The following is a 54,807-nucleotide window of genomic DNA, read 5'->3' as shown; positions in this document are numbered from 1 at the left end:
CCGAGGGACGCGTGGGTCGAGCGTGCGGGGCGAGGCGCGACACGTGGCGAGTTCGTGTGGACCTGAGGTCCTATGAGGTTGTTCTCCTTTTTCGGTGGCGATAGCGAGGGGGACACACCCGTTCCCATTCCGAACACGGCCGTTAAGCCCCTCAGCGCCGATGGTACTGCCCGGGCAACTGGGTGGGAGAGTAGGTCGCCGCCGAGCCTTTTCACACGAAACGCCCCCGCGGAGGTCCTCCCTCCCGGGGGCGTTTCTTTTTTGGGGGAAGGCGGTGGGGCCGCGCGGGCGGGTCCGGGGGTCAGGGGGCCTTCGGGAGGCCGAGCTTCCACTCGACCTTGGAGAGAATGCCCCGGAGGATCCGCACGTCCCGGGAGGTGGGAAGCCGCCGGGAGAAGATGCGCCGGATCTGGTTCATCATGCGCTCGGGGCTCGCCTCCTCGATGAACCCGATGTCCCAGAGGACCTTCTCGAAGTGGGCGTACATGCCCTCCATCTCGGCCACCGTGGCGGGGCGGTAGGGCTCGGACTCGGGCCGGGGGGCGAGGTTGGCGAGCCGGACCTCGTAGCAGAAGAGGCCCACGGCCTGGGCGAGGTTGAGGCTCGGGAGACCGCGGTCGGTGGGGATGCGCACGAGCCAGTGGCACAGATCCAGTTCGGCCGTGGTGAGTCCGGCGTCCTCCCGGCCGAACACGGCGGCGATGCGAACTGAGGCGTGGTGCCGGGCGATTTGGTCGACCGCCGCTCGCAGTTCGATCCCGTCGTTCCGGCGCCGGCCCAGGCGGGTGGTGAACCCGAGGGCGAGCTCCACGTCTCGGAGGGCCTCGAACAGATCGGGCACGACCCGGGCGCTGCGGACGAGATCCACGGCCTTTCGGGCCATGGGCTCGAGCCGGGGATCGTCGAAGATGCCGGGGGCCGGGTTGACGAGCACGAGGTCCGTGAGGCCGAAGTTGGCCATGACCCGGGCCACGCTGCCCAGGTTTCCGCCGTAAAGGGGTTCGACGAGGACGATCGCGGGATTCATCGAGGGGTCGGGAACCGTTGGGGGGAGAACAAAAAGGGGGAGGCCCGATCGGCCTCCCCCACGGTGGTTCCGCGTTTCCTACTTCTTTTTCGGGGGCTGGATGCCCAGGCGCTTCGCCGTATGGTCACGGCCCAAGTAGAAGTTGAGCCAGGACGAGGTGAAGCGCAGATCGTAGTTCACGGGGGGCACCATGTAGGCGCCCAGGGTGTCCTCGGCTCCGTGGCTCTTGAGCCGGGGGTAGGCCCGCACGTAGATGCACTGTTTCTTGTTGGGATAGACCTCGCACCAGCCCTCGAAGGAGCCGCCGCAGGGGCCGTTGCGCTGGCCCTTGGGGCACTGGCTCATGGGGCAGAGGTAGGCGATGTCGAACAGGGCGCAGTCCCCGCAGTGCATGCACTCGTTGGTCATCACCTTCATGAAGTGCTCGACCCGGGTGAAGAAGTGCTCCATGCTCGTGCCGTCCACGGCCTTGGCCAGCGACTGCATGGGCTTGAACAGGAAGCCCTTGGTCTCGAACATGGCGTTGTGGAGCACCTTGAACATCTTGTAGGACACCGGGGCGGCCGGGCGGTCCTTGGACCGGTCCACCGGGACCTCCTTGTTGAGCCCGGTTTCGGGGTCCTTCTCGAAGTAGTACCACCCGCCCGGCTGGGGGAAGTCGAACTCCCGCACCAGGTCCTGCCAGTTGGGGGCGAGTTCCTGGCCCTTCTCGATGATGAACTCCACGTCCTCGAACTTCATGCCGTGGCCGCCGATGTGGACCCCGGCGAACCCCATGCCCTTCATGAAGGCGTACATCTTGGCGGCCCTCAAAAGCCGCTCGGTTTTGCCCTTGTCCTTCGATTTCTCCACCTCGGCCGCGATCTCCTGGACGAGCTTGTCGGTCACCACGCACCCCGGGATGCCGTTGCGGTTCATGAGCCGGGCGGCGCCCAGGGGCAGCACGTAGACGTTGCCGATCACCGGGATGTGGCCGTAGCCGAGGTGTTTCACCATCAGCAGGGCCTCGTGGAACTTGCGGGCGTCGTAGCCGAGCTGGGTCACGATGAACTGCGCGCCGGACTCCAGCTTCTTCTTGAGCTTGTAGTACTGGCCCATCTGCTCGGACTCGAGCTTCTTGAACGGGCTCACCGCGGCGCCCGCGAAGAAATGGGTGGGCCCGAGGGTGGTGGAGCCCTTGAACGTGGGCACCTCGAGGCCCTGGTTGAGCGCGCCGATGAGCTGGAGGAGCTGCGCCGGGTCGAGGTCGAACACGGGCTTGGCCCGGCCGCCGAACCCGCTCACCGGGTAGTCCCCGGTCATGATGAGGAGGTTGCGGACGTTCTCGCGCTCCAGGCCGTAGAGGAGCCCCTCAAGTTGGTTGCGGTTTTTGTCTTTGCAGGTGAAATGGACCAGGGGCTCGATGCCGAGCTTGTTGATCTCGGCCCCGAGCATCTCGGCCGAGATAGCCGGGTTCCCGCCCGGGTTGTCGGTGATGGTGAGGGCGTGGATCTTGCCGCTCTTGGCGGCCGCCTCGGCCGACTCCACGACCACCTCCTGGGCCTTTTCCCGGGCGCCGCGTCCCGGCACCAGCTCCCAGGTGACGCTGAAGGTGTTTTTGTCGAGGAGGGACTCCTGGAACTTGCTCACATACTCGGCCACCGGTCTTCCTCCTCCCCCTCCCAGGGGAAACATGGGGATCGAAACAGGGAAAACGAGCGGCGCGGATTATAGGGGACGGGTTTTGGGCAAGTCAACGAAGGCCGGCCGGTTCGCGAAAATGAAAACCGGTTATTCTCGCAGGGATCCAAGAAGCTCCGCCGCGAGTCGCCCAACGGCCCGGTCGGCGGCGCGGGAGAACCCGGCAATCCCGGAGTCCGCGACGGGCTCCGCCCACCGAGCGTGGCGAAACGCCTTGACGGAGCCGTCCCGGCCGAGCACGGTCCAGGTGGCCTCGAGAACGGTCGCGCCTCCCGCCCGGTCCCAGAGAAGAGCATCCACGGTTCCGGTCACCGTGAGGTCGGGCTCGACGGGGGCCGGAGCGGGCCACACGGCCCCGAGCACCCCGCTTGCGGCCAGGCTCCGGCGCAGGGCGTCGGCCACGAGGGGGCCGGGTTCGGCGGCCCATCGGGTTTGCGAGAGAAACCGAAGCCCCACGGACGCGTCGCGCACCGCGATCCGGTCGGTGCGGTAGGCCGGCGCCGTCCGAAACGGCTCGATCGCGACCACCGGCCCGGCCGGGCCTCCCACGGCTTCCACCGGGGCGGCCGCGAGCCCGAGGCGCAGGACCGGTGCGGCGGGCCGGCGCCAGCCCGCGCAGGCCACGAGGGGCAAGAGAGCGAGGCACCCGAGGACCGCGCGCCGGTTCATCGGGTCTCCTCCGCCGGCGGCGCCTCCCAGACGAGGCGGGAGGGCGCCTCGTCCAGGTCGCGCGCGAGGGCTTCCACCCGGGCCGCGGCCCCTTCCACCCGCTCCAGGGCCAACAGGGCCGCCCGGGCGGTTGCGGCGGCGCTTCCGCGGGCGGTGTCGGCGGCCGCGGCGGCCCGGTCCGCGGCCCCTCCCACCCGTTCGGCCGCGTCCGCCAGATGGGCCTTTGCGGCCGCAAACCGGCCCGGGAGGTCGAGTGCCTCGATCTGGGCCCGCAGGTCCTGTGTGGCCTTCCGGGCGTCGGCCGCAGCCGCCGAGAGGTCGGCCACCAGGCCCGGGAGGGCCGGGTCGGCCAGGAGTTGGTCGAGCCGGCCGGCGGCCGAGGCCAGCGACCCGGCGGCCCGGTCGGCCCGGGTGAAGGCCGAGGCCAATGCCGGTTCCCCCAGGAGGCGTTCGAGCCGCTCGGCCGCCCGTGCGGCGGCGTCGGCCGCGGCCTCCAGCGCCCGGGCGGCCTCGGGGAGGCCCGAGGTGTTCACGAGCCGCCGGAGATCCCGGGCCAGGCCCGGGAGATCCGCCTCCCGCAGGTCCGACACGAGACCGGCCACGTCGGTGGAGAGGTGGGTGAGGAACGAGGGCGCCGACGGGATCGTCCCGGGTGGCGTTTCGAAGGGAAGTTCGGGGCTCGGCGCCGCGTCGGCTCCCACGTACTCCAGTTCCACGAAGGCCGCGCCGGTGATGCCCACCGAACCCAGCCGGGCCCTGAGGCCCGGGCGGACCTCGAACGCGGGGTCGATCTCCATCCACACCTCCACGTGGTTGCCGTCGGGGGCCACCCGGATCGCGCTCACGCGGCCCAGGGGCACCCCCCGAAATTTCACCGGGGAGCCCACGTCGAGCCCCTGGACGCTGTCGGAGAAGTAGGTCACGTAGGACCGGTACTCCTTCCACACCTGGGTCGCCCCGAGCCACAGGAGCGCGGCGCATCCCAAAAGGAAGCCGACGATCAGAAACAGTCCCACCTTGAACCGGGTCGCATCGCTTGCCACGTCGCGCTCCGCGCAAACGGGAGTTCCTGTGCCGTCAGACCGGGGCCGGGCCCCGGGGACCGGGCTGCGCCGGTTCCCGCCGGAAAAATGCCCGGACCTTGGGGTCCGGCGGATCGTCCCGGAGGCGCCGGGGATCGCCCTCGGCCCGGATCCCGGCCGTCTCGGCGTCGATCAGGATGCACCGGTCGGCGGCACGAAAGGCGCTTTCCAGGTCGTGGGTCACCATCAGGACCGTGATTCCCAGGTTGTCTCGCAACCCGAGCACCAGTTCGTCGAGTTCCGCCGCGGTCACCGGGTCGAGCCCGGAGGAGGGCTCGTCCAGCACCAGGATCGGCGGGTCCAGGGCCATGGCCCGGGCCACCCCGGCCCGCTTTCGCATGCCCCCGGAGATCTCGTTGGGGAACCGGTCGGCCGCGTCCCCGAGCCCCACCTCGGAGAGCTTCAGGCAGGCCAGGATCCGGGCCGTGACCTCGGGAAGCCCGGTGTGGCCCCGGATCGGGAGCATGACGTTCTCCGCCAGCGTCAGATCGGCCAGGAGCGCCCCGGTCTGAAAGAGCACCCCAAGCCGCCGCAGGGCCCCCCGGCGCTCGGCCTCGGTCGCGGCTCCCATGTCCACCCCGGCGATCTCCAGGGTGCCGGCCAGGGGGGGAAGGATCCCGATCAGGGTTTTGAGGAGCGTGGTCTTCCCCGAGCCGCTCCCGCCGAGGATGGCGAAGATCTCCCGGGGCCGCACCTCGAAGGTCACGTCCCGCAACACGGCGACCCCCTCGTAGCCCACGGAAAGTTCTCGCGCCCGGATGACGGCTTCGGTCGGCATGGTCAAAACGGAAGGTACGTCAGCACCAGGGCGAAAAGGGAGTCGAGAACGATCACGAGGAAGATGGCCGTGACCACGGCCGAGGTGGCGGCGCGGCCCACGGCGTTCGCCCCGCCCCGCACGCCGAGCCCCTTGAAGCAACCCACCCCGGCTGCCACGGTGCCGAAGACGCAGCCCTTCAGGACGCCGATCACGAGGTGCCGCAGGCTCAGGATCGCCCGGGTTTCCTCCAGGTACTGGGCGGCCGTGAGGTCCATGGCGAACACCCCCACGGCGAGCCCGCCGAGGATGCCCGCGAGGTCGGACAGGAGGATCAGCACCGGCATGGACACGGCCACGGCGGCCACCCGGGGCACGGCCAGGAACTCCACGGGGTCGAACCCCATGGTGACGAGCGCATCCACCTCGTCGTCCACCACCATGGCCCCGAGTTCGGCGGCGTAGCCGCTGCCCGACCGGCCCGCCACCAGGATCGAGGTGATCACCGGCCCGAGTTCCCGCACCATGGCCAGGGCCACCATGTCGGCCACGAGGATCTGGGCGCCGTAGGGTTTGAGCTGGAGCGAGCCGAGAAACGCCAGGATCAGCCCGAGCAGGGCGGCGCTCAACACCACGATGGGCACCGCGTCCACCCCGGCCCGGTCCACGAACCGGAGCATCTCCCGAAACCGCATCCGGGAGCGGAGCAGGCAGGCAAACGAGCACAGGAAGAGCCCCCCGGCGAAGGCGCACAGCCGGCGCATCTCCCCGAGCAGGTAGATGGCGTTGGTGCCCACCTGCACGATGAGGCCGGGTTGACCCGGCCGCTCCGGCAGGGGGCGGCAGGTCAGGTCCTCCCACGGAATGCGGCCGAGCACGGCGGCCACGGGTCCCCGGGCGCCCGTGAGCCGGAGCCGGCGGCCCTCGGCCCGGAGCGTCCGGTCGAGTTCGGCGAACACGGCCACGGCCGCGCCGCCCAGGTGCTCCACCGCGGCGAGGTCCACCACCAGGTCCCCCGACCCGGCCCGGGCGCGGGCCAGGAGGTCCCGGCGGAGCTGGGCGGCCCGCTCGGCCGGGTACCGGCCGGCCAAACGCACCGAACCGGGGGGCGGGTTGGGGAGGGAAGGGTGGGCGGTTTCCACGGGGTCTGCCTCCTCGTGGGCCCAGAGTGTACCAGAAACCGGCCGTCTGGCAGCCCCGGGGGGCGGGAGGTACAATGCGGGGCCACCCTTTGCCGATCCGGAGGCGCCATGTTCGCCCGACTCGTGTTGCTCTTCACCCTGGTCCCGGCCCTCGAGATCTACCTCCTCATCAAGGTGGGGGCCGGGATCGGGGCCCTGAACACGATCCTCCTCATCATCGCCACCGGCGTGGTGGGGGCCCACTACGCCCGGCTCCAGGGGCTTTACGTGCTCCGGCGGCTGGAGGCCAGCCTGGCCGAGGGCCGGTTGCCCGCGGCCGAGATCCTGGACGGCGCCATGCTGCTGGTGGGCGGGGCGCTGCTCATCACGCCGGGCTTCCTCACCGATCTGGCCGGGTTCAGCCTGGTGTTCCCGTTGACCCGGGAGATCTGGAGGCGTCATTTGGTGAACTGGCTCCGCCGCCGCCTGGAGCGGGGCGAGATCGTGATCGTCCGCCGCCGGGATCCCTGGGACGGGAGCCCGTAGGGGACCGGATGGGCTCGGGGCACACGTTTTTGCCTCCCACCGACCCGATGTCCGAACGTTCCCCCCCATCCGACCGCGTGTTCGTGTACGGCACCCTGAAGCGGGGCGGCCGGTACCACCGGCGGATCGCCCCGTTCGCCCGGGAGTGGGCCGAGGGGTGGGTGCCGGGTCGGTTGGTGAACCTGGGGGCCTACCCGGGGTGGGTTCCCGGGCCCGGCCGGGTGTGGGGGGAGGTGGTGCGGGTCGAGCCGGCGGCCGAGGCCCTGGCCGTTCTGGATGACCTCGAGGACTACCACGGCCCCGGCCATCCGGCGAACCTCTACGAGCGCGTCCGGGTGCGGGTGGAAACCGGGACGGGCCCGGTGGAGGCCTGGGCCTACCGGTACCTGGGGCCGGTGTCGGGCGTGCCGGTGGTCTCCGGGGGCCGGTGGCCCGTGGGCCGCCCGGGGGCGGGGTAGCGGGCCGACGGGTGCCGTTGCCTCGGTTTCCGGGGCGGGGATTCTCGGGAAGGGAGTAGCTGCGTGACGGAGTCGAACGCGTCGCCGAAAAACCACCGGAGCCGCATGGCCAGCGTGGTGTCGTGGTGTGTGACCCTGTTTCTGGTGGGTCTCATTGTGCTCGTCATCGCCTACGGCGTGATGCGGCCCAAGCCCCCGCCTCCCGAGCCGGTGGCCCGGGTGACCAACGTGGAGGTGAGCACCGTGCGGCCCCGGCCGTACCGGGAGCGGCTGGAACTTCCGGCCCGCCTCGAGGCGCAGCGGCACGCCGCGGTGGCGGCCGAGTTCGGCGGCCGGCTCGCCCGGTGGCTCGTGGGGGAAGGGGCCACGGTGGCCCAGGGGCAGGTCGTGGCCGAACTCGACACCGCGGCCCTGGAGGCCCAGCGGGCGGAGCTCCTGGCCCGGAAGGCCTCGGCCGAGGCCGCCGTGGCCCGGGCCGAGGCCGGGGTACGGGCGGCCCGGGTGGCCCGGGAGCAGGCCGAGCGGGAGGTGGTCCGGGCCGAGGCGGCCCTCGAGGCGGCCCGGTCGGCCCTCACCCTGGCCCAAAAGGACCACGAGCGGGCCGAGCGCCTGGTGGACGCCGGTGTCCTGGACCGGGCGGCCCTGGACCGGGCGGTAAACGGCCTCGCCCAGGCCCGGGCGGCCGTGCGCCAGGCCGAGCAGGGGCTCGGGGCGGCCCGTCTCGGGGTCGAACGGGCCGAGGCCGGGGTGACGGAGGCCGAGCGGGCCCTGGAGGCCGCCCGGGCCGGGGTGACCGAGGTGTCCCGGGCCCTCGACACGATCGAGGTCCAGCTCGCCAAGAGCCGGATCCGGGCCCCGATCCCGGGTAGGCTCGACGCCCACCGGGTCGAGCCAGGCGAGGTCGTGGCCCCCGGGCAGGAACTCGCCCGGATCTACGATCTGTCGGCCCTGAAGGCGGTGGTGGACGTGCCCGAGCGGTTCGTGGCGTTTCTCGAGCCCTCGAATCCGGCCGTGGCCGCCTACACGGCCCGGTCCCGGCCCGGGGCCGTCCCCGGGGTGCGGGCCCGCGTGACCGTGCCGGGGCTTCCCAAGCTGACCGGCGGGGAGGAGGAGGGCCTCGAGCTTTCCGCCGAGGTCGTCCGGGTGGGCCAGGCGGCCGACCCCGTGAGCAACACCTTCCCCGTGGAACTCCGGGTGCCGAACCCGCAAGCTGCGCTCCGGCAGGGCCACATCGCCCGGGCCGAGATCGAGTTTCTGACCTACCCCGAGGCCATCGTGATCCCCTCCGCGGCCGTACAGGTCACCGACCAGGGCCCCCGGGTCCTGGTGGTGGAGGAGGAAGGGGGCCGGCCCGTGGCCCGGGTGCGCGACCTCGTCCCCGCCTCGATCCGGGAGGACGAGGTCCTGGTGCTCGAGGGGCTCGCCCCGGGGGACCGGCTCATCGTGGCCGGGTGGAAGGGGCTCGTGTCCGGCCAGGCCGTGCGGGTCGTGGTGGAGGACGGGGCCGTGGTGGCCTCGGACGGGGGAGGGACGGCCCGGTGATCCTCACCCGCTTTTCGGTCCGCCACTTCATGGCCGTGCTCGTGCTGTGCGTGGCCATCGTGGTGCTGGGCACGGCCGCCTACCTCTCGATGCCCCGGGAGGCGTTCCCCGACGTCAAGGTGCCGGTGATCACGGTGACCACCGTGCTCGACGGCGCCAATCCCACCGACATCGAAACCTCGGTCACCATCCCCCTGGAAACCGAGCTCGACGGCGTGGAGGGCCTGGAGGAGCTCCGGAGCACCTCCATGACCGACCTTTCGGTGATCTCCATCGAGTTTGACCCCGAGGTGGACACCGAGGTGGCCCTGGCCCGGGTGCGCGACGCCGTGGACAAGGCCAAGGGGGAACTGCCGCCCGAGGCCGAGGAGCCCATCGTCAAGGAGTTCTCGTTCGCGGGCGACGTGCCCGTGATGGTGGTGAACCTGGTGGGCCCCGCCTCCATGGCCCTTTCGGAACTCAAGGACCTGGCCGACCGGGTGGAGGACGAGATCCAGCGCATCCCGGGCGTGCTCGACGTGAAGATCCGGGGCGGCCGGGAGCGGCAGGTGCGGATCGAGGTGGACCCGGTGCGGCTTCGGTATTACGGGCTCGTTCCGGCCCAGGTGGAGGCCGCGGTGCGGGGCACCAACCACAACGTGTCGGCCGGGGTGGCCGACGGGCCCCTGACCCGGGTGATCTACCGGGTGCCGGGGGAGTTTCGGTCGCCGGCCGAGATCTTCGACCTGGTGGTGGGCCGTTCCCCCGACGGGGTGCCGGTGTACCTCAGGGACGTGGCCACGGTGACCTACGCCTTCGCCGACGAGACGAGCCGGGCCCGGCTCTACGACTTCCGGGCGGCCGACGGGGAGCGCTCCCTCGGCCGGTACGTGGAGCCCCAGAAGACCGTGTCGCTGGAGATCATGAAAAAGAGCGGGGAGAACATCCTCGCCGTGACCGACGCGGTCAAGGCGCTCCTGGGGGAACTGGGGCTGCCGCCCCAGGTCAAGGCCGTGGTGGCCCTCGACACCTCCCGGGACGTGCGCCGCATGGTGAGCGATCTCGAAAACGGCATCCTCACGGCGCTTCTTCTCGTGCTTGGGGTGATCCTGGTGGGCCTGGGGGCCCGAAACGCGTTTCTCGTGGCCTGGGCGATCCCGTTCTCCATGCTGATCTCGATCCTGGTCCTGCGGTTCCTGGGCTACACCCTGAACATGATGGTCTTGTTCTCGCTCCTTCTGGCCCTCGGGATGCTCGTGGACAACGCCATCGTGATCGTGGAGAACATCTACCGCCACCACAGCCTGGGCCTCTCTCGGCCCCGGGCGGCCGTGGTGGGCACGGCCGAGGTGGCCTGGCCGGTCATCGCGTCCACCGCGACCACGGTGGCCGCGTTCCTGCCCATGGTGTTCTGGCCCGGGATCATGGGCGAGTTCATGGCCTATCTCCCGGTCACGGTGATCGTGGTGCTCTCGAGTTCGCTGTTCGTGGCCCTGGTGATCAACCCGACCCTGTGCGCGCTGGTGATGAAGCGAAAGCGCGGGGCCGAGGCCACGGTGGACCCCGAGACCACCCGGCCCACCTACCGGGCCGTGGTGCTCTATGGCCGGTTCCTGGAGTTCCTCCTGGACCGGCCCGGGTGGACCCTGACCACGGCCTTCGCCGTGCTCCTTCTCGTGTTCGCCGTGTACGGGGTGTTCGGCCACGGGGTGGAGTTCTTCCCGACCATCGACCCGAACCTCGTCATGGTGAGCGTGACCCCGCCCGAGGGGACGAGCCTCGAGGCCTCCGACCGCCTGAGCCGGGCGGCCGAGGACCGGGTGTTCGGCCGGCCGGGGTCGGGGTACGACCGGCCGGTGGAGAACCTCAAGCACGCCACGGTGACCGTGGGCCTAGAGGCCCGGGGCGGGTTCGGGGAGGAGGGGCTCGGGCCGGTGGTGACCCGGGTGCAGTTCGTGGAGCGGCCCTACCGCACCGAGAGCACGGCCGATACCCTGACCGAGATCCGCCGCCGGCTCGAGGGGCTCGACCGGGACGGCCGGCGGGTGGCGCCCCCGCTCCACGGCGCCGAGTTCGACGTGGTGAAGCCCCAGGAGGGGCCGCCCACGGGCAAACCCGTGTCGATCCAGCTCTTCGGGGACGACCTCGCCCAGCTCGCGGCCGTGGCCCAGGACATGAAGGCGCTCATGGCCTCGGTGCCCGGCGTGGCCAAGCCCACCGACGACGCGGCCGCGGCCCAGCCGACCCTCGAGTGGGCCGTGGACCGGGCCAAGGCCGGCATGCTGGGGCTCGACCAGGCCTCGGTGGCCGGGGCCCTTCAGATGACCGTGGGCGGCCGCCGGGCCGGCACCTTCGGCCACGGCGACGACGAGCAGGACATCTGGCTTAGGCTTCCCAAGCCCTACCGCCTCGACACCGATCGGGTGCTCACGGTGCCGATCCCCACGGCCCTGGGCGGGGCCGTGCCGGTGGGGGCGGTGGCCCGGCCCGAACTCGTGCCCGGGCCGATCCAGATCAAGCACCTGGACCGCAAGCGGGTGGTCAGCGTGGGGGCCGAGGTGGAGCCGTGGGTCCGGGCCGACGCCGACGTGCGCGCCGCGTTCCAGGCCAAGGCCCGGGCCTACCCGTTTCCCCCCGGGGTGACCTACCGGTTCGCCGGGGCGGCCGAGGAGCAGGAGGAGTCCACCCGGTTCCTGTCCCAGGCCTTCGTGGTGGCGCTCTTCCTGATCGCCCTGGTGCTCGTGCTCCAGTTCAACTCGATCCTGGTGCCCGGCATCGTGATGACCTCGGTGATCCTGAGCCTGATCGGGGTGTTCCTGGGGCTTCTCGCGTTCCGGATGCCCTTCGGGATCATCATGAGCGGCATCGGGGTGATCTCGCTCGCCGGCGTCGTCGTGAACAACGCCATCGTGCTCCTCGACGCCGTGCGCCAGTTCCAGCGGCGGGGCCAGAGCGTTCGGGACGCCGTGGTGAGCGCGGGGATGGTCCGGTTCCGGCCGGTGCTCCTCACGGCCGTGACCACGATCCTGGGGCTCGTGCCCATGGCGCTCAAGATCAACATCGATTTCCTGAACCTGACCTACCAATACAACACCGAGTCGAGCCAGTGGTGGCAGTCCATGGCCGTGGCCATCATCTTCGGCCTGGCCGTGGCCACCGTGCTCACCCTGGGCGTCGTGCCGACCCTCTACCTCCTCTACGCCCGGTTCCGGCTGTGGCTCTTCCTGAAGCTCGGCTGGAAGGTGGACCGGGAGATGGACATCATGGGCCTGGCCGAGGAGCTCGAGCAGGCCCGGGGGTGAGGCGCGCACCCCCGGGCGTTCATCGGCCTCACGCCGCCGGCCTCCGGTTCCGGAGCCCCCCGCCCGTGCGGCGGAAGGCGAACCCCGTGCCGGTGCGGGGGGCGTCGAGGATCCGGGCCAGGGTGGCCTTCACGGTGGCCTCGTCGTCGTCGAAATCCCCGTGGTGCCGGGCCCGGGAGGCCCCGGCCGAGCCCACGGGCTCGGTGTTGGGGGCCAGCACCCAGTTTCCGCCCCTCGTGAGCACCTGGCCGAGGTCGGGGTCGTCCTCCACGAACCTCTCCATGCCGAGGATCGGCCACCCGTCCCGCACCAGCGGGATCCGGGGTTTCTCCTCGAAGGCGTTCGACACCAGGTACAGAAGCGATTTGTGGTAGATGTGGGCGCAGTGGTCGTCCTGCTCGGCCTCGTCCGTCAGGGTGAACAGGGCGAACCGCCCCACGGCCCCGTCCCGGAGCGCCGGGAGGTAGAGGGCCTTGAACAGGTCCACCGTGCAGGCCGGCGCCCACAGGGTGCAAGACGCGATCCGGAGGCCGAGCCCCGTGCGGCCGGCCAGGGGCCCCGAGGCGATGGTGCCCCGGGCCGTGAGCCATCGGACCAGGGGCCCCAGGAAGATGCTGCCGGCGCTGTGGCCCACGAGGTGGAGTTCCACCGCGGGGTCCGCGGCGGCGAGTTCGGCCAAGAGCTCCCCCACCCGGCGGGCCGCGCCGTCCCGGCGGGTCGTGGCGCGTAGGGCGTTCTCCTTCATCTCGTCCCACAGGGCCTTGCCCCCCAGGGCCCGGGCCAGGGGCTCGAGGCCGTCGTCCAGCCGGTCGAGCAGGAAGTCCTTGGCCTCGTCCCAAACCCCCTCGGGCCGGCGCCGGCCCAGGGCGTCGTCGAGGATGTTTCGGATCGTGGTCCAGGCGTCGGTCTTCCACACGAAGGCCAGGGGGTACACCCGGGCCCCCAGGAGGGCCGCCCGGTACTCGGCCACCCGCTGGATCGCGGCCTTCTCCGACACGAGGCCCCCGTGGGCGTAGAGGAGGATCCGTTTCCGGTCCCAGCCGGCCGTGAGTTGGGGAATCTCGGTCCGCACGATCTCGGCCGCCTCGGCCGGGGTGGTGCCAAAGGTGCCCCCCTCCCGGAACCGGCCGTCGTTGCCCACGCTTATGATATGGGGCCGCAGGTCGGCGTAGGCGTACCCGCCGGCCAGGTTTCCCTGGGCCGAGATCCCGGCGGCCACGGCCTCCCGGGCCAGGGCCACCGGGGCCCCGAGCCGGGCCACCCACACGTCCATGGCGTTCTCGAACCAGTCGTCGTAGGTGACAAGCGCCAGGCCCCCCTGGCCCCACCCCGCTCCCCAGGAGTTTTGGATCCAGAACCCCCGCTCGTCGTACCCCACGATGGCGAAGGCGTGGCCCCCGACTCGGTCGGGCCGAAGCGGGATCACCCCGTCGTCCCCGGGTTCGTACCAGCCCGTGTGGACCCGGGCTGTGGCGTAGAGGATGCCCACCTCGGCCAGCGCCGCGTGGAGCGCGGCGATGTCGTGGTGGTTCACCCGGTAGTAGGCCCCGAGGGGCCGCCGGCCGGCGTCCCGGGCCAGCGCGTCGGAGATGTGGGGCCGGGTGCGGCGTCGGGGCCAGAGCCGGTGGGCGCACACCCCGTGTTTGTGCCAGCCTTTCACGGCGCCCCGGGCGCTCGAGCCCTCGTAGTCCTCCCCGGGCCACTCGTCGTAGCGCCGGGCCAGGTCGTAGAGCATCCAGGGGCTCACCCGCGTTCGGTCGGGCTCCACGCTGCGGGTGCGCAACAGGTAGTGCACCACGGTGGCGAGCCCGAACCCGGTGCAGGCGCCGTCGGGCCCCTGGTCGAGCACCGGCACCTTGGCCCGTCGGTACCGCTCCACGGGAAGCCGCGGGGGGACCTCCACCAGGGTGGGCTCGAAGAGCCGGTCGCGGAAGTCGGCGGTGTCGGGGCGGGCGTCGAAGCGGTAGGTTTCGAGGGGGACGGGGGCCATCAGGGAACCTCCTTGGGGACGGTGGAAGGGGGCGGCTCGGGGTGGGGCCGGCGCATCGACCCGAACAGGTACCCCACGATCGCCCCGAGGATGCCCATGGCGGCCGTGAGCTGCTGCTCGGCGTCGGCCAGCACCACGATGAACACGGTGGCGAACACCACGAGCACGAGCCCCGCCGCGTTCAGGATGAGGGCGGTGGAGTGGGGGGGCCGCCACAGGAGCACCCCGAGCACCGCGGCTAACGTGGCCACCAGGGTGACGCTGAGCAGGATGCACTCGGTCACCCGGTTGGCCTCCTGCTTCATGCGGTACTCGTGGAGCAGGGTGAGGTAGAGCTGGTAGTCGGTGCTCGCGGTGCGGGTGTCGGACGGGGGGGCCCCCGCGAGGTCCGTGGCCTCCACGAGATCCATCATCGCGTCCACCCGATTGGGCGCGGGGACGTCACCGGCCGCCCTCGCCGCCCCAATGCCCAGGAACCCCGCGAGCACGACGAGCCAAACCAGGCGGCGGCCGCTCACGGCTGCTCCTCCAGGATCCGCAAGAACCGGTAGTACCGGTAGGCGGCCGTGTCGTCCCCCTGCTCCTTCGCCCGCTTCAGCCGATCTTCGAGCCGTGCCTTCAGGTCCTGGCGCTCCTCGGGGGTGAGGCGGGCCGCCTGTTCCCGGAACCGTTGGAACGGGTCGGGTTGGGGAGGCGGGGCCATCTGCTGGGTCTGGGGAGGGGGCGCGAAGGGGCGGAGCTCCCCCGCCGCGGCCGGGGCGGCGAGGTACAGGGCGACCCCGATGGGAACCACGAGACGAACGGCCCACCTCATGGCCGTCCCTTCCGGGCCGCGCGAATCGGGCCCACGTTTTCGGCGACCACCGGCACGCCGTCGAGTTCCTCCGGAAGGGGCGGCGCCACCGCCCCGGGGGGCCGGTCGGTGCCGATCCGGATGCACGCCCCCCCGTCCGGGCCGAGCCCCACCCAGACCCCCACCACACCGGGCCGGGAGAGGAGGTCCTCCTGGTGCCGGGCGAGCACGTCCTGGGCCCTGTCGACGGTGGTCATCGCGCTGTGCCTCCGAGGGATTCCGGAACCCTGCCAGAGCCGGGGCCGAAGTCAACCCACTCCGTGGGGCACGCGGGAGGGGACCGGATCCTCTTCCCGTGCCTGCCGCCCGGCACGCCGGCCTGGGGCGAACGGTGCGGCGGCGTTACTGAGCCCCCGCGTTCATCCGGTCGGCGAAGGTCTGGGCCGCGGCCCGCAGGGCCCGGAGGCCCCGGGGGATCGCCCGGGTAAACTCCTGGGCCGAGCCGCAGAAGGCCTCGGTCGTGGCCCAGACGTTGTCGTCCACCAGAAAGACCTTGGCCACCTTGGTGTCGGCGGTGGCGCGGGCCGCCGCTTCGACGGCGCGCCCCTTCTCCTCCGGGGTGCCAAGGGGCCAGAAGTTCGGAAAGACCATCTGGTAGAACTCCTCGTCTGAGGTGTCGAAGGTGAGGGCGAAGAGGAAACCGTCGGCCTTGAACGTGACCATGCCGTTGGGCGCCCGCTCCGGGCGGTACCCCTGCGCCTCCAGGTACGAGAAGCAGACCTCGGAGCGGTCTGGCTCCGGGGCGCTGTCGCGTCGTTTGCCGAACATGGGCAACGTCCTTTCGGCGCGTCCCGCCCGGCCCGACGGGGACGGGCGGGACGCGCCTTGCGGGTTACGAGAAGTCGAACCGCACGTAGGGGACGAACACGGCGTCCGGGTGCCGGAAGCTCACCCGGGAGGTGGACCCCCCTCCGGAGGTGTAGGCGTACACCCGAAGCTGCACCTCGGCCAGGACCCACCGTTCGGCCCCCACGGGTAGGGAGGCGCTGTAGATCGCCCCGGAACGGTCGATCCGGCCCGACCGGTTGATGTTTCCGCCCCCCAGGGCGAACACATCGCTCCTCACCGAGGCGGACCAGTAGTTCTGGTGGAGCCGCACCGACACGTCCACGTCCAGCTTGGCCGACTTCGAGTCGTACCAGTGGTCGTTGGCGTAGATCGTGTACCAGCCGCGGGTCGTGTAGGGCACCCAGGCGCGCACGTGCCCATTTCGCCGGGGCCACAGGGCGAAGAAGAGTTTGACGTAGGTGTTGACGTAGTTGTCGTCGGTGATGCCCCATCCGTCGCCCCGAGCGTTGGCGTAGGCGTACATCTTCCGGGCCGCAAGGCTGAACCCGCCGCTTCCCTGGGTCACGCCGCCCTCGTTGTGCCGGTACCAGGCCCACCAGCCGTGGTAGGGATTGAAGTCGTGGTAGTTCCCCGGGCCCGGGCCCACCACGGTCTCGGCCTCCACGAGCGATGAGGCGACCGCGATCTCCCGCATCAGGGGCGATTCGTCGGGTTCCCCCGAGGGGCCCAGCCGTTCCTCGGCCTCCGCGCACAGGGCGTCTACCGAGGCCACCTCGGTGCGGGCCTGGGCCTCCAGGTCGGCGGCCTTGAGCTTCAGCGCCGAGAGCACGTCGAGGACCTGGGCTTCTTTCTCTTTTCGGGCCGCCTTGGTGGCCAGGACGGCCGCCTCCTCTTCGGCGGTTTCCTGATCGGGCCCCAGGCGCGCCTCGGCCTCGAGCCATTCCGCACTCGGCAGTTCGTGGTGGCAGCAGGACATGGGTGTTCCTCCTTTGACCGGGTTCAGGCGACCACGAGTTCGACGCCCAGGGCGATGAGAACGTTGTGGATCGTGTTGTGGATGGTGATCCGGCTCGAGCCGGCGAACAGGAGCCCCACGGCCCTCCGGCCGGCCCGTTCGAGGAGCAGGGAGCCGGAGTCCCCCCCCTGGCTCATGTTGCTGGTGATGATCTGGTTGCGGAAGTAGGCGGTGCCCCTCGCGCCGTAGCCCACGGCCACGGTGGCGTCGATGCCGGTGACCCGGCCCGCGGTGGTGCCCGTGGTGCGGCCGGTTTTCACCACGGCCTGGCCCAGGGTCGCCTCGGCGGTTCCCGTGGGAAGCCCCAGCCCGTGGATCGGCCCGATCACGGCCCGCAGGTCCACCGGCAGGGCGAGGGCCGCGTCCACCAGGTTGTACCGATCGGGGGAGCCGAACCGGATGGGGACGAACCGGGCCAGGCGGGCCACGAGGTCCCGGGGGTACGCCCCGCCGTCGTGCCGGCCCGGCTGGAGCACCGGGTCGCCGGGGCTGGCCCCGTTGGAGTTCGCCAGCACGTGGTTGTTGCTCAGGATGTACGTCCGGCAGGGCGGGCACCGGTCCCGGACCAGGCACCCGAAGGTGCCGGCCGTGATCCGGTAGTGGCCCAGGCTGAACCCCGGGCGGCAGGGCCGGATGCGGGCCGTGTTGGCCAGGGCTTCGAGCCGCCCGGTCTCCACCACGTCGGTTTTGGTGCCGTCGCACTCCTGGGGCACCACGGCGTTGCGGGGAAGGTCCTTCTTCGGGAGCTTCTTCTCCACGTAGACCACCAGGGCAACGTCCTTGGTGGCCTTTCCCTTCACCTCCTTGAACCCGATCCCGACCCCCACCACGTTGGGGAGCCCGAGGAGTTCGGGTTCCCGCGCTTCCTTGGCGAGTTGCGCCTCCTGAACGGCCTGTGGGTCCACCCCTTCGCCTGCCATGACCACCTCCTCGGGCCTCGCCCGGTTCGGGAACTCCCCCGTGGGAGGGCAGCCAAGCCGGGCGGGGTCACGGCCGGGTCACGGGACGGTCACGGCGGGCTCACCGGGGCGGGAACGAACCGAACGGTTTGCGAAAAGGGCCGATCGGATAGGGCGGGGGTCAGGCCCGGTCGAGGAGCCGCTCCAGGCGTTCAAGGCACCGCTCCAGCCGTTCCACGGCGTCCTCGATGCGCCCGTCCTCCCGCTCCGCGGGGCCGGGCGAAGGGGTGACGCTCCGGGCGTCGGCCGCGAGACGGCGTGTCTCCTCTTCGGGCTCGGCTCCGAGTTCGCTGCGCAGCGCCTGCCGACACCGTTCGAACTGCCGCAGGGCGAGGGTTCGATGGCCGGCTTCGAGGTGGATCCGCATGACGTGGCGGTGCACGTCCTCCCGGAGGGGGTCTTCGTCGAGGAGACGGAGGGCCGCCTCGAGGGCCCGCTCGTACATCCCGTAGTAGGCGTGGAACCGGGCGAGGGTTTCGAGGACCTGGTGGTACCGCCGCCGCGCGTTCTCCCGGGGGAGGTCGATCCAGGGGGCGTCCCAGCCGGCGAGGAGGTCCCCGCGGTAGAGCCGGGTGCCCCGCTCGGCCCGGGCGGCGTCGTCGAAGGAAAGGGCGTGGAACGGTTCCCGGACGGAGGCGTGGGTGAGGTCGAGGAACTCGGCCAGGTCCAGCCGGTGGGCCCCGAGGTCGATGCCGACCTCACCGCCGCGGTGGACGACGCATTCCCCCCCGTCGTCCCCGAGGGCGGTCCGGAGGCGCCAGAGGGCCGTGCTGAGGCATCGGCGGGCCTGGGCGTCGGGAAGGCCGGACCACAGCGTGCCGGCTGCCACGCCCCAGGGTACCGACCGGCCCGCGCACAGGAGGTGCGCGAGCACGGTGGCGGCGCTGGCCGGGAGCCGCACCGGTTTGCCCCCGCCGCGCGGCTCCACCCGAAACTCCCCCAGCACCAGAAACCGAAACGCCTCCATCCTTCCCCTTCCCGCACACGGCCGGGGCCGAAATCGCAAGGGAGACCGCGCAGTAGTGTCAGTGACGGGTTCCCAGGTCCGGAACCCTAACCGCGCGGAGGAAAACGTCAAACGACCGGCCCCGGATTGGGCGATGGCAGGTTCCCAAAGAGCGACGGGGACAACGGCACGAAGGGGGGGCACGCGAGGGGCGAAAACCGTGCTCCCGCCCCCGTCGCGGCGCATCGAGCGGCCCCGGGCCGGCACCCCGACCGGGGAGCAGATTTGAGCGCGGCCGTCTCTCGGTCCGGGTCGGAAGGGGTGTGGGCGCCCCGGTACGGCGCAGTCCCAATCACCAGCGGCCTCGGGTCCCACAGCAAGCGGCCCCGCCCAGAACCCGGCACGGGGGACGGGGGCGCGGGGTGCCGGTAAGGGGGGCTTCGCCACCCGTCATCCCGCCGGCAGACGAGCCACCGGTTGTGCCTACCCCGCCCCCTGGTCGGTGGGGTAGCATGGCCGGACCGCACCGGCCGGGTGCCGGTGTGAGAGCGGCGCCGTGCAGGCGACAGAGGACGGGGGGTCCCTGCCATCTGTCCTCTGCATTTGGCCTCCTGAGCGGCCGCCCCCACGGGCTGGGACGGGCGATGGCGTCTGGATCGCGAAGGCTTTCAGCCGCCCGCCCGCCAAACAGCCCAACCGCCCCGCTGAAGGAACGGAACCAGACCGAGGACCGCAGACCGGAGACCGATTGTGTTCGGAAAAGGATTTCGCGCCTGCCTGCCCGTGGCCGCGAGCGTGGCCGCCTACGGGAGCGTGCTGGGGGTGCTGGCCGCCCAGAAGCAGCTTTCCTGGGGGCAGGTGCTGTGGATGGACCTCTTGGTGTTTGCCGGGTCGGCCCAGTTCGTCATGGTGGACCTGTGGGCCTGGCCCCCGGCCGCGGGCCCCATGGCCCTCGCCGTGGGGGTCATCAACGCCCGGTACCTCCTGATCGGGGCGACCCTCCGGCCCGTGTTTGAGGGGAGGGGCCTCCTGAGCAAGCTCTTTTTCATGCACTTCGTGGCCGACGAAAACTGGGCCGTCACCATGGCCGCCCACCGCCGGGGCGAAGCCGACGTGTGGCACCTTTGGGGCGGGGGGCTTTGCGTGATGGCGGCCTGGTGCCTGGGAACCCTGGCCGGGGTGGGCCTGGGGGCCGCGGTGCCCGACCCCGAGGCATGGGCCCTGGATTTCGCGTTCACGGCGGTGTTTACGGCCCTGGCCGTGAGCCTGTGGCGCGGCGCCCCTCGCGACGGGTTGCCCTGGGCCGCGGCCGTGGGGGCCGCCTGCCTGGCCGACCGGTGGCTTCCGGGCACCTGGTACGTGCTGGCCGGCGGGTTGGCCGGGGCCGTGGCGGCCGCGTTCGGCCGGGGGGACGAGCCGTGAGGGCCGGCGGATGGCTCGCCGCCGTGGCGGCGGCGGCCGGCGTGACCTACGCCCTCAGGGTCACGGGGCTCCTCCTCTCGGACCGCCTGCCGCGCGGGGGACGAGTGCGGCGGGCCCTGGATGCGCTCCCGGGGGCGATCCTGGTTTCGCTCGTGGCCCCGTCGGTGGGGAAGGCCGGGCCCTGGGGCCTGGGGGCCGCGGGGCTGACCGCATGGGTCGCCCTGCGCACCCGAAACGTGTTCCTGGCCATGCTGGCCGGCATGGCCGTGGTGATCCTCCAGCGGAGGCTCGGGTGGTGAGCGGCAAGGGCGCCCTGGCCCGGCCCCTGCCGGCCCTCCAGGACCCCGAAGGGGACCGGGTGCCTGAAGGCCTTCCCCCGGTCATCGACGCCCACGTCCACGTGTTCCCCGACCGGCTCTTTGCCGCCGTGCGCTCGTGGTTCGACGCCCACGGGTGGCCGATCCGGTACCGCCTCACGGCCGCCGACGCCGTGCGGTTTCTTCTCGACCGGGGAGTGGAGCACCTCGTTCTCCTCCAGTACGCCCACCGCCCCGGCATCGCCCGGGACCTGAACCGGTTCCTGGCCGGGTTGGTGCGGGGGGAGCCGCGGGTCACGGGGCTCGCCACGGTGTTCCCCGGAGAGCCCGGGGCCCGGGAGATCCTGGAGGAGGCGGTGGATCTAGGGCTACGGGGGGTGAAGCTCCACGCCCACGTCCAGGGGATCCCGGCGGACGACGCCGCCACCTTCGAGGTGGCCGCGTTCTGCGCCGAGCGGGGGGTGCCGCTCGTGGCCCATTTCGGCCGGGAGCCCCGGAGCCCGGCGTACCCCACGGACCCCCATCGCACCTGCTCGGCCGGGCGGACCCGGCGGCTCCTGGAGGCGTTCCCGGGGCTCAAGCTGGTGGTGCCCCACCTGGGGGCCGACGAGTTCGAGGCCCATGCGGAGCTCCTGGAGGCGTTCGATCGCCTGTGGCTCGACACCACCATGATGCTCGCCGGGTACTTCCCCGGCCTCACGCCCCCGCCGATCACCCGGTTTCGGGCCGACCGGATCCTTTTCGGCAGCGATTTCCCGAACCTCCCCTACGCCTGGGACAGGGAACTCCGACGCATCCGGACCCTCGGGCTCCCGCCGGAAACCCGGGAGCGGGTCCTCCACCGAAACGCCCGGGAGGTGTTCGGGATCCCCGGTTAGCCCGGCCCGCCCGAAGGCAAGGTGCGCCCATTTCTAACTCGAGGGCTCCCTCTTGACACGAAACCGACCCCGATTAGACTTCTGGGCGTGAAACGGTCGTCCGGGCGGGAGGCAACCCTTCATGGCGATTTTGGAAATTTCCGTCGTGCCCATCGGAACAGGGGGTCCGAGCTTGAGCCGCCACCTGGGGGCGGTCGCGAAGGAACTCGAGCGAAGCGGCCTCCGGTACGAGGTACATCCCATGGGCACCGTGGTGGAAGGCCCGTTGGACGAACTGCTGGCCCTGGCCCGGCGGATGCACGAGGCCGGATTTTCCTCCGGGGTGTCGCGGGTGCTCACCCGGATCGCCATCGACGACCGCAGGGACAGGGATCGGCCCATGGAGGCGAAGGTGGAAAGCCTCAAGCGGGCCGCCCGGAAGGCGGGGCCGTGATTCGCCTCGAGATCCCCGGGGCGGAACCCCTCGAGCTCCGCTCCGTGCTCGCGGATTTCAACGGCACCCTGGCCGTGGACGGCCGGATCTCGGCGGGGGTCCGAAAGCGCCTCGAGGCCCTGGCGGCGAAGATCCGGGTGGTCGTGGCCACGGCCGACACCTTTGGCACGGTGGAGGCCGAGGTCGCGCTCCCAGGGGTGGAGGTCCGGAGGCTCACGGCGGGGTTCCAGTCGGCCCAGAAGGAGAAGATCCTGGAGCAGTTGGGGCCCGAGGCGACGGTGGCCCTCGGCAATGGGGTGAACGACCACCGCATGGTGGCCAGGGCCGCGTTGGGGATCGTGGTGCTGGGCCCCGAGGGTGCCGCCTGGGAAACGCTTCGCCGGGCCCGGGTGGTGGTGCCGTCGGCCGAGGACGCCCTGGACCTCCTCTTGGAGCCCAGGCGGCTGGTGGCGACCCTCCGGGACTGAGGCGGGTTCGCCCATCGCGATTGCACCACGGAGGGAACGGAGGACACGGAGACCCTCACGTTTCGGCGCGAGAGCGCGGAGGACCCGATGGACCCAACGGTGCGGCAGGCCTCGCTGTGGGAAGGGGTGGAGGGGGAACCGGGGCACGTGCGGTGCCGGCTGTGCTCCCACCGGTGCCGCATCGCGCCCGGCCGGCGAGGGCTTTGCGGGGTGCGCGAAAACCGGGGCGGAACCCTCTTCACCTTGGTCTATGGTCGGCTGGTGGCCGCCAACGTGGACCCCATCGAGAAAAAACCCCTCTTCCACGTGGCCCCGGGGAGCCTCTCGTACTCGATCGCCACGGCCGGGTGCAACTTTCGGTGCCTCCACTGCCAGAACTACTCCATCAGCCAGGCCCCTCGCGAGGGGGGCTCCGTCCCCGGCCGGCACGTGCCGGCCGAAACCGTGGTGCGGGAAGCCGTGGCCTCGGGGTGTGCGTCCATCGCCTACACCTACACCGAGCCGACGATCTTTTTCGAGTACGCCCACGACTGCATGACCCTGGCCCACGGGCAGGGGCTTCTCAACGTGTTCGTGACCAACGGGTACATGACCCCGGAGTGCCTCGACGCGGCGGACGGGCTCCTCGACGCGGCGAACGTGGACCTGAAGTCCATGTCGGACGAGTTCTACCGCACGGTGTGCGGGGCCCGGCTCCAGCCGGTTCTCGACACGATCCGGGAGTTTGTCCGGCGGGGGGTGTGGGTGGAGGTCACCACCCTGGTGATCCCGGGCCGCAACGACTCCGAGGCGGAACTCCGGGAGGCGGCCCGGTTCCTCGCGGGCGTGAGCCCCGAGATCCCGTGGCATGTGACGGGGTTTTTCCCCACCTACAAGCTCACCGACGCGCCCCCGACTCCGGTTTCCACGCTTCGTAGGGCCTGGGAGATCGGCCGGGAGGAGGGGCTTCGGTTCGTGTACACGGGCAACCGCCCGGGTCGGGGAGGGGAGGACACGGTGTGCCCGTCGTGCGGCGAGATCGTCGTGGGACGCCTCGGCTATGCGCTCACCCGACGGAACCTGACCGGTGACGGCCGGTGCGGGTCGTGCGGGGAGCGGATTCCGGGCCTCAACATGGGAGGTGGTCCATCATGAAGTACAAACGAATCCTGGTGCCGCTCGACGGAAGCGAGTTGGCCGAGAAGGCCCTGGACGAGGCCCTTCCGCTGGCCCGACAGGCCGGGGGCGAGGTCATTTTGGTCGGGGTGCTCGACCTCACGGCGGGCATGTACGACGTGTACGCCGAGGCGTTCAACCCGGTGGACCTGCGGGCCCAGCTGGAAAAGTTCCTGGAGGCCGCCCTCGAGCGGGCACGGGAGCGGGCCCAGGCCGAGGGGGTGGCGGCCCGGCGGTTTCTGCGGGTGGGGGTACCCCACGAGGAGATCGTGAATCTGGCCCGGGAGGAGGGCGCCGACCTTATCGTGATGACCACCCACGGCCGAAGGGGATTGACCCACCTGCTCTTGGGAAGCGTCACGGAACGGGTGATCCGCACCAGCCCCTGCCCGGTGCTGGTGGTGCGGCCTGGTGGGGGGGAGTCGGCGGGTGGGTGATCGGGGGCGCAAGAATCGGAGGATCGAGGGAGGCGGTTTTGGGTTGACAGCGGCCGAGGCGTGGTATAAAAGACGAAAAAGGTTATCAATATGATCATCACCCGAGCCACCGAGTACTCGATCCGGGCAGCCCTCTACCTGGCGGAGAAATACCCGGCCCAGGTGGTGTCGAAGCAGGAGATCTGCGAGGCCGAGGGCATCACCCCCGCGTTTTTGACCAAGATCCTGCAGCCGCTGATCCACGCGGGCCTGGTGCGGTCGAAACGGGGGGTTTCCGGGGGCTTTGCCCTGGCCAAGGACCCTTCGCGGCTCACGCTGCTCGACGTGATGGAGGCGGCCGAGGAGCCGATGCTCTTGAACATTTGCCTCATGGAAAACCACCCGTGCGAGCGGGAGTGCACCTGCCCGGTGCACAAGATGTGGGCCGAGGCCAAGGAGAAACTCTCCGAGATCTTCTCCCGCCGGACCTTGGCCGAGTTGGTGGAGGAGCGAAAGCGGTTGCGCGCCCGGGCGGGCGAGTGCACGTAATGGGAGGAAACGAGCCCGTGGGGTGTCCTGGGCCGACCCGCCCCGCGGGCGACCAGCCGCGTTCCGCCCCTCCGGGGCCCCGGGGCGGGTCGGTTGGGCTTCATCCGAACGGACATTTCCAAGGGAGGAGAGCTGAACATGAAACGCTATGCGATGGGACTGTGCCTTGTGGCTGCGGTGGCCTTGGCCTCCGTGGCGGCGGCGGACGACGACGTGACCCAGAAGCACCCGTTTTTCCCGAGCCTCTTGAACACGGCCACGGGGAAGCCGGTGAAGTCCACCGACTTTTACCCCCCGACCAAGTGCAAGGGCTGCCACGCCGAGATTTACGACCAGTGGAAGGGGTCCATGCACTCCAACGCCTACCGGGACCCGGTGTTCCAGGCCCTCTGGAAGCTGGCGAACAAGGAGACGGGGGGCCTCACCGACAAGCTGTGCGCCGGGTGTCACACGGCCGTGGGCACGGTGAGCGAGGAGGTCCGGATGGGCGAGGACGGCGAGTTCCATGTGAGCGAGATCGCCGAGGAGGGGGTCCAGTGCCACCTGTGCCACAGCGTGGTGGACACCCGGATGCTCGAAACCCCCACCACCATGCCCCAGAACGCGAGCATCGTGGTGGACCCGGGGCTCACCATGCGGGGGCCCTACAAGGATGCGAAGCCCATGTGGCACAAGGCCGAGTACTCGGAGCTCCACACCAAGGCCGAGTTCTGCGGGAACTGCCACAACGTGTTTCACCCCCTCAACAACTTCCACATCGAGAACACCTATAACGAGTGGAAGTTCTCGGTGTACGCCCAGAAGGGCATCGTGTGCCAGGACTGTCACATGATGCCCGTGGAGAAGGCGATCGAGGTGGCCCGCACCCTGGAGAAGCCCAAGAACCCGGGCAAGGCCTCTCCCATGGGGCCCGACCGGGACAACGTGTTCACCCACGAGTTCGTGGGCGGGAACTTCACGGTGACGGCGCTCCTCGGGGCGGACAAACACGCCGAGATCGCGAAGAAGCGCCTCCAGAGCGCGGCCGAGCTCGAGCTCAAGCTGCCCGAGAAGGCCGACGACGGCGACATCGCCCGGATCACGGTGCGGGTGCACAACGTGGGCGCCGGCCACAACCTGCCCACCAGCCTGACCGAGGTGCGCCAGATGTGGCTCGACGTCAAGGTCACCGACGCCAGCGGCCGGGAGCTCTACCGGTCCGGCGCCCTAGACAAGGACTACAACCTCACCGAGGGAACGGTGCTCTTTCGGGCCGACGCCGTGGACGAGAAGGGCCGCCACACGGTGAAGCCCTGGGAGATCGTGCGGTTCAACTTCAACACCACCATCCCGCCCAAGGGGTACGCGGACCGGGAGTTTGCGTTCCTCGTGCCGGACGACGCCAAGGGGCCCCTGAAGGTGGAGGTGAAACTGCGGTATCGGTCCTACCCGCAGGCCGTGGCGAACCTGCTCCTGGGGGAGAAGGCCCCGGTGCTGCCCATCGTGGACATGGCCAAGGCCGAGGGTGCGATCCCGGTGGACTGATCGCGCTGTCGAGATCTTCGTTTGACCCCAGCCGGGGCGGTCGGGCGTTGCGGCCCGTCCGCCCCGGTTTCGTTTGGCCGGCCGCCGCTTTCCCGCTCGCCCGGGTTTCTGCTACCCTGCCGCCGCCATGACCGCGCGACCCGACGAAGCCCGCCGGCTCCGGACGATCCTGGACGCCCTGGAACGGACGTACCCCGACGTGCGGCCGAGCCTCAACCACCGCTCGCCCTGGGAACTCCTGGTGGCCACCATTCTTTCGGCCCAGTGCTCCGACGCCCAGGTGAACCGGGTGACGCCGGAACTGTTTGGCCGGTATCCCACACCGGAGGACCTGGCCCGGGCCGAGCCGGCGGAGGTCGAACCCCTGATCCGGTCGATCGGGCTCTTCCGGGGCAAGGCTCGGAACCTGGTGGCCACGGCCCGGGCCCTGGTGGAGCGCCACGGCGGCGAGGTGCCGGCCGACCGGGCGGCCCTGGAGGCCCTGCCCGGGGTGGGGCGGAAGACCGCGTCGGTCGTGCTGGCCCAGGCGTTCGGGATCCCGGCGTTTCCGGTGGACACCCACGTGGGCCGGGTGTGCCATCGGCTGGGGTTCGCGCCCCGGCCCGAGCCCCGGACGGTGGAGGAGGCGGTGGCCCCGCTCCTGCCGCCCGGGCGCTGGAACCTGGCCCATCTTCTGCTCATCCGCCACGGCCGCGAGGTGTGTCACGCCCGCCGGCCCGCGTGCAACCGCTGTCCCGTAGCGAGGTGGTGCCCATGGCCGCACCGAGCGAAGCCCTGACCCGCATGGACCGCCGGGTGCAGCTGCGCCTCGAGGCGATCCGCCGCCTCATGCGCAAGGGCGCGGTGGCCAACCTCCGGCGGATCGTCGAGAAGACCCACCCGGCCGACCTCGCGGCCATCTTCCAGGAGCTCAACGACCTGGAGCAGGGCCGGCTGTTCCAGATCCTGGTGCAGGCGGGCCTGGCCGGCGACGTCCTGAGCGAGATGTCGCCCGACGTGCTCCAGGAGCTCGTGGAGAGCCTGAGCGACGAGGAGTTGGCCGAGATCCTGGCCAGCATGGACGCCGACGACGCCGCCGACCTCCTGGCGCTCCTCCCGGAGGACCGCCGCTCGGGGATTCTGGCGGCCATGAACCTCGAGGACTCCGAGGACATCGGAAAGCTCCTCGGCTACCCCGAGGACTCGGCGGGCGGCATCATGACCTCGTCCTTCTTCGCCCTGGGCGAGGGGGTCACCGTGGAGGAGGCCATCCGGGCGATCCAGGGGGCCGAGGAGGCCGAGACGGTCTTCTACGTGTACGTGGTGGACGACGAGGGGCGGCTCGTTGGGGTCGTGAGCCTGCGGCAGCTCATCACCTCACCGCCCACGGCGACGCTCCGGCAGATCATGGCCACCGACGTGATCAAGGTGGACGTCCACACCGACCAGGAGCAGGTGGCCCGGCTGGTGGCCAAGTATGACCTCCTGGCAATCCCGGTCGTGGACGAGGCCGAGCGCCTGGTCGGGATCATCACCGTGGACGACGTGATCGACGTCCTGCGGGAAGAGGCCACCGAGGACGTGTTCAAGATGGCCGGTACGAGCCAGGAGGAGCTCGTGTACGGCAACCAGGTGCTTCCGATCGTGCGGATCCGGATGCCCTGGCTCGTGATCAACCTGTTCGGGGGCATCCTCACCGGGACGATCCTGTGGTGGTTCCGGGCCACGGTGGAGGAGATCATCGCGCTCGTCTCCTTCGTGCCGGTCATCACGGCCATGGGCGGAAACGTGGGCACCCAGAGTTCCTCGATCCTCGTGCGGGCCTTTGCCACCGGCCGGGTGGACTTCCAGAACCTGGGGGCCCACCTGTGGAAGGAGGTCCGGGTGGGGCTGCTTCTGGGGCTCGTCTGCGGGCTCCTGGTGGGGGCGGTGGCCGTTGTTTGGCACAAGAACGTGTTCCTGGGGGTGGTGGTGGCCGTGTCCATGGTGGCGGCGATGACCGTGGCTGCCACCATGGGGACGCTCGCCCCCGCTCTGTTCCGCAAGCTCGAGATCGACCCGGCCGTGGCCTCGGGCCCGTTCGTCACCACCGCCAACGACATCACCGGCATCCTGATCTACCTGGGCACCGCCACCGCGCTCCTCAAGTTCTTGCCCCACGTCCGATGACCCCCCGCCGCACCGAGGCCTTCGTGCTCCGGACCCGCCCCCTGGGCGAGACCGACCGGGTCGCCGACCTCCTCACCGCCGATCTGGGCCGGGTGGCCGTGGTGGCCAAGGGGGCCCGGCGCTCGTGCAAGCGGTTCGGCGGGCTCTTGGATTACTTCGTGCGGGTCCGGGCTACCCTCCGGCCCGGCCGGGGGGAGCTGTGGCGCCTGGAGGACGTGGAACTCGTCCGGGATTACGGCGGGGTGGCCCGGGATCTGGGAACCCACGCCGCCGCGGCGCACGTGCTCGAGGTGGCCTGGCTGGGCACCCGGGAGGCCGGCCCGGACCGGGCGGTGTTCCACCTGGTGGACGCGGCTCTGGCCGCCCTGGCGGCCGGGGCGGAGCCCGGGAGCCTGCGCCGGGTGTTCCAGGCCCGGATGCTCCAGGCCCTCGGGTGGGCTCCGTTCGGGGCCTGCCCGGGATGCGGGGGGCGGATCGAGGCGGGGGGCGGCGTCCGCGACGGGGCGGTGTGGTGCCGGAGCTGCGGCGGGCCGGAGGCGGCCCCCCTGTCGGCGGGGGCGCTCCGCACCCTGGAGGCGGCGGCCTCGGTGCCGCTCCCGAAGCTGGGCTCGGTGCGGTTCACGCGGGCGGCCGAGGCGGAACTCGGGCCGTTTCTGGACGCGGCGCTCACCCGGGCCCTCGGTGCACGACCCCGCACGCTCGAACGCGATTGACCGGGTTTTCTCGGGTCTGCTAACGTATTCGCCCCTTTTTCCGGTAGAGAAAACAAAGGTTTTCGCAGTCAAACCCGTCGCCGGGCGTCCCGGCGACCCGCAAGGAGGACATCCAAGGTGAGCGCAACCGATCTCAAGGGAAGCTGGGCCCTGATCCTGGGGGCGTCGAGCGGGTTCGGGGCGGCCACGGCCCGGGCCCTGGCCCGGAAGGGCATGAACATCGCCGGGGTGCATCTGGACCGGAAGGCCACCTTGCCCCAGGTGGAGGCCCTGGTCAACGAGCTCGAGGCCACGGGCGCGCGGGTGCGGTTCTTCAACGGGAATGCCGCCGACGCGGAGAAGCGCCGGGAGGTGCTCGATGCGCTCGCGACCGAGTGCGGCGACGGCCCCAAGGTTCGGGTGCTCCTGCACAGCCTGGCCTTCGGCGCCCTCAGGCCCTTTGTGGGGGACCCCAGCGAAACCGTGACCCAGGCCCAGATGGAGATGACCCTGGATGTCATGGCCCACAGCCTGGTGTATTGGACCCAGGACCTGGTGGCCCGAGGGCTCTTCGACCGGGGCGGCCGCATCTTCGCCATGACGAGCTCCGGCGGCCAGCGGGTCTGGGCGTACTACGGCGCGGTCTCGGCGGCCAAGGCGGCGCTGGAGAGCCACATCCGCCAGCTTGCCCTGGAACTCGCCCCCCGCGGCATCACCGCCAACGCGATCCGCGCCGGGGTGACCGACACCCCGGCGCTTCGCAAAATCCCGGGGCACCAGCAGATGGTGGAGGTGGCGAAGTCGCGAAACCCCATGGGCCGGCTGACCACCCCGGAGGATGTGGCCGAGGCCATCGCGCTCCTGGCCGAGCCGGCCAGTTACTGGGTCACGGGTAACGTGATCGGGGTGGACGGCGGGGAGGACATTACCGGCTAGGCGGCTGGGAGGCTGGGACGCTAGGACGCTAGGACGCTAGGACGCTGGGACGTTAGGACGCACACCTCTTGCGATGCCACAGAGGGCAGGTGCCGAGACTCCCTGTCCTCTGTCCTCTGACCCCTGACCCCTGACCCCTGACCCCTGACCCCTGGCACGGTCCGCGTTCCCGCATCGGGACCTGAACCCGGCCGTTCCCCGGACACTCGGAGGGCCCCGCCGGGGCCTCTAAGGGCTCCCAAGGAGGATCCGATATGACGTTCCAAGAGGTCATCTTGCGGCTCGAGCGGTACTGGGCCGCCCAGGGGTGCCTGATTGCCCAGCCCTGCGACATCGAGGTGGGTGCCGGCACCATGAACCCCCACACGTTCCTGCGGTGCCTCGGGCCCGAGCCCTGGTACGTGGCCTACGTGGAGCCGAGCCGCCGGCCCACCGACGGCCGGTACGGCGAGAACCCGAACCGGCTCCAGCACTACTACCAGTACCAGGTGATCCTGAAACCCTCCCCCCAGGACGTGCTCGAGCGCTACATCGGCAGCCTCAAGGCGCTCGGGATCGACCCCCTGGACCACGACATCCGGTTCGTGGAGGACGACTGGGAGAGCCCGACCCTGGGGGCCTGGGGCCTGGGGTGGGAGGTGTGGCTCGATGGCATGGAGATCACGCAATTCACCTACTTCCAACAGGCCGGCGGCATCGACTGCCGGCCCGTGTCGGCCGAGATCACCTACGGCTTGGAGCGCATCGCCATGTACCTGCAGGGGGTCGACAGCGTGTTCGACCTGGTGTGGGTCGACGGGGTCACCTACGGCGACGTGCATCACCGGGGCGAGGTGGAGGGCAGCACCTACAACTTCGAGGAGGCCGACGTGCCGATGCTGTTTGAGCTCTTCGACCGGTACGAGGCCGAGGCCCGGCGCATCATCGAAAAGGGGCTCGTGCTGCCCGCCTACGACTACACCCTCAAGTGCTCCCACACCTTCAACCTCTTGGACGCCCGGGGCGCCATCAGCGTGACCGAGCGCACCCGGTTCATCGGCCGGGTGCGCGACCTGGCCCGCCGGGTGGCCGAGGCCTACGTGGCTCAGCGCGAGGCCATGGGTTGGCCGCTCCGGGGCAAGTTCGAGCTGCGGCCGGCCGGGGAGGTGACGGCATGAGCGCGACCCGGGAGTTCCTGCTCGAGGTCGGGACCGAGGAGATCCCGGCCGGGTTCCTGCCCCCGGCCCGGGCCCAGTTGGCCGAGGCCGCCCGAAAGGGGCTCGAGGCCGCCCGGATCGGGTTTGGGGAGGTCCGGGCCCTGGGCACCCCCCGGCGCCTGGTGCTCCACGTGACCGGGGTGGCCGAGCGCCAGGCCGACGCCGTGGAGGAGAAGGTCGGGCCCCCGGTCTCGGCCGCCTTCGACGCCGAGGGCCGGCCCACCCGGGCGGCCGAGGGGTTCGCCCGCTCCAACGGGGTGGCCGTGGAGGATCTTCTGCGGGTTGAAACCGAGAAAGGCTGGTACGTGGCGGTGCGCCGGGAGCTCAAGGGCCGGCCCACGGCCGAGGTCCTGGCCGAGCTGGTGCCCGGATGGCTCACGGGGCTTCACTTCCCCAAGACCATGCGGTGGGGCGCGGGCGAGATGGCCTTTGCCCGGCCCGTCCACTGGGTGGTGGCCCTCTTCGGGGACGAGGTGGTGGAGTTCGAGTTCGCGGGCGTGCGCTCGGGCCGCCAGAGCCGGGGGCACCGGTTCCACCACCCCGACGCCGTCGACGTGATGGACGCCGAGGATTACTTCCGGAAGATGCGCGACGCCTGGGTCGTGGTGGATCCGGCCGAGCGCCGGGAGTTGATCCGGGAGGGAGTCGCCGCGGCGGCCCGGAAGGTGGGGGGCGAGCCCCTGGCCGACGACGACCTCCTCACCACCGTGGTGGATCTGGTGGAGTACCCGGTGCCCGTGGTCGGCAGTTTCGAGGAGCGCTACCTGGAGCTCCCCCGGGAACTCCTCATCCTCACCATGAAGCACCACCAGAAGTACTTCGCCGTGGTGGACGGGGAGGGGCGGCTCCTGAACCACTTCGTGGCCGTGTCGAACACCCGGGCCCGGGATCTGGCGGTGGTGGCCCGGGGGAACGAACGGGTCTTGCGGGCCCGGCTCGCGGACGCGCGGTTCTTCTTCGACGAGGACCAGAAAAAATCCCTGGAGGAGCACGCCGAGGGCCTGAAGAAGGTGGTGTTCCAGGCGAAGCTCGGTACGAGCTTCGAGAAGGTGGAGCGGTTCCGGGCCATCGCGGCCCGGCTCGCCGAGCGGGTCTGCCCGGAACGAGCGGCCGTGGTGGACCGGATCGCCCGGCTGGCCAAGGCCGACCTGGAGACCCAGATGGTCTACGAGTTCCCCGAACTCCAGGGCATCGTGGGCCGGGAGTACGCCCTGCGGGCCGGGGAGGACCCGGTGGTGGCCCGGGGCATCGAGGAGCATTACTGGCCGGTCCAGGCCGGCGGGCCGGTGCCCACGACCGACGAGGCGGCCTGCGTGAGCCTGGCCGACAAGATCGACACCATCGTGGGCTGCTTCGGGGTGGGGCTCATCCCCACCGGCGCGGCCGACCCCTACGCGCTGCGGCGCCAGACCCTGGGGATCCTGCGGATCCTCCTGGAGCGGGGGCTGCGGATTCCCCTGGGCTGGCTCGTGGACCAGGCCCTCGAGGGGCTTTCGGACCGGCTCACCCGGCCGGCCGACGAGGTGAGAGCCGACGTGCTCTCGTTCTTCCGGGTGCGGTTGGAGGGACTGCTCACGCAGCAGGGCCTCGATGCCGATCTCGTAGCCGCGGTGCTCGACCGGGGGTTCGACGATGTGCTCGACGCCGCGGCCCGGGCCAACGCCCTCCAGGCGGCCCGCCGGGACGGCCGGCTCGACCCCCTGGCCGAGACCTTCAAGCGGGTGGGCAACATCCTGAAGGGCCAGACGCCCGGGGAGGTGCGGCCGGAGGCGTTCGTGGCCGAGGCCGAGGAGGCCTTGTGGGAGGCCTACCAGGCCGTGGCCCGGCAGATGGAGGAGGCCGCGGCCCGGGGCGCCTACGACGAGTTCCTGGACGGGGCGGCCCCGCTGAAGGCCGCCGTGGACCGGTTCTTCGACGAGGTGCTGGTGATGGACCCCGACCCGGCGGTCCGGGCGAACCGCCTGGCCCTCCTGGGCGCGGTGTCGACCCTCCTCAATCGGGTCGCGGAGTTCGGGAGGATCGGGTAGGGGGCCGGGAGGCTGGGCGGTCAAAGACCGTTGGTCGCAGGTCGTTGGTCGTTGCGGTTCGTTCCTTACGACCCGCGACGAACGACCTGCGGTAGTGGTCCGGTTCGTACGTCGGCGCATCGGAACGTTACCGCGAACACTCAGGAGGACGCCATGGGAAAGTACGTGTACACCTTTGGGGCCGGCCGTGCCGAGGGCCGGGCCGACATGAAGGACCTGCTGGGCGGCAAGGGGGCCAACCTGGCCGAGATGTGCCACCTGGGGATCCCGGTGCCGGCGGGATTCACCATCACCACCGAGGTGTGCACGTACTACTACGCCCACGGCCGCACCTACCCCGAGGGGCTGCGGGACGAAGTGGACGCGGCCCTTGCGTTCATGGCCGAGGTCATGGGGTCCCGGTTCGGCGACCCGGAGAACCCCCTGCTCGTCAGCGTGCGAAGCGGGGCGCGCCAGTCCATGCCCGGCATGATGGAGACCGTGCTGAACGTCGGCCTGTGCTCGGCCACGATCCCGGGCATGGTGAAAAAGACGGGTAACGAGCGGTTCGTGTACGACTCGTACCGCCGGCTCATCATGATGTACGCCGACGTCGTCATGGAGAAGGCGGCCGGCATCGAGCCCGCCGACGGCGAGGGCATCCGGCTCCAGCTCGAGCACATGATGGAGGCGCGAAAGCGCGAGAAGGGGGTCCAGAACGACACGGACCTCACGGCCGAGGACCTCAAGGCGCTTTGCGACGCGTTTCGCCGGCGGGTCGAGGAGGTGCTCGGCAAGCCCTTCCCCGACGACCCGATGGAGCAGCTCTGGGGAGCCATCGGCGCGGTGTTCCAGAGCTGGAACGGCAAGCGCGCCGTCCAGTACCGCCGGATCGAGGGCATCCCCGACGAGTGGGGCACGGCCGTGAACGTCCAGTCCATGGTGTTTGGGAACATGGGCGACCGCAGCGCCACGGGCGTGGCGTTCACCCGCAACCCGGCCACCGGCGAGAACGCCTTCTACGGCGAGTGGCTCCCCAACGCCCAGGGGGAGGACGTGGTGGCCGGCATCCGCACCCCCTACGCGATCAACGAGGCGAGCAAGAACGACGCGAACCGCCACCTGCCCACCCTCGAGGAGGTCATGCCCGAGGCCTATGCCGAGCTCCTCGACGTGCGCGACCGGCTCGAGCGCCACTACCGGGACATGCAGGACATCGAGTTCACCATCCAGGAGGGCCGGGTGTGGCTCCTGCAGACCCGCACCGGCAAGCGAAACGGCCCGGCCGCGGTGCGCATGGCCGTGGATATGGTGGAAGAGGGCCTGATCGACAAGGCCGAGGCCGTGCGGCGGGTCAAGCCCTCGCAGCTCGACGAACTGCTGCACCCCATGGTGGATCCGGCGGCCGAGGCCTCGGCGAAGCCCCTGGCCCAGGGGCTTCCGGCGGGTCCGGGGGGCGCGGTGGGCCGGATCGTGCTCACGCCCGAGAAAGCCGAGGAGCGGGCCGCGGCCGGGGAGAAGGTGATCCTGGTGCGCACCGAGACGAGCCCCGAGGACGTCCACGGCATGCACGCGGCCGAGGCCATCGTCACGGCCAAGGGCGGCATGACCTCCCACGCGGCCCTGGTGGCCCGGGGCTGGGGCAAGACCTGCGTGGTGGGCTGCGGGGCCCTCGAGATCGACCCGGGGGCCGGCACCGTGACCGTGGGCGACACCGTGCTCCGGGAGGGGGACGTGCTCACGGTGAACGGCACCAAGGGCCTCCTGTATGCCGGGGAGCTCCCCCTCATCGTGATCGACCCCGAGCGCAACGAGTGGCTCGCCAAGTTCCTCGGGTACTGCGACGAGCTGCGGCGGCTCGGGGTGCGCACCAACGCCGACCGGCCCGAGGACGCGGCCCAGGCCCGGCGGTTCGGCGCCGAGGGCATCGGGCTGTGCCGCACCGAGCACATGTTCTTCGGCGACGAGCGCATCCGGGCCATGCGGGAGATGATCCTGGCCGAGACCCCCGAGGAGCGGGCCCGGGCCCTGGAGAAGCTCCTGCCCTACCAGAAGGAGGACTTCAAGGGCATCTTCCGGGCCATGGATGGGCTCCCGGTGACCGTTCGGCTCCTGGACCCGCCGCTCCACGAGTTCGTGCCCCACGAGGAGGCCCAGATCCGGGAACTGGCCGAGTCCATGGGCAAGGACCCCGAGGCCGTGCGGGCCCGGGTGGAGCAGCTCCGGGAGATGAACCCCATGCTCGGGCACCGGGGCTGCCGGCTCGGGATCAGCTACCCCGAGATCACCCGCATGCAGGCCCGGGCGATCCTCGAGGCGGCGGCCGAGCTGCGCAACGAGGGGGTGGACGCCCGGCCCGAGATCATGGTGCCGCTCGTGGGCCACGTGGCCGAGCTCCAGGACCAGAAGCGGATCGTCCTGGAGGTGGCCGAGGAGGTGAAGCGGGCCACCGGCGTGGAGGACCTGCCGTTCCTCGTGGGCACCATGGTGGAGGTGCCCCGGGCGGCGCTCACGGCCGACGAGATCGCCCGCGAGGCCGAGTTCTTCAGCTTCGGCACCAACGACCTGACCCAGATGACCTGCGGGTTCAGCCGCGACGACGCCGGCTCGTTCCTGCCCCTCTACGTGGAGCGGGGCATCTACGAGAAGGACCCGTTCCAGAGCATCGACCAGGCCGGGGTGGGGCAGCTCGTGGCCCTGGGCACCCAGAGGGGCCGGGAGGCCCGGCCGGGCCTCAAGGTGGGGGTCTGCGGCGAGCACGGGGGTGACCCCGACTCCATCGCCTTCTTCCACCGGGTGGGCCTCGATTACGTCTCCTGCAGCCCGTTCCGGGTGCCCATCGCCCGGCTCGCCGCGGCCCAAGCCGCCGTGGCCGACAAAGACTGATGCGAACGCTCCTGGGGCTTCTGGCAGGGGCGGCCCTGTGGGCCGCCCCCGCGTGGGCCGCGCCCGGCGGGGTGGCCCACGTGACCCTCGCCTCGGGCCTGGCCCAGACCCCGTCCCGGGGCTGCGGGGCCTGCCACAGCCCCGAGTTCTCCCTGTGGATCCGCCATCCCCACAGCCATTTCCTGATCGATCCCTCGCGGGATCCCCGGCTCGTGAAGGCCCGGTGGGGCAAGCGGGTGACGGGCTGGATCAAGCACGTCGAGGGGAGGTTCCGCCGCGACGAGGTGGCCCTCGCCTACGGGGTGCTCCAGATCCAGGTGTACTTCCGGCGCGACGACGACGGCCACCGGCTGCTGCCGGCCCAGTGGAACCTGGAGGCGCGGCGCTGGGAGCCCCTGTCGCCGAGCCTCCGGCGGGTGGTCGAGGCCAGGCTCACCTGGGAGGACGGGTGTGCGGGGTGCCACACCACCGGGTACGATCCGGCCACCCGCACGTTCCCCGAGGCCAACGCCGGGTGCCAGGCCTGCCACGGCGACGGGGCGGCCCACGCCGAAACCGGCGGCCGGGAGCCGGTGCTCCGGCCCTCGGCCCTTCCGGCGCTGGAGCGGGCCGCGATCTGCGGGGCCTGCCACAGCCGGGGCGAGAGCCCCGACGGCCGCTACCCGTTCCCCGTGGGGTTCCGGCCCGGCGAACGGCTGGACAGGGCGTTTCGCCTCCACCGGCCGGACCCCGACCGGAACACCGAGTACTTCTGGCGGGGCGGGGTGGAGCGGTTGCCGTTCATGGAGTACCAGGGGTTCGTGGAGAGCCGGCACGCCGCGGCGGGGCTTTCGTGCACCACCTGTCATCTGCCCCACGGGTCCGACTACCGCCACAGCCTCCGCCGCCGCAGCGAGGACATCTGCGGCGGGTGCCACGAGAGGGCCGAGGTGCGGCTGGTGAAGGCCCACGCGGGACACCCCGACGACGAGGCCGGGTGCATCGACTGCCACATGGCGATCACGAACCCCGACCGGGGCGCCTATCGGGTGCGCACCCATAGCCTCAAGGTCTGGGTTGCCGACGACGAGGAACGCGGTACGGTGCTTTCCTCGTGCACGAGCGCGTGCCACAAGGCCGAAACCGGGGCGTGGGCGCGCCGAACCCTGGAGGAGTGGAGGGAGCCGTGACCGAGTTGGGGGGCGAGACGATCCTGGTGGTGGACGACGACCCGTCGATCCTGCCGCTCGTGGAGGCCGCCCTCGAGGAGCCGGGGCTGCGGTTTGCGGGGGCCGAGGACGGGGAGCGGGCGCTTGCGTTCCTGGACGAGGGCGGCGCGCCCGACGTCATCGTGCTCGACTGGATGATGCCCCAGCTCGACGGCCTCGGGTTTCTCCGGCGGTTCCGGGGCCGCCCCGGGGCCGACCGGGTGCCGGTGCTCCTCCTCACCGGCCGCAAGGAGGCCGACCACGTGGCCGAGGGGCTCGAGGCGGGGGCCAACGACTACCTGGTCAAACCCTTCGATCTCATGGAGCTCCGGGCCCGGGTGCGGGCGGCCCTTCGGCTCCGGCGGGTGTTCCGGGAGCTCGAGGCGGTGCGGGTGGCCCAGGTGGAGCAGGAGCGGCTCCGGGCCGTGCTGGAGACGGCCGGCGCGGTGGCCCACGCCCTGAACCAGCCGCTCACCGCCGTGGGCCTCAAGGTGGAGACCCTGCTGGAGCGGGCGGAGGATGAGGCCCTGCGGGAGGACCTGGCGTTCGTCCATCGGGGGGTGCGCCGGATCTCCCAGGCCGTGGCGAAGATCCGGCGGCTCGCCGTGTACCGGACGGTGCGCTACCTGGACGGCGTGGACATCGTGGGCCTGGAGGGGGAGGAGGACGAGGGAGGGTGAGCCGAACGGACGCGGCGTCGATCCCCTGGGAAGAGCTTCTCGACCGCCTGAGCCACGAGTTCAAGACCCCCCTGGTGTCCATCAAGGGCCACGCGGAGCTCCTCCTGGACCGGGCCCCGGGGGGGCTCGACCCGGCGGCCCGGGAGTGGGTCCGTCGGATCGCGGCCTCGGCGAACCGGCTCACCGCGCTCCTGCGAAAGCTCTCGGCCGAGGCCCACACCCGGGAGCCCTGGACCTACCTGCCCCGTCCCGTGCGCCCCGCCGACTGGATCGACGCGTGCCTGGCCGAGGCCCGCGCCCTCGCGGCCGTCCGGAACCTGGAGTGGCGGGCGGCCGCGCCCGAAGACCTCCCCGCCGTGGGCCTCGACCCCGAGGCCGGCCGCGACGCCCTCCTGGAACTCCTGCAGAACGCCGCCCGGGCGACACCGGACGGCGGAGCGGTCACGGTTTCGGCCGTGGCCGAGGAGCGGGCGGGCCGGGCCGGCGTGCGGGTCACCGTGGAGGACACCGGGGTGGGGCTCCCCGAGGGGGACAGGGCCGAGCGGTGCTTCGAGCGGTTCGTGACCCTGATCCCCCTCCACGCCCACCACAGCGGGGAGTTCGAGTTCGGCGCGGCCGGGCTGGGGCTGGGGCTCCCCATGGTCCGGGGCATCGCCCGGGCCCACGGCGGCGAGGCCTGGGCCGAGGGGCGGGGCCGCGACCCCGAGGGGCTCCCCGGGGCGCGGGTGCATCTGTGGCTCCCGGCGGCCGCTCCGGAGGGCGCCGAGGCCGCCGAGGCGGAAGGCCGGGTGCTCGTGATCGAGGCCGACCCCCAGGCCCGGCAGGTGCTCGCCCAGGGGCTCGGGCCCGGCTACGAGGTGGTGGCCCCGGAGGACCCGGAGGAGGCCCTGCGGCTCTGGCGGTGGGCCGGGCCGTGGGCCGGCTGCGTGGTGGAGCCCCAGGGGGCCGGGGGCCCCGCGTTCGTGGGGCGGCTCCTGGCCGTCGAAGGGCGGGCGCCGGTGCTGGTGTACACGGCCGGCCCGGCCTCGGACGCGGCGTTCTGGAAGCGCCTCGGGGCCGACGCCTGGGTCCCCAAACCCGCCCGGGCCCGCACGATCCGCCAGCGCCTGGGCCGTTTGGCGGCTGGGCGGCTGGGCGGCTGGGCGGCTGGGCGGCTCTAGCGATGCCGGAAGGCTCGGTTTTGCGTCCTAACGTCCTAGCGTCCCAGCGTCCCAGCGTCCTCGCGTCCTAACGTCCTAACGCTCCATCCCAACGATCCAAGGAGTCATGCCATGCCCTTTCCCAAGACCGGTCGCGACGCGGTGATCGTGAGCGCCGTGCGCACCCCCATCGGCAAGTTCGGGGGCGCCCTCAAGGACCTGCGGGCCCACCGGCTGGCCGCCCTCGTGATGGACGAGGCCCTCCGGCGGGCCGGTATCGCCGGGGCCGACCTCGACGAGGTGATCGCCGGCGAGTGCATCCAGTGCCCCGACGAGGCCAACACGGCGCGCACGGCCGCGCTCGCCGCCGGGATCCCCGTGGAGGTGCCGGCGTTCACCGCGCAAAAGCAGTGCTCCTCGTCCATGCAGGCCCTGGCCTCGGCCCGGCTCCTGGTGGCCGCGGGCGAGGCCGAGGCCGTGCTCGTCGTGGGCGTGGAGAGCATGTCGAACGCGCCGTATGTGCTCAAGACGGCCCGCTGGGGCCAGCGGCTCACCCACGGGGAGATGACCGACAGCCTCTGGGAGCTTCTGAACTCCGGGAGCCGGATCCTCGGCAACGAGATGATCATGGGGCTCACGGCCGAGAACCTGGCCGAGCGCCACGGCATCTCCCGGGCCGACCAGGACGAGGTGGCCCTGCGGAGCCACCGGAACGCCGAGGCCGCGATCCGGGAGGGCCGGTTCGCCGACGAGATCGTGCCGGTCACGATCCCGGGCCGGAAGGGCGACACCGTGGTGGACACCGACGAGCACCCCCGGTTCGGGCTCACGTCCGAGGACCTGGCGAAGCTCCCGCCCGTGTTCAAGAAGGACGGAACGGTCACGGCCGGGAACAGCTCGGGCCTCAACGACGGGGCGGCCGCGGCCGTGGTGATGAGCCGGGCCCGGGCCCGGGAGGTGGGCCTTGCGCCCCTGGGCCGCATCGTGGCCCAGACGAGCGCCGGGGTGCCGCCCGAGATCATGGGGTACGGCCCCGTGCCCGCCACCCGGAAGCTCCTGGAGCGCACCGGGGTCGCCCTCGGCGACATCGGCCTCGTGGAGCTCAACGAGGCCTTCGCGGCCCAGTACATGGCCTGCGAGCGCGACCTGGGCCTCGACCGCGACCGGGTCAACGTGAACGGAAGCGGCATCGGCCTGGGCCACCCCGTGGGGGCCACGGGCCTGCGGATCGTCGCAAGCCTTCTGTACGAGATGCGCCGCCGGGGCGTCGAGCTAGGGCTCGCGACCCTGTGCGTGGGCGGCGGCATGGGCATGGCCACCCTGGTGGAGGCGGAGTAGGGCCCTTTGTCTCCCTCTCCCCCCCCGGGGGGAGAGGGCCGGGGTGAGGGGGGGCGTTGTTGTGACCCCCTCCCCCTGTCCCCCTCCCACCAGGGGAGGGGGAACGGCTTGGTGCTGCGGGCGATCGCGGTCTGTCTCCCTCTCCCCCCTCGGGGGGAGAGGGCCGGGGTGAGGGGGGCCAAAAAAACGGGCCGCCGGGATTCCCGGCGGCCCTTGTTCCTTCGCGGTTCTTCCCCGCTCACCCCACCCGCACGTCCTTCGAGCTCTCCCACAGGCCGTGGATGTTGCAGTAGCTCGTGGCGATGAGCTTGCCCGAGGCGTTGAGTTTCAGAAACGCGCTCCCCTGGTGCTGGGTGTAGGCCGGCCCCTGGTTCGCGCCCTCGGCCGACTCGCCGTGGGCCGTGAACTCCAGGTTCGCCACCTCGAACGGGGCCTTCCCGCCCTCGGGCAGGAAGTAGAGCCGGATCCACCGGATGTGGTGCTCGGTGGTGTTGGGGTGGGCGATCTCCTTGCCCACGCACACCTTCACCTCGAACGCCTCGCCGGCGGTCACGGTGTCGGGGCAGTCGATCACCGGCACGTGCTTTTCGGCCTTCCAGTCCGCCTGCTTGTAGAGTTCTCCGATCGTGCTCATGGATCTTCCCTCCTCGGTAGGGGATGTGAGAGTGGCACAACGCGCACCCCGGCGTCCGGGATGCGCCGCGAAGCGTACCAGGGAAGTTTGGCGTGTCCAGAAAAAAGAGTCAAGAGGTCATAGTTAGCCCGAAAAATTCCGCCCCGTCGGGGTTGACCCTGTTCGGCTCGGTGGTACGGTGCCGCGCGGGGGCGCGGGAGGGCCGAAAAAAGGAGAACACCGATGAGCATTGCGCGCTTCTGGAAAGCGGTGGTGCTCGGGGTCGCCCTGTCGGTCGCCGCGGTGCCGGCGGCCTGGGCGGCCCAGGAGGCGGGCACCCAGCAGGCCGCGACGGAGCGCCTCAACCTGAACACCGCCACGGTGGAACAGTTGATGACCCTCAAGGGCATCGGCGAGGTCACCGCCCGGGCCATCGTGGACTACCGGGAACAAAACGGTCCGTTCCGGGCGGTGGACGACCTCCTGCAGGTACGGGGCATCGGCGAAAAGAAGCTCGAGGCCCTTCGGCCCTTCGTGACCGTGGAGTAGGCCCTTCACCCCAGCCCCTCCCGCGCCCCTCCATGGCGTCTACACGAGAACGGACCGGCCCGATGCTCCGATCGCGATCCCGGTCAGGCGCCCGAACCACCCGACACGCGATGAAACCCGAACCCTCCGACGCCCATGCACCCCGGCCTTCGGGCCCGCCCCGCTTCGTCGTCCACGAGCACCACGCCCGGCGCCTCCACTGGGACCTGCGCCTCGAACACGGGGGCGTGCTCGTGAGCTTTGCCGTGCCGAAGGGGGTGCCGCTGCGGCCCGGCGAGCGCCGGTTCGCCACCCGCACCGAGGACCACGACCTCGCCTACATCGGGTTCGAGGGCGTGATCCCCGAGGGCGAGTACGGCGCCGGCACCGTCACCATCTGGGACCGGGGCCACTACGAGACGCTGGAGGGCGGCCCGGGCACCCGGTGGGTCGTCCGGTTCGAGGGCGGCCGCCTCCGCGGCACCTGGGCCCTCATCCCGTTCCCCAAGGGCGGCGAGGGGGCCCATCTGCTGCTGCGAACGAGGGAGCCCCGGGCAGAACGGAAAGCTCCTCAAGGGTGAGGCGAAGGCGCCGGCGCGAGCCGGCGTCCCCCTCCCCCAGTCCCCCTCCCGCCAGGGGAGGGGGGCTACGGCACCACCGTCCGGTGCCCTCTCCCCCACGGGGGGAGAGGGGCAGGGTGAGGGGGCCGGCCCGAGCCCCGCGCTTGACGCCACCCGCCCCCGGGCCCATACTAAGGGCACATCTGCCGGTTCCCGCCCCGTCGGGAGCCGCCCGGTCGCGACGAATCCTGGGGGCGATCTGGGTTCGACGGGGACGCTGAAGCCGGAAGCTGCGTGCCGAGGTCGCCGGTTGGCCTCGTAAAACAACCGGCAAAAACACAACTGCCGACAACTACGAGTTGGCCCTCGCGGCCTAAGTAGGCCGCGACGCCCGCGCCGGCCCCGCCTGCAGGACGGCGCTGGGTGTCATCAACGCAGGCTAGTCCCGGCGCTCCGCCCCTTGGCGCCGGGGCGAACCCAAAGAGGGGCTCGCGGCGGCGGAATCCTGTCCGTGGGAGTCTGCAGCCGCTAAACCCAGTACACGGACTACGCACGTAGAGGCTCCGAGCGGATGGTCTTCGGACGCGGGTTCGATTCCCGCCGCCTCCACCAGTTTCCAGCGAAGGGCCCGTTCCGGTTCTATGCCGGAACGGGCCCTTCGTGTTTTCCGGTCCCGCCTGCCCCTGATCGCCGGGGAGAACAGCGCCGGCGCCGTCCCGAAGGCACCGCGGGGTTCCGCGGGTTCTATCCGGCTGCGGCGGAGTCCCGTCTTCCGCCCGGGCCAACCGGGGAGGTCTATTCGTTGACCCGTATTCGGACCATAGGTAGTCTGACACGGGAGCGCGGGCAAACCGCCGCGCATGCGAGATCGCCAAAGGAGAAGACCCAATCGTGCGACCGCTTAGGATTTCGGAACGCATCGTGCCGGTGAGCGAGTTCAAGGCCCGGGCCGCGGTATGGCTCAGGCGGCTCGGCGAGAGCGCGGAACCGCTGGTCATCACCCAGAACGGCAAGGCCGCCGGCGTCCTGCTCTCGCCGGCCGCATATGACGCCCTGATCGAGCGGGCCGAGTTCCTGCGGGCGGTGGAGCAGGGGTTGGCCGACGCCGAGGACGGCCGGCTGACCCCGCACGAAGACGTGGTCGTAGAGCTTCGGCGTCGGTTCGGGGTCACCGACGGAGAGTGAGCGTGGATCCGCCCGGGCCGCGGCTTCCGATCCTCTGGACCGACCGGGCCAAGGCGGATCTCACCGCCATCGGGGACTCCATCGCGGCCGACAGCCCTGTCGCGGCGGCACGGTGGGTGAGACGGCTTGTGGCTGCCGTGGAGCGGTTGGCCGAGTTCCCGTGGTCCGGTCGCCGGGTTCCGGAACTCCAGGGCCGAAAGGACCTGCGGGAGGTGGTCCAGGGGGCCTACCGAATCGTCTACCGCGTGAGGCGCGACGCCGGGGTGGTGCTGACCGTTTTCGAAGGACACCGTCGGTTCCCGGACGAACTCTCGGAAGACGAGGGAGGGCCGAGGACCGACCCAGACAAGGAGAGGGGCCCATGACCGAACGCTGCGACCGGTGCGGAACCGAACTGACCTTTGCCGACCAAGAGCCCCCGAGCGACGTGCCCCGGGACCTCCAGGACATCGGCCGCCAGGTGGCCGGCGTGGACCGGGACGCCACCCTCTGCGCCAAGTGCCGCCGCGAACTCGGCCTCCGGGCCGCCGGGAGCCTGTTCGGCTAGACGGCACGGGGGGCCTGCGCCCCCGCCCGAAGATTCCCCGTCACCACCCCGGAACCCCCGACCCGGCGTTCCCCCGTCCGTCGGACAGGATCTGACCGCGATTGCCCCACCCGGCGTTGCCCCGCCCCCGAGCTTTCCCGTACCATAGCGAACCGCCATTCCAGCCGGGAGGGAGCCATGGCGGGGAGAGGAGATCCGGCAGTTCGACGCAGCCACCCACGGCCCAACCCAGAGGCGGGGTGGCTGTTTTTCGTTGCGGGGGCGGAAGGGAAGGCGCCGTGACCCGTGATGTCCGACCCGGCTCACCGCAGCACCCCGCCGAGGCCTGGGGATTCCGGTTCGGCCGCGGGGGCGTGCACACGGCCCGCACCATGATGTTGCCGGAGCTGTCCGCCCTCCTGTAGGCCGTCCCCGATCCGTTCGCCCCGCCCGAGGCGTACCGGGCGGCCGTCGTGGCCGAGAACCGCCTGGGCAAGCGCTCCCTTCGCACCCGAAAGCTCACGGCGAAGCATCTCGCCCAGCTCTACGGCCTCGACCCGGGCATCCTGCTCTTCCGGGCGCTTCGCGACCTCTGGCCCCGCGATCCCGACGCCCGGGACGCGTTGCTGAAGGCGTTGGGCGAGTGAGAGAAATTCGTTATCAACCCGGCGCCAGTAGAGGCGCGCGAGGAAGTCGCCAGGGCATGGAGCCAGCTTCCGGCCGTCCGTGAGTGCGGCATCCGGCTTACGCTGCATCCGGCACTCAGCCGGATGGACGGCACCGCTCAAGAACTCTGGGCGTTTTTGTCCATCCGGTTGGCCGGAATAGTCCCAATCGTTGGCTGAGTGCCGGATGCAGCGACTGTAGGAGCCACGCCCGGCGCTCCAGCAGGCCCCATGCCCCGGACCGTGCCCATTTGGCCGTCGGACAATATATGCCCCGTGACCGGCTTTGCCTGTGGCATGGGTGTTCCGGGGGAAACCGGCCCGCAACGCGGAGGTGTTCCGATGCCGAAAATGAGGCCCCGTTCGCCGGGGGGCGGCGTGACCAGGATCGAAGCGCTCGGATACCGAAGCCTCCGATACGTGACCGCGGAGTTGCGGCCGTTCCAACTTCTGGTGGGGCCCAACGCGAGCGGCAAATCAACGTTTCTCGACGTTATTGGGCTGCTGGGAGATCTGGTTCGCACCGACCTGGATACGGCGATCCGGGGTGACAGCCGGCTTGAGATCATGATGCGGGCGCCCGACCCGAGCCACCTCACGTGGTTGCGCGGCGGCGATGCGTTCGAGTTGGCCGTGGAACTGGCAATTCCGCCTCAGGTACAGACGGCGAAGGGGAGGGCGTACCGTACGGTGCGGTACGAGGTACGTGTCGAGGTCACCGGTGAACCCCGGGTTGCCGCCGAAAACGTCTGGCTCGTTGGCGAAAACGGGCAAGAGACGGAAGGGGTGACCCAGACACCGGCCCAACCGACCCTGTTCCCTGCGGCGCGAGAGGCGCCGGACCACATTGTGCGTCTGCCCAGGAAGAAGTCGCCGAAAGGATGGAAGAAAGTTGTCTCACGGGGGGACGCGGGGCAATCATACTTCATCTCAGAGACCACGGGGTGGAATGCTCCTTTCGCGCTGTCCAGCCAGAAAACGGCCCTCGCCAGCCTGCCGGAGGACCGGGATCGTTTCCCCGTGGCTCTGTGGTTTCGCGATGTCCTCCAGACTGGTGTCCAGCGACTTGCCTTGTCGGCCGAGGCCATGCGGCGGCCGTCTCCGCCCACGCGGCAGGCCGGGTACCTCCCCGACGGGTCCAACCTGCCCTACGTGGTCGCACGGCTGGAAGAGCGGCACCCCGATCGATTGAAACGGTGGGTGGCTCACCTGCGCGAAGCATTGCCGGACATAGAGGGGGTGACCACGGCCGAGAGGGAGGAGGATCGACACCGGTACCTGGTAGTCTGCTACCGAAATGGATTGAAGGCTCCTTCTTGGCTCGTTTCGGACGGCACCCTGAGGACTCTGGCGCTTACGCTCCTCGCGTACACGCCCGACGTGGACGGGGGCATCCTGCTGATCGAGGAACCCGAGAACGGGATCCATCCCAGGGCGATCGAGACGGTTTTTCAGGCGCTTTCCTCCGTCTATGGCGCCCAGATTTTTCTAGCCACCCATTCGCCGGTTGTGCTGGGAATGGCGGAGCTGGACGACCTACTTTGTTTCGGCCGCACGGAAGAAGGTGCGACCGACATCGTGGCAGGCTGCGATCATCCCAGGGTGAAGCAGTGGAAGGGGTCGCTTGACGTTTCGAGTCTGTTCGCCGCGGGGGTGCTGGGATGAACCGGGACCTCGTCTGCGTGGTGGCCGACAAGAATATCGAGGCCGTTATTTCCACGTTGGTGCGTGAACGCAGGCGGTCCATCGGCCTCCGGGAGTTTTCGGCCGAAGTCCACGTTCACCCCTTGCGAGACCCCGGCTGCTACCGCGGAGGGCCGGAGTTCTTGCGCGGACTCCTGGGGGACACTCCGGCGCGGGGCCTCTTGGTGTTCGATCAGGAGTGGGAAGGGAACCCCCACCGCAACGCGACCGACACCGAACGGGCCGTGCGCGAGCAGTTCGCCGCCCTGGACATCGCCGACCGCGCCGAGGTGGTGGTGATCGAGCCCGAGATCGAAGCGTGGGTGTGGAGCCAATCGCCCCACGTGGAAAGGGTGTTGGGCTGGGCAGGGGCCCGGCCTCCGCTGCGTGAGTGGCTGAACTCCCGGGGCCTGTGGCCTGACGGTCGTGCAAAGCCGATAGACCCGAAGACGGCCGTGGAAGACGCATTGCGGGAAAAGCGCATCCCCCGGTCTTCGGCTCTCTACCGAGAACTGGCCGAGAAGGTTACCCTGCAGGGCTGCCAGGATGCCGCCTTCGGGCGGTTGTGCGATGTGCTCCGGCGCTGGTTCGCCGTTTGACCGTCGAGATGGGCGCCCCTCTTACGCCTTTCGGCGCGGTCCTCACCGACTCGCGTAGCCGGGGTAACTCCAGTCGTGCCCCCTCTCCAGGCGGGCAGGCCCCTCCGGCGCGGTGAGCCGCTACCGCACGCACTCGATCCGGATCGGCAGGTCGAGCTTCGTCCACGCCCGGTCGGCCGTCAGCACGGGCAGGCCCAGCACGAGCCCGGTAGCGAGGCACGCCCGGTCGCCCAGGGAGAGGCCGAGGGGCTGGGTTTTCCGTTTCAGGCCGGCCGCCCGCCAGGCGGTCTCGTCGCCGAAGGGGACGGTCTCCAGCCCGAGAGCCCCGACCACCTGGGGAATCTCGACATCCGGCATGCCCACGTCGAGGAGTTTGCCGACCACCTCCGAAAGGTTCACGGTGGAGATGAGAGCGCGGGGAAGCACGCCCAGCACGCGTTCGGCCCCCGGTTCCCCCTGCAGGACGGCCAACACGGCCGAGGCGTCGAGCACCCACGAGGTTCGGTCCTCGTGAGCCCTACTCACGCTCGGCCTCCCCGCGCCGCTCCCGAAGGAGTTCGTCCACCAGGTTCCGGCCGGTGGCGTAGCGGCTCACCATGGTTTTCGCGCGCTCCACCGCCGCCGGGAACGGCTCGATCTCGAGGCGGCCGTCCCGCACCCGGAGCAGGGCGTCGCCGCCGTCCGCCAAGCCGATCGCCTTCCGGAGCGCCGCGGGGATGACGAGCCGTCCGTTCTTCGCGACGGACACCCGAGCCTGTTGGGTCATGGCCCACCTCCTGGCATACGCTTATGGATGTGCCATTCTCGAATAGTATGGCACGTAAGCGGCGAGGGGCAATGGACGTTCGCAGGGCGGGAGGAATGACGATGGGGAGCCCGGAGGGGAGCGACGTTTCCTTTCTGGGCGGACTCGGCCGGGGGGCGAGAGCTGTCGGAGGCGATCCATGATCGGGGCGATTGCGGGGGACATCATCGGGGCGCCGTACGAGCGGCACAACATCACGGTGGAGACCGGGTGGCCCCTGTTCGACGAGGGGACGCGTTCGCGGTTCACCGACGACACGGTGCTCACGGTGGCCACGGCCGACGCCATCCTGACGGGGGCCGACTACGGCGCGAAGTACCGGGAGTGGTACCGCCGGTATCCGGACCGGGGGTTCGGGCCCGGGTTTCGGCGGTGGGCCGGGTCGGACCGGGACGAGCCCTACGGGAGCCTGGGAAACGGGTCGGCCATGCGGGTGTCGCCGGTGGCCTGGGCGTTCGACACGTTGGAGGAGGTTCTCCGGGAGGCCCGCCGCAGCGCCGAGGTGACCCACAACCACCCCGAGGGCATCAAGGGCGCCCAGGCCGTGGCCGCGGCCGTGTTCCTGGCCCGGACGGGGAGCCCCAAGGACGAGATCCGGGCGTTCGTGGAGGGCACCTTCGGGTACCGCCTCGACATCGGCCTGGACGAACTTCGGGCCCACCACAAGCCCGACGCCACCTGTCCCGGCTCGGTCCCCCAGGCGCTCACGGCCTTCCTGGTTTCCTCGGATTGGGAGGACGCCGTGCGAAAGGCGGTTTCCCTGGGCGGGGACAGCGACACCGTGGCGTCCATGGCCGGCGCCGTGGCCGAGGCGTTCTACGGCGGGGTCCCGCCCCGGATCCGCGACGAGGCGCTCGGCCGGCTGGACGAACCCCTGCTTCGGGTGGTGCGGGCCTTTTGCAGGGCGGTGGGGTTGTGGCCGGAGGAGACTGAGGGCTGAGGGAAGGGCGAAACGGTTTCGAACGGGGGGACGAGGGAGGCATCATGCAACCGTTGTACTGGCTCGTCGCCGACCAGATCGCCGCGGGCCCCTATCCGGGGTCGCCCGAACCCGGGACAGCCCGGGCCAAGGTGCGGTGGATCGCGGGGCAGGGGATCGGGGCGTTCGTGGATCTGACCGAACCGGGGGAACTCACGCAACTCGGACCCCTGGTGCCCTACGACGACGCCCTGGCCGAGGTGGCCGCAGAAACCGGAGACGGGCTCGAGCGCCTCGCGTTCCCGATCCCCGATATGGGGGCGCCCACCCCCGAGACCATGGTGCGGATCCTCGACGCCATGGACGAGCGGCTTCGGGCCGGGAGGCGGCTCTACGTCCACTGCCTCGGGGGCCGGGGCCGCACCGGGGTGGTGCTGGGGTGCTACCTGGTGCGCCACGCCCCGCGGCTTTTGGGCACCGACGATCCGGCCGAGGCCCCCGAGAGGGCCCTGCGGGCGATCGTGGAGCGCCGCAGGGCCTTCGGCATGCCCTTCGCCGGCGACTCTCCCCAAAGCGAGGCCCAGTTCCAGATGGTGTGGTCGTGGAGGGTGGGGCAGTAGGACGGGTGGCCGGTCGTGGAGTCCTTCGAGGTCGAGTGAGGCCCTCGTGAACCGGCGCCGAAGGGAGACACCACGGAGAACACGGAGGGCACGGAGGGGAAGGGGGGCCGGGCCGAAGGACCGAAGGGAAAGGGCGTCGTGGCCTGGAGGCCGCTCCAACAGGTGAAGACGCGGGCGGCAACGCTGGAATCATCAAAGATTTTAGCTTCCTAGCGTCCTGGCTTCCCAGCTTCCTAGCAGGGAGTTACATGAAGGCTCCGGTAGGCCGCGGAGCGCGGCCTGTTCGCAGAAACAATACCTTCCGCCTCGGCCACACGCTGGGCCGCCGCGGTCTGGACCACGGGACCGGAGACCGCAGACCGACGACCGGTGACCGATGTTACTTGGCAGAGCGGTTGGGCGAAAAGTGGGATTGGGCACGGAGTTGTAGCGGTGGAGCGGATGGGGTAGAGTAAGGATTCATTACTTTACCCCAACGGCAGGGTGCGGCATGCTGGCGAAGTTGACCGCGAAAAACCAGATCACTCTTCCCAAAAAGGTCACGGCGGCCGTCGGCCCCGCGGAGTACTTCGAGGTCCAGGTCGAGCACGGCCGGATCGTGTTGACGCCGGTGAGGATCCAAAGGGCGGACGCCCTGCGGGCGAAGCTGGCGGAACTCGGTCTCACCGAAGAGGACGTGGCTGAGGCCGTGGCGTGGGCGCGGCGAACGGGGAACGAGGACCGGTGAGCGCGGCGCCCAGGGTGGTGCTTGACACGAATCTCGTCGTATCCGCGCTCCTATTTCCCGGTGGGCGTCCGGCCGAGTTGCGGCGGGGATGGCATCAGGGCCGCTTCGTCCCCCTGGTGTCTCGGGAGACGGCGGGCGAGATCATCCGGGTGCTCGCCTACCCCAAGTTCCGCCTGGGCCCTGAGGACCGGAGGGTTTTGCTGGCCGACTACCTTCCGTACACCGAGACGGTGCGCATCCCGGATCCACCTCCCGACGTTCCCCCCTGCCGCGATCCGTTCGACGTTCCGTTTCTGCTGTTGGCCATAGTGGGGAGCGCCGAGTTCCTGGTGACCGGAGACCGGGATCTTCTCTTGCTGGATGGGCAGGTCCCTTGCCCCATCGTGACAGCGGAGGGGTTCCTGCGCGCCCTGGGGCGCCGGAAGGGCGGGGGGTGATCCCCGATCGGATCGGGTTTCCGTGGTGTGCGGGACGAAGGGGCAGGGCGGCTCCCGGGAGGGGGGTGGGATGGAGGGCATGAACTCCGAAGAAGATCGGTTCGCGGGGTGCCTGCTGGGGCTCGCCGTGGGCGACGCCGTGGGCACGGCGGTCGAGTTTCGGCCGCCGGGCACGTTCGAGCCCGTGACCGACATGACGGGCGGGGGGCCCTTCGGGCTCGAGCCGGGCCAGTGGACCGACGACACGAGCATGGCCCTGTGCCTCGCCGACAGCCTCCTGGAAGCCGGCGGGTTCGACCCGGCGGACCAGATGCGCCGGTACGTGCGCTGGTGGCGGGAGGGGTACCGCTCGAGCACCGGCCGGTGTTTCGACATCGGGAACACGGTGCGGGCGGCCCTGGCGCGGTTCGAGGCGACGGGCGAACCGTTTTCGGGCTCCACGGATCCCCGGTCCGCCGGGAACGGGTCGCTCATGCGGCTGGCGCCGGTGGCGATGCGCTACGCGGCCGACCCCCGGGACGCGGTGCGGCTGTGCGGGGAGAGCTCCCGCACCACCCACGGGGCGCGGGCCTGCGTGGACGCGTGCCGGTATTTCGGGGGGCTCCTGGTGGGGGCGCTCCGGGGAGCGGACAAGGAGGCGCTCCTGTCCCCCCGGTACGCGCCGGTGGAGGGGCTTTGGGACGCCGAGCCCCTGTGCCCCGAGATCGACGAGGTGGCGGCCGGGTCGTTCAAGGCCAAGGAGCCCCCGGAGATCCGGGGCTCGGGCTACGTGGTCCGGTCGCTCGAGGCCGCGCTCTGGGCGTTCCACCGCACGGCGAGCTTCCGGGAGGGGTGCCTTTTGGCCGTGAACCTGGGCGACGACGCCGACACCACGGCCGCCGTCTACGGCCAGATCGCCGGGGCGGTCTACGGCGCCTCGGGCATCCCGCCGGAGTGGCTCGGGCGGCTCACCCGGGCCGACGAGATCCGGCGCGTGGCCCTCCGGCTCCGGGAGGCGGCGACGTCGGACAGGATCTGACCGCCATGGGGCGTATCCTGGGGTGACGGAGAGCGGGCCCCGCCGGGGGGCCCGGCCGCACCGAAGGGAGGAGCGCCATGACGGAGATCGCGAAAACGCTTTCGGACACCACCCTGGGACCGCCCGCCAGCCACCGGAACCTCCGGGTGTTTCCGCTCCTTCGGCCCCACGCCCCGCCCCCCGACTACCTCACCCTCGACGAGGCCCTGGAGGCCGGGGTCGCCCGGGTCACCGAGGTCTCGGAGGGCGGGAGCGTGCCGGAGCTACGGTTCGTGAACGGGGCCGACAAGCCCGTGCTCCTGGTGGACGGGGAGGAGCTCGTCGGGGCCAAGCAGAACCGCACCCTGAACGTCACGGTGCTCGTGGGGCCCAAACAGACCGTGGTGATCCCCGTGACCTGCGTGGAGCAGGGCCGGTGGAGCTACCGCTCGGCGGAGTTCCGGACGGCCCGGCGGGCCCACTTCGCCCGGGCCCGGGCGGCCAAGGCCGCCCACGTGTCGGAGTCGCTGCGCACCCGGGGCGACCGCCGGGCCGACCAGGGCCTCGTGTGGGAGCAGATCGCGGCCAAGGCCGCCCGGCTCGGGGCGCACTCCCCCACCGGCGCCATGGACGAGATCTACGAGCGCCACCGGGGCACGGTGGAGGAGTACGAGCGGGCCCTGCCCGCCGTGGCCGGCCAGGCCGGGGCCGTGTTCGCCATCGGCCGGCACGTGGTGGGCCTGGACCTCTTCGACGCCCCGGAGACCCTGCGGGCCCTGTGGCCCAAGATCCTCTCGAGCTACGCCGTGGACGCGATCGACTGGCCCGACGAGACCCCCGGCCGGGAGGACGAGGTCGCCCGGGCCGTGGAGGCGTTCCTGGGCGCCGTGGCCGAAAGCCCCGTGGATCGGTTCCCGTCCCTCGGGCTGGGGGAGGACCTGCGGCTCCGGGCCCCGGGCCTTGCCGGCGGGGCCCTGTGGGCCCTCGGCCGGGTGGTGCACCTGGGGGCCTTCGCGCTGGAAGCCGTGTCCCACGAGCCCGGCCATCCCCGGCGGCGGGGTGGCATGGCACGGGCCTCCCGCCGGCGCCAGGGGCGGTTCGCGGCCCGGTGACGGCCGGCGGCGTCAGGTTCGCCTCCGGAAGCGGACCGGCTGGGCCCGGGCCGGGTTCGGGTCCGGGGCGTCGGCCCGGAAGTGGGCCCCCCGGGACTCGGCCCGGGCGAGGCAGGCCCGCAGGAGGAGCCAGGCCGAGGTCCAGAGGTTTCGGTCCTCGGGTGCGGCCTGGGGCGGCGGGCGAAGCGCCTCGAGTTCGGCCAGCCCCCGCTCGAGGTGGCCGGCCTCGCGCACGAGGCCGGCCGCGGCCGACACCACCTCGCGAACCCGGCGCCGGATCTCCGGGTCGGGGGGCGGGGCCGGAGGCGGGCCGGGGCGGGGGCCGGAAGCCGGGGGAACCGTCCCGGCGGCCGCCGCCCTCCCGGCCCGCCGGCCGAACACCACGGCCTCGGTGAGCCCGGTGCCGGCGAGCCGGTTCGCGCCGTGGACCCCGGCCGCGGCCTCGCCGGCGGCCCAAAGGCCCGGTACCCCGGTGCCGCCGTCCGGCCCGATCTCGAGGCCGCCCATGAGGAAGTGGGCCGCCGGGGCCACGACGGCCCGGTCGCGGCTGCGGTCGAAGCCCTTCCGGGCCAGGGTTCGGGCGAGGCCGGCGTACCGGGTGGCCCAGGTTTCGTCGGGAACCCCCGAGAGGTCGAGCCACACCCCACCCCGGACCCCGCGACCCTCGCGGATCTCCTGCTCTACGGCGCGGCCCATCTCGTCCCGGGTGGCCCGGGCCTCCCCGGGGAGGAACCGCTCGCCCCGGGCGTTTCGCAGCGCGGCGCCGTCGGCGAAGAGCGAGGTGGGGAACACGGCCCGGATCGGCCAGAGGCCCACGGTGGGGTGGAACTGCACGAACTCGAGGTCCCGGAGCATGGCCCCGGCGCCGTAACCCAGGGCCCAGGCCTCTGCGGCCATGCCGGCCGCGTTGTCGGTGCGGCGCCAGAGCCGGGTGCCCCCGCCGGCCGCGAGCACCACGGCCCCGGCGGCCACGCGGCCGAGCGACCCGTCCCGACGGCGAAGGACGACCCCCACGGCCCGTCCCTGGTCGACCTCGATCCGGACCGCGGTCGTGTGGGGCAAAAACCGCGCCCCCGCGGCCCGCGCCGCCTCGGCGAGGGGTTCGGTGAACCCCCGGCCCGGCGGTCCCGGGGTGGGCGACAGGCTGGTCAGGGTCCGGGGCACGCCATGGCCCGGGTTTCCGCCGAACCAGGGCCGGCCGTCCCGCTCCAGGAACCGCACCCCGAGGGCCCCCAGGAACCCGGGAACCTCGGCCGAGTCCGTGGCGAGGGCGAGGCAGAGCTCGGGGTCGGCGAGGCCCGCCCCGCTTCGCACGAGGTCGTCCCGGAACCGCTCCGGGGTGTCTCCGGCGGCCGGGTTCAGCACGGCCCAGTTCCCGGCGGCCAGGAGCCCGTTCCCGTCGAGGCCCGGGCGCCCGCGGCACAGCACAAGGCACGTCCCCCCGGCCCGGCAGGCCTCGATGGCCGCGCTCAGGCCCGCCGGCCCCGCCCCGATTACCACCACGTCGGCGAACATGGGTCTCCTCTCGGCTGGCGGCTGGGATCCTTCCCGATGCCGGCGGTGTCGTTCGGCCCGGTCTGTGGGGCCGGCTTCCGTACCGGGGGCCAGAATTCAGAGATCAGGTCTCAGAACCCCCTGTCCTCCGGTGCCTGGCACGGGCGTCGCTCCCACACCGGTCCCACCGGATCCGCTCGCCCGTTTCTTCCGTGCCCTCCGTGTCCTCCGCGGTCTTCCTCCCGTCCGTGTTTCGGGCAGCCCCCAGCGTGCACCGGTATATCCGGTTCCGCCGGGCGCCGGCAAGGCGCGCCCCGATTGACACTCCCTCGACCGGCCGGGTAAGGTACCCGACTTGCAAGCCTTCCCAAGGAGGCCCCGTGCGCGCCGTCGCTGTGATCCCCGCCCGGTACGGCTCCTCCCGGTTTCCCGGCAAGCCCCTCGTCCCCCTTCATGGAAAGCCCCTGATCGCGTGGGTGGTGGAGCGGGCCCGGGCGTGCCCGGCGTTCGCCGAGGTGGTGGTGGCCACCGACCATGAGGGCATCGCCGAGGCCGCCGTCGCGGCCGGGGCCCGGGCCGTGCGGACGTCGGCCGGATGCCGGTCGGGCACCGACCGGGTCGCCGAGGCCGCCCGGGCCCTTGCGGCCGACGTGGTGGTGAACGTGCAGGGGGACGAGCCCCTGGTGGATCCGGCCGACCTGGGGGCGCTGGTGGCCGCGATGGAGGGCCCCGAGGGGCCGGCCATGGCCACCCTGGTTCGGCCCCTACGGGACACGGCGGAGTGGCGCCGGCCCGACGTGGTGAAGGTGGTGTGCGACGCCGGGGGAAACGCCCTCTACTTCTCCCGGTCGCCGATCCCGTACTTCCGCGACGAGGCCGAGGCGGCCGGGGAGGCCCGGATCCCGGCCCAGCCCCCGGTCGAGGTGTGGAAGCACCTGGGGGTGTACGCCTTCACCCGGCAGGCGCTCTTGGCCTTCCCCGGGCTGCCCGAGGGGCGGCTTGAGCGGGCCGAGCGCCTGGAGCAGCTCCGGGCCCTGGAGGCGGGGTGGCGGATCCGGGTGGTGGAGGCCCGGTCCGACTCGGTGGGCGTCGACCGCCCCGAGGACGTGGCCCGGGTGGAGAAACTGCTGGCGGCGGGGCGGCAGGGCGGCTAGTCTCGTGGAGCGGAAATCCGGGTGTTTCCCGGGGTGGGGGGGGGGGGGGGGGGGGGGGCGGGGGGGGGGGGGGCCCCGGGGGGCGGGCCGGGGGCGGGC

Annotated in this window: 58 protein-coding genes, 1 rRNA gene and 1 other RNA gene; 42 read left to right on the top strand and 18 right to left on the bottom strand. The window is 71.4% G+C overall.

Annotated elements, in window-relative coordinates:
* The first annotated feature begins 90 nt into the window (after nt 1–90).
* Nucleotides 91–207, top strand: a 5S ribosomal RNA gene (rrf, locus tag ACYQ8L_RS08185).
* Nucleotides 208–301: 94 nt separating this feature from the next.
* On the opposite strand, the gene ACYQ8L_RS08180 is transcribed toward rrf, so the two are convergent.
* From ACYQ8L_RS08180 to ACYQ8L_RS08155, 6 genes are all read right to left on the bottom strand, one after another.
* Nucleotides 302–1,027: an RNA methyltransferase gene (locus ACYQ8L_RS08180; RefSeq protein WP_459941295.1), complete on the bottom strand. Its 726-nt coding sequence runs from the start codon at nt 1,025–1,027 to the stop codon at nt 302–304.
* Nucleotides 1,028–1,105: 78 nt separating this feature from the next.
* Nucleotides 1,106–2,668: a methylenetetrahydrofolate reductase C-terminal domain-containing protein gene (locus ACYQ8L_RS08175; RefSeq protein ID WP_459941294.1), complete on the bottom strand. Its 1,563-nt coding sequence runs from the start codon at nt 2,666–2,668 to the stop codon at nt 1,106–1,108.
* A 129-nt stretch (nt 2,669–2,797) separates the two neighbouring features.
* A complete protein-coding gene (locus tag ACYQ8L_RS08170) occupies nt 2,798–3,376 on the bottom strand; it encodes an ABC-type transport auxiliary lipoprotein family protein (protein WP_459941293.1) in 579 nt (192 codons plus the stop codon).
* A complete protein-coding gene (locus ACYQ8L_RS08165; RefSeq protein WP_459941292.1) occupies nt 3,373–4,419 on the bottom strand; it encodes an MlaD family protein in 1,047 nt (348 codons plus the stop codon). The genes ACYQ8L_RS08170 and ACYQ8L_RS08165 overlap by 4 nt, the downstream gene beginning before the upstream one ends.
* Nucleotides 4,420–4,453: 34 nt before the next feature.
* Complete coding sequence (locus ACYQ8L_RS08160) at nt 4,454–5,236, bottom strand: ABC transporter ATP-binding protein (protein WP_459941291.1); 783 nt, start codon at nt 5,234–5,236, stop codon at nt 4,454–4,456.
* Between the two features lie 2 nt (nt 5,237–5,238).
* Complete coding sequence (locus tag ACYQ8L_RS08155; RefSeq protein ID WP_459941290.1) at nt 5,239–6,357, bottom strand: ABC transporter permease; 1,119 nt, start codon at nt 6,355–6,357, stop codon at nt 5,239–5,241.
* A gap of 108 nt (nt 6,358–6,465) precedes the next feature.
* Between ACYQ8L_RS08155 and ACYQ8L_RS08150 the strand changes: the two genes are divergently transcribed.
* The 4 genes from ACYQ8L_RS08150 to ACYQ8L_RS08135 all read left to right on the top strand — a co-directional run bounded on the left by ACYQ8L_RS08150 (nt 6,466) and on the right by ACYQ8L_RS08135 (nt 12,163).
* Nucleotides 6,466–6,882 carry an FxsA family protein gene (locus ACYQ8L_RS08150; RefSeq protein ID WP_459941289.1) on the top strand — a complete coding sequence of 139 codons (417 nt, stop codon included), beginning with the start codon at nt 6,466–6,468 and terminating at the stop codon, nt 6,880–6,882.
* A gap of 47 nt (nt 6,883–6,929) precedes the next feature.
* Nucleotides 6,930–7,340 carry a gamma-glutamylcyclotransferase family protein gene (locus ACYQ8L_RS08145; protein ID WP_459941288.1) on the top strand — a complete coding sequence of 137 codons (411 nt, stop codon included), beginning with the start codon at nt 6,930–6,932 and terminating at the stop codon, nt 7,338–7,340.
* Nucleotides 7,341–7,403: 63 nt separating this feature from the next.
* Entirely contained in the window at nt 7,404–8,882 is a 1,479-nt protein-coding gene (locus tag ACYQ8L_RS08140; protein WP_459941287.1) for an efflux RND transporter periplasmic adaptor subunit, read from the top strand.
* Nucleotides 8,879–12,163: an efflux RND transporter permease subunit gene (locus ACYQ8L_RS08135; RefSeq protein ID WP_459941286.1), complete on the top strand. Its 3,285-nt coding sequence runs from the start codon at nt 8,879–8,881 to the stop codon at nt 12,161–12,163. Before ACYQ8L_RS08140 ends, ACYQ8L_RS08135 begins: the two co-directional genes overlap by 4 nt.
* 28 nt (nt 12,164–12,191) lie before the next feature.
* Here the strand turns inward: ACYQ8L_RS08135 and ACYQ8L_RS08130 are convergent, their stop codons facing one another.
* From ACYQ8L_RS08130 to ACYQ8L_RS08095, 8 genes are all read right to left on the bottom strand, one after another.
* Complete coding sequence (locus tag ACYQ8L_RS08130) at nt 12,192–14,153, bottom strand: C1 family peptidase (protein ID WP_459941285.1); 1,962 nt, start codon at nt 14,151–14,153, stop codon at nt 12,192–12,194.
* Nucleotides 14,153–14,671: a hypothetical protein gene (locus ACYQ8L_RS08125; RefSeq protein WP_459941284.1), complete on the bottom strand. Its 519-nt coding sequence runs from the start codon at nt 14,669–14,671 to the stop codon at nt 14,153–14,155. The genes ACYQ8L_RS08130 and ACYQ8L_RS08125 overlap by 1 nt, the downstream gene beginning before the upstream one ends.
* The gene (locus ACYQ8L_RS08120; RefSeq protein ID WP_459941283.1) at nt 14,668–14,967 is read right to left on the bottom strand and encodes a hypothetical protein; all 300 of its coding nucleotides are present in this window, start codon (nt 14,965–14,967) and stop codon (nt 14,668–14,670) included. The genes ACYQ8L_RS08125 and ACYQ8L_RS08120 overlap by 4 nt, the downstream gene beginning before the upstream one ends.
* Entirely contained in the window at nt 14,964–15,203 is a 240-nt protein-coding gene (locus ACYQ8L_RS08115; protein WP_459941282.1) for a hypothetical protein, read from the bottom strand. The genes ACYQ8L_RS08120 and ACYQ8L_RS08115 overlap by 4 nt, the downstream gene beginning before the upstream one ends.
* A 145-nt stretch (nt 15,204–15,348) precedes the next feature.
* Complete coding sequence (locus tag ACYQ8L_RS08110) at nt 15,349–15,774, bottom strand: hypothetical protein (protein ID WP_459941281.1); 426 nt, start codon at nt 15,772–15,774, stop codon at nt 15,349–15,351.
* Nucleotides 15,775–15,838: 64 nt separating this feature from the next.
* Nucleotides 15,839–16,771: a hypothetical protein gene (locus ACYQ8L_RS08105; protein ID WP_459941280.1), complete on the bottom strand. Its 933-nt coding sequence runs from the start codon at nt 16,769–16,771 to the stop codon at nt 15,839–15,841.
* Nucleotides 16,772–16,794: 23 nt separating this feature from the next.
* Nucleotides 16,795–17,730, bottom strand: coding sequence for a chymotrypsin family serine protease (locus ACYQ8L_RS08100; RefSeq protein WP_459941279.1), 936 nt, complete (start codon nt 17,728–17,730; stop codon nt 16,795–16,797).
* Nucleotides 17,731–17,890: 160 nt separating this feature from the next.
* The gene (locus ACYQ8L_RS08095; protein WP_459941278.1) at nt 17,891–18,736 is read right to left on the bottom strand and encodes an AfsR/SARP family transcriptional regulator; all 846 of its coding nucleotides are present in this window, start codon (nt 18,734–18,736) and stop codon (nt 17,891–17,893) included.
* A 729-nt stretch (nt 18,737–19,465) separates the two neighbouring features.
* On the opposite strand from ACYQ8L_RS08095, the gene ACYQ8L_RS08090 reads away from it, so the two are divergent.
* From ACYQ8L_RS08090 to ACYQ8L_RS07995, 20 genes are all read left to right on the top strand, one after another.
* Entirely contained in the window at nt 19,466–20,137 is a 672-nt protein-coding gene (locus ACYQ8L_RS08090; protein WP_459941277.1) for an AzlC family ABC transporter permease, read from the top strand.
* Entirely contained in the window at nt 20,134–20,436 is a 303-nt protein-coding gene (locus ACYQ8L_RS08085) for an AzlD family protein (protein WP_459941276.1), read from the top strand. The genes ACYQ8L_RS08090 and ACYQ8L_RS08085 overlap by 4 nt, the downstream gene beginning before the upstream one ends.
* Complete coding sequence (locus tag ACYQ8L_RS08080; RefSeq protein WP_459941275.1) at nt 20,433–21,332, top strand: amidohydrolase family protein; 900 nt, start codon at nt 20,433–20,435, stop codon at nt 21,330–21,332. Before ACYQ8L_RS08085 ends, ACYQ8L_RS08080 begins: the two co-directional genes overlap by 4 nt.
* A 121-nt stretch (nt 21,333–21,453) precedes the next feature.
* Nucleotides 21,454–21,765 (top strand): MTH1187 family thiamine-binding protein, encoded by a 312-nt coding sequence (locus ACYQ8L_RS08075; RefSeq protein WP_459941274.1) that lies wholly within the window; start codon nt 21,454–21,456, stop codon nt 21,763–21,765.
* A complete protein-coding gene (locus ACYQ8L_RS08070; protein WP_459941273.1) occupies nt 21,762–22,232 on the top strand; it encodes an HAD family hydrolase in 471 nt (156 codons plus the stop codon). The genes ACYQ8L_RS08075 and ACYQ8L_RS08070 overlap by 4 nt, the downstream gene beginning before the upstream one ends.
* 87 nt (nt 22,233–22,319) lie before the next feature.
* Entirely contained in the window at nt 22,320–23,366 is a 1,047-nt protein-coding gene (gene amrS, locus ACYQ8L_RS08065; protein WP_459941272.1) for an AmmeMemoRadiSam system radical SAM enzyme, read from the top strand.
* Nucleotides 23,363–23,824: a universal stress protein gene (locus ACYQ8L_RS08060; RefSeq protein WP_459941271.1), complete on the top strand. Its 462-nt coding sequence runs from the start codon at nt 23,363–23,365 to the stop codon at nt 23,822–23,824. The genes amrS and ACYQ8L_RS08060 overlap by 4 nt, the downstream gene beginning before the upstream one ends.
* Before the next feature lie 90 nt (nt 23,825–23,914).
* On the top strand, nt 23,915–24,352 hold the full coding sequence (locus ACYQ8L_RS08055; RefSeq protein WP_459941270.1) for an RrF2 family transcriptional regulator: 438 nt from the start codon (nt 23,915–23,917) through the stop codon (nt 24,350–24,352).
* Nucleotides 24,353–24,490: 138 nt separating this feature from the next.
* On the top strand, nt 24,491–25,876 hold the full coding sequence (locus tag ACYQ8L_RS08050; RefSeq protein WP_459941269.1) for a multiheme c-type cytochrome: 1,386 nt from the start codon (nt 24,491–24,493) through the stop codon (nt 25,874–25,876).
* A gap of 127 nt (nt 25,877–26,003) precedes the next feature.
* Entirely contained in the window at nt 26,004–26,654 is a 651-nt protein-coding gene (gene nth, locus ACYQ8L_RS08045) for an endonuclease III (RefSeq protein WP_459941268.1), read from the top strand.
* The gene (gene mgtE / locus ACYQ8L_RS08040) at nt 26,630–28,024 is read left to right on the top strand and encodes a magnesium transporter (protein ID WP_459941267.1); all 1,395 of its coding nucleotides are present in this window, start codon (nt 26,630–26,632) and stop codon (nt 28,022–28,024) included. Before nth ends, mgtE begins: the two co-directional genes overlap by 25 nt.
* A complete protein-coding gene (recO, locus tag ACYQ8L_RS08035) occupies nt 28,021–28,737 on the top strand; it encodes a DNA repair protein RecO (RefSeq protein WP_459941266.1) in 717 nt (238 codons plus the stop codon). The genes mgtE and recO overlap by 4 nt, the downstream gene beginning before the upstream one ends.
* Nucleotides 28,738–28,854: 117 nt before the next feature.
* On the top strand, nt 28,855–29,652 hold the full coding sequence (locus ACYQ8L_RS08030) for an enoyl-ACP reductase FabI (protein ID WP_459941265.1): 798 nt from the start codon (nt 28,855–28,857) through the stop codon (nt 29,650–29,652).
* A 254-nt stretch (nt 29,653–29,906) separates the two neighbouring features.
* Entirely contained in the window at nt 29,907–30,809 is a 903-nt protein-coding gene (gene glyQ / locus ACYQ8L_RS08025; RefSeq protein ID WP_459941264.1) for a glycine--tRNA ligase subunit alpha, read from the top strand.
* Nucleotides 30,806–32,875, top strand: a complete 2,070-nt coding sequence (gene glyS, locus ACYQ8L_RS08020; protein WP_459941263.1) for a glycine--tRNA ligase subunit beta — start codon at nt 30,806–30,808, stop codon at nt 32,873–32,875. Before glyQ ends, glyS begins: the two co-directional genes overlap by 4 nt.
* Nucleotides 32,876–33,028: 153 nt before the next feature.
* Nucleotides 33,029–35,740, top strand: coding sequence for a pyruvate, phosphate dikinase (gene ppdK, locus ACYQ8L_RS08015; RefSeq protein ID WP_459941262.1), 2,712 nt, complete (start codon nt 33,029–33,031; stop codon nt 35,738–35,740).
* On the top strand, nt 35,740–36,909 hold the full coding sequence (locus ACYQ8L_RS08010) for a cytochrome c3 family protein (protein WP_459941261.1): 1,170 nt from the start codon (nt 35,740–35,742) through the stop codon (nt 36,907–36,909). The genes ppdK and ACYQ8L_RS08010 overlap by 1 nt, the downstream gene beginning before the upstream one ends.
* Nucleotides 36,906–37,607 carry a response regulator gene (locus tag ACYQ8L_RS08005; RefSeq protein WP_459941260.1) on the top strand — a complete coding sequence of 234 codons (702 nt, stop codon included), beginning with the start codon at nt 36,906–36,908 and terminating at the stop codon, nt 37,605–37,607. Before ACYQ8L_RS08010 ends, ACYQ8L_RS08005 begins: the two co-directional genes overlap by 4 nt.
* Nucleotides 37,604–38,767: a sensor histidine kinase gene (locus tag ACYQ8L_RS08000; protein WP_459941259.1), complete on the top strand. Its 1,164-nt coding sequence runs from the start codon at nt 37,604–37,606 to the stop codon at nt 38,765–38,767. Before ACYQ8L_RS08005 ends, ACYQ8L_RS08000 begins: the two co-directional genes overlap by 4 nt.
* A gap of 111 nt (nt 38,768–38,878) precedes the next feature.
* Nucleotides 38,879–40,084: a thiolase family protein gene (locus ACYQ8L_RS07995; protein ID WP_459941258.1), complete on the top strand. Its 1,206-nt coding sequence runs from the start codon at nt 38,879–38,881 to the stop codon at nt 40,082–40,084.
* Between the two features lie 238 nt (nt 40,085–40,322).
* Here ACYQ8L_RS07995 and ACYQ8L_RS07990 read toward each other — a convergent pair whose 3' ends face one another.
* Nucleotides 40,323–40,718 (bottom strand): class II SORL domain-containing protein, encoded by a 396-nt coding sequence (locus ACYQ8L_RS07990; protein ID WP_459941257.1) that lies wholly within the window; start codon nt 40,716–40,718, stop codon nt 40,323–40,325.
* Between the two features lie 222 nt (nt 40,719–40,940).
* Between ACYQ8L_RS07990 and ACYQ8L_RS07985 the strand changes: the two genes are divergently transcribed.
* The 10 genes from ACYQ8L_RS07985 to mads4 all read left to right on the top strand — a co-directional run bounded on the left by ACYQ8L_RS07985 (nt 40,941) and on the right by mads4 (nt 46,443).
* The gene (locus tag ACYQ8L_RS07985; RefSeq protein ID WP_459941256.1) at nt 40,941–41,246 is read left to right on the top strand and encodes a ComEA family DNA-binding protein; all 306 of its coding nucleotides are present in this window, start codon (nt 40,941–40,943) and stop codon (nt 41,244–41,246) included.
* A gap of 110 nt (nt 41,247–41,356) precedes the next feature.
* Complete coding sequence (locus tag ACYQ8L_RS07980) at nt 41,357–41,806, top strand: DNA polymerase ligase N-terminal domain-containing protein (protein WP_459941255.1); 450 nt, start codon at nt 41,357–41,359, stop codon at nt 41,804–41,806.
* Between the two features lie 229 nt (nt 41,807–42,035).
* Nucleotides 42,036–42,397, top strand: a transfer-messenger RNA (tmRNA) gene (gene ssrA / locus ACYQ8L_RS07975).
* A 279-nt stretch (nt 42,398–42,676) separates the two neighbouring features.
* Nucleotides 42,677–42,970, top strand: coding sequence for a type II toxin-antitoxin system Phd/YefM family antitoxin (locus ACYQ8L_RS07970; protein ID WP_459941254.1), 294 nt, complete (start codon nt 42,677–42,679; stop codon nt 42,968–42,970).
* Nucleotides 42,971–42,972: 2 nt separating this feature from the next.
* Nucleotides 42,973–43,335, top strand: coding sequence for a type II toxin-antitoxin system RelE/ParE family toxin (locus ACYQ8L_RS07965; protein ID WP_459941253.1), 363 nt, complete (start codon nt 42,973–42,975; stop codon nt 43,333–43,335).
* Nucleotides 43,332–43,517, top strand: coding sequence for a hypothetical protein (locus ACYQ8L_RS07960; RefSeq protein WP_459941252.1), 186 nt, complete (start codon nt 43,332–43,334; stop codon nt 43,515–43,517). Before ACYQ8L_RS07965 ends, ACYQ8L_RS07960 begins: the two co-directional genes overlap by 4 nt.
* A gap of 278 nt (nt 43,518–43,795) precedes the next feature.
* The gene (locus ACYQ8L_RS07955; RefSeq protein WP_459941251.1) at nt 43,796–43,921 is read left to right on the top strand and encodes a hypothetical protein; all 126 of its coding nucleotides are present in this window, start codon (nt 43,796–43,798) and stop codon (nt 43,919–43,921) included.
* 48 nt (nt 43,922–43,969) lie between these two features.
* Nucleotides 43,970–44,143 (top strand): hypothetical protein, encoded by a 174-nt coding sequence (locus tag ACYQ8L_RS07950; protein ID WP_459941250.1) that lies wholly within the window; start codon nt 43,970–43,972, stop codon nt 44,141–44,143.
* 396 nt (nt 44,144–44,539) lie between these two features.
* Entirely contained in the window at nt 44,540–45,826 is a 1,287-nt protein-coding gene (gene mads3 / locus ACYQ8L_RS07945) for a methylation-associated defense system AAA family ATPase MAD3 (protein ID WP_459941249.1), read from the top strand.
* Nucleotides 45,823–46,443 (top strand): methylation-associated defense system protein MAD4, encoded by a 621-nt coding sequence (gene mads4, locus ACYQ8L_RS07940; RefSeq protein WP_459941248.1) that lies wholly within the window; start codon nt 45,823–45,825, stop codon nt 46,441–46,443. Before mads3 ends, mads4 begins: the two co-directional genes overlap by 4 nt.
* A 120-nt stretch (nt 46,444–46,563) precedes the next feature.
* Here the strand turns inward: mads4 and ACYQ8L_RS07935 are convergent, their stop codons facing one another.
* Nucleotides 46,564–46,968 carry a type II toxin-antitoxin system VapC family toxin gene (locus ACYQ8L_RS07935; protein ID WP_459941247.1) on the bottom strand — a complete coding sequence of 135 codons (405 nt, stop codon included), beginning with the start codon at nt 46,966–46,968 and terminating at the stop codon, nt 46,564–46,566.
* Nucleotides 46,961–47,209, bottom strand: coding sequence for an AbrB/MazE/SpoVT family DNA-binding domain-containing protein (locus ACYQ8L_RS07930; RefSeq protein ID WP_459941246.1), 249 nt, complete (start codon nt 47,207–47,209; stop codon nt 46,961–46,963). Before ACYQ8L_RS07930 ends, ACYQ8L_RS07935 begins: the two co-directional genes overlap by 8 nt.
* A gap of 178 nt (nt 47,210–47,387) precedes the next feature.
* Here ACYQ8L_RS07930 and ACYQ8L_RS07925 point away from each other — a divergent pair, with 178 nt between their 5' ends.
* From ACYQ8L_RS07925 to ACYQ8L_RS07900, 6 genes are all read left to right on the top strand, one after another.
* Nucleotides 47,388–48,188: an ADP-ribosylglycohydrolase family protein gene (locus tag ACYQ8L_RS07925; protein WP_459941245.1), complete on the top strand. Its 801-nt coding sequence runs from the start codon at nt 47,388–47,390 to the stop codon at nt 48,186–48,188.
* A gap of 44 nt (nt 48,189–48,232) precedes the next feature.
* Nucleotides 48,233–48,787 carry a protein-tyrosine phosphatase family protein gene (locus ACYQ8L_RS07920; RefSeq protein WP_459941244.1) on the top strand — a complete coding sequence of 185 codons (555 nt, stop codon included), beginning with the start codon at nt 48,233–48,235 and terminating at the stop codon, nt 48,785–48,787.
* A gap of 490 nt (nt 48,788–49,277) precedes the next feature.
* The gene (locus ACYQ8L_RS07915) at nt 49,278–49,514 is read left to right on the top strand and encodes an AbrB/MazE/SpoVT family DNA-binding domain-containing protein (RefSeq protein ID WP_459941243.1); all 237 of its coding nucleotides are present in this window, start codon (nt 49,278–49,280) and stop codon (nt 49,512–49,514) included.
* Entirely contained in the window at nt 49,511–49,951 is a 441-nt protein-coding gene (locus ACYQ8L_RS07910; RefSeq protein ID WP_459941242.1) for a putative toxin-antitoxin system toxin component, PIN family, read from the top strand. The genes ACYQ8L_RS07915 and ACYQ8L_RS07910 overlap by 4 nt, the downstream gene beginning before the upstream one ends.
* 79 nt (nt 49,952–50,030) lie before the next feature.
* On the top strand, nt 50,031–50,969 hold the full coding sequence (locus ACYQ8L_RS07905) for an ADP-ribosylglycohydrolase family protein (RefSeq protein ID WP_459941241.1): 939 nt from the start codon (nt 50,031–50,033) through the stop codon (nt 50,967–50,969).
* A gap of 77 nt (nt 50,970–51,046) precedes the next feature.
* Nucleotides 51,047–52,060 (top strand): ARPP-1 family domain-containing protein, encoded by a 1,014-nt coding sequence (locus ACYQ8L_RS07900; RefSeq protein WP_459941240.1) that lies wholly within the window; start codon nt 51,047–51,049, stop codon nt 52,058–52,060.
* A 12-nt stretch (nt 52,061–52,072) separates the two neighbouring features.
* Here the strand turns inward: ACYQ8L_RS07900 and ACYQ8L_RS07895 are convergent, their stop codons facing one another.
* Complete coding sequence (locus ACYQ8L_RS07895) at nt 52,073–53,575, bottom strand: FAD-binding protein (RefSeq protein WP_459941239.1); 1,503 nt, start codon at nt 53,573–53,575, stop codon at nt 52,073–52,075.
* A 359-nt stretch (nt 53,576–53,934) separates the two neighbouring features.
* On the opposite strand from ACYQ8L_RS07895, the gene kdsB reads away from it, so the two are divergent.
* Nucleotides 53,935–54,708 carry a 3-deoxy-manno-octulosonate cytidylyltransferase gene (kdsB, locus tag ACYQ8L_RS07890; RefSeq protein ID WP_459941238.1) on the top strand — a complete coding sequence of 258 codons (774 nt, stop codon included), beginning with the start codon at nt 53,935–53,937 and terminating at the stop codon, nt 54,706–54,708.
* The last annotated feature ends 99 nt before the right edge of the window (nt 54,709–54,807 follow it).

Source organism: Deferrisoma palaeochoriense, from assembly GCF_054656955.1.
Note: the sequence above shows the minus strand (reverse complement) of the source record. Positions and strands in the feature narration are given on the sequence as shown.

Bases quoted from the DNA above. Each gene is read 5' to 3' on its own strand.
- ACYQ8L_RS08180 (WP_459941295.1), bottom strand. From the start codon at position 1,027: ATGAATCCCGCGATCGTCCTCGTCGAACCCCTTTACGGCGGAAACCTG.
- ACYQ8L_RS07985 (WP_459941256.1), top strand. From the start codon at position 40,941: ATGAGCATTGCGCGCTTCTGGAAAGCGGTGGTGCTCGGGGTCGCCCTG.
- ACYQ8L_RS07925 (WP_459941245.1), top strand. From the start codon at position 47,388: ATGATCGGGGCGATTGCGGGGGACATCATCGGGGCGCCGTACGAGCGG.
- ACYQ8L_RS08110 (WP_459941281.1), bottom strand. From the start codon at position 15,774: ATGTTCGGCAAACGACGCGACAGCGCCCCGGAGCCAGACCGCTCCGAG.
- ACYQ8L_RS08160 (WP_459941291.1), bottom strand. From the start codon at position 5,236: ATGCCGACCGAAGCCGTCATCCGGGCGCGAGAACTTTCCGTGGGCTAC.
- ACYQ8L_RS08050 (WP_459941269.1), top strand. From the start codon at position 24,491: ATGAAACGCTATGCGATGGGACTGTGCCTTGTGGCTGCGGTGGCCTTG.
- ACYQ8L_RS08150 (WP_459941289.1), top strand. From the start codon at position 6,466: ATGTTCGCCCGACTCGTGTTGCTCTTCACCCTGGTCCCGGCCCTCGAG.
- ACYQ8L_RS08170 (WP_459941293.1), bottom strand. From the start codon at position 3,376: ATGAACCGGCGCGCGGTCCTCGGGTGCCTCGCTCTCTTGCCCCTCGTG.
- ACYQ8L_RS07900 (WP_459941240.1), top strand. From the start codon at position 51,047: ATGACGGAGATCGCGAAAACGCTTTCGGACACCACCCTGGGACCGCCC.
- ACYQ8L_RS08095 (WP_459941278.1), bottom strand. From the start codon at position 18,736: ATGGAGGCGTTTCGGTTTCTGGTGCTGGGGGAGTTTCGGGTGGAGCCG.
- ACYQ8L_RS07995 (WP_459941258.1), top strand. From the start codon at position 38,879: ATGCCCTTTCCCAAGACCGGTCGCGACGCGGTGATCGTGAGCGCCGTG.
- ACYQ8L_RS08055 (WP_459941270.1), top strand. From the start codon at position 23,915: ATGATCATCACCCGAGCCACCGAGTACTCGATCCGGGCAGCCCTCTAC.
- ACYQ8L_RS08075 (WP_459941274.1), top strand. From the start codon at position 21,454: ATGGCGATTTTGGAAATTTCCGTCGTGCCCATCGGAACAGGGGGTCCG.
- ACYQ8L_RS07960 (WP_459941252.1), top strand. From the start codon at position 43,332: ATGACCGAACGCTGCGACCGGTGCGGAACCGAACTGACCTTTGCCGAC.
- ACYQ8L_RS08105 (WP_459941280.1), bottom strand. From the start codon at position 16,771: ATGTCCTGCTGCCACCACGAACTGCCGAGTGCGGAATGGCTCGAGGCC.
- ACYQ8L_RS08115 (WP_459941282.1), bottom strand. From the start codon at position 15,203: ATGACCACCGTCGACAGGGCCCAGGACGTGCTCGCCCGGCACCAGGAG.
- ACYQ8L_RS07915 (WP_459941243.1), top strand. From the start codon at position 49,278: ATGCTGGCGAAGTTGACCGCGAAAAACCAGATCACTCTTCCCAAAAAG.
- ACYQ8L_RS08145 (WP_459941288.1), top strand. From the start codon at position 6,930: ATGTCCGAACGTTCCCCCCCATCCGACCGCGTGTTCGTGTACGGCACC.
- nth (WP_459941268.1), top strand. From the start codon at position 26,004: ATGACCGCGCGACCCGACGAAGCCCGCCGGCTCCGGACGATCCTGGAC.
- mgtE (WP_459941267.1), top strand. From the start codon at position 26,630: ATGGCCGCACCGAGCGAAGCCCTGACCCGCATGGACCGCCGGGTGCAG.
- ACYQ8L_RS07990 (WP_459941257.1), bottom strand. From the start codon at position 40,718: ATGAGCACGATCGGAGAACTCTACAAGCAGGCGGACTGGAAGGCCGAA.
- ppdK (WP_459941262.1), top strand. From the start codon at position 33,029: ATGGGAAAGTACGTGTACACCTTTGGGGCCGGCCGTGCCGAGGGCCGG.
- mads4 (WP_459941248.1), top strand. From the start codon at position 45,823: ATGAACCGGGACCTCGTCTGCGTGGTGGCCGACAAGAATATCGAGGCC.
- ACYQ8L_RS07905 (WP_459941241.1), top strand. From the start codon at position 50,031: ATGAACTCCGAAGAAGATCGGTTCGCGGGGTGCCTGCTGGGGCTCGCC.
- ACYQ8L_RS08100 (WP_459941279.1), bottom strand. From the start codon at position 17,730: ATGGCAGGCGAAGGGGTGGACCCACAGGCCGTTCAGGAGGCGCAACTC.
- ACYQ8L_RS08130 (WP_459941285.1), bottom strand. From the start codon at position 14,153: ATGGCCCCCGTCCCCCTCGAAACCTACCGCTTCGACGCCCGCCCCGAC.
- ACYQ8L_RS07895 (WP_459941239.1), bottom strand. From the start codon at position 53,575: ATGTTCGCCGACGTGGTGGTAATCGGGGCGGGGCCGGCGGGCCTGAGC.
- amrS (WP_459941272.1), top strand. From the start codon at position 22,320: ATGGACCCAACGGTGCGGCAGGCCTCGCTGTGGGAAGGGGTGGAGGGG.
- ACYQ8L_RS08010 (WP_459941261.1), top strand. From the start codon at position 35,740: ATGCGAACGCTCCTGGGGCTTCTGGCAGGGGCGGCCCTGTGGGCCGCC.
- ACYQ8L_RS07920 (WP_459941244.1), top strand. From the start codon at position 48,233: ATGCAACCGTTGTACTGGCTCGTCGCCGACCAGATCGCCGCGGGCCCC.
- ACYQ8L_RS07980 (WP_459941255.1), top strand. From the start codon at position 41,357: ATGAAACCCGAACCCTCCGACGCCCATGCACCCCGGCCTTCGGGCCCG.
- ACYQ8L_RS08120 (WP_459941283.1), bottom strand. From the start codon at position 14,967: ATGAGGTGGGCCGTTCGTCTCGTGGTTCCCATCGGGGTCGCCCTGTAC.
- glyQ (WP_459941264.1), top strand. From the start codon at position 29,907: ATGACGTTCCAAGAGGTCATCTTGCGGCTCGAGCGGTACTGGGCCGCC.
- glyS (WP_459941263.1), top strand. From the start codon at position 30,806: ATGAGCGCGACCCGGGAGTTCCTGCTCGAGGTCGGGACCGAGGAGATC.
- recO (WP_459941266.1), top strand. From the start codon at position 28,021: ATGACCCCCCGCCGCACCGAGGCCTTCGTGCTCCGGACCCGCCCCCTG.
- ACYQ8L_RS08060 (WP_459941271.1), top strand. From the start codon at position 23,363: ATGAAGTACAAACGAATCCTGGTGCCGCTCGACGGAAGCGAGTTGGCC.
- ACYQ8L_RS07930 (WP_459941246.1), bottom strand. From the start codon at position 47,209: ATGACCCAACAGGCTCGGGTGTCCGTCGCGAAGAACGGACGGCTCGTC.